This is a genomic window from Emticicia fluvialis (assembly GCF_024793945.1).
GTDB classification, from domain to species: Bacteria; Bacteroidota; Bacteroidia; order Cytophagales; family Spirosomataceae; genus Emticicia; species Emticicia fluvialis.
Genome location: NZ_JANUSD010000019.1, coordinates 1 through 57,671, shown reverse-complemented (window position 1 = coordinate 57,671; position 57,671 = coordinate 1). Strand labels below are relative to the sequence as shown.

General features: G+C 43.2%; 50 protein-coding genes (1 of these 50 running past the window's edge). 26 read left to right on the top strand and 24 right to left on the bottom strand.

The genetic code is table 11. The annotated features are described in order from the left end of the window. Nucleotides 1-130, top strand: the 3' portion of a protein-coding gene (locus NZ848_RS19180) for a GlsB/YeaQ/YmgE family stress response membrane protein (RefSeq protein WP_101728564.1). 125 nt of this gene lie to the left of the window's left edge; the window shows 130 of its 255 coding nt (coding positions 126-255); its start codon lies beyond the left edge, outside the window; its stop codon occupies nucleotides 128-130. Nucleotides 131-486: 356 nt separating this feature from the next. Here the strand turns inward: NZ848_RS19180 and NZ848_RS19175 are convergent, their stop codons facing one another. From NZ848_RS19175 to NZ848_RS19160, 4 genes are all read right to left on the bottom strand, one after another. Then, nucleotides 487-942 carry a hypothetical protein gene (locus NZ848_RS19175; protein ID WP_253532057.1) on the bottom strand — a complete coding sequence of 152 codons (456 nt, stop codon included), beginning with the start codon at nucleotides 940-942 and terminating at the stop codon, nucleotides 487-489. A gap of 58 nt (nucleotides 943-1,000) precedes the next feature. Further along, complete coding sequence (locus tag NZ848_RS19170) at nucleotides 1,001-1,657, bottom strand: porin family protein (RefSeq protein WP_259016879.1); 657 nt, start codon at nucleotides 1,655-1,657, stop codon at nucleotides 1,001-1,003. Nucleotides 1,658-1,821: 164 nt separating this feature from the next. Continuing rightward, nucleotides 1,822-3,009: an AI-2E family transporter gene (locus NZ848_RS19165; protein WP_259016878.1), complete on the bottom strand. Its 1,188-nt coding sequence runs from the start codon at nucleotides 3,007-3,009 to the stop codon at nucleotides 1,822-1,824. Nucleotides 3,010-3,132: 123 nt separating this feature from the next. Then, nucleotides 3,133-3,849: an OmpA family protein gene (locus tag NZ848_RS19160; protein ID WP_253532072.1), complete on the bottom strand. Its 717-nt coding sequence runs from the start codon at nucleotides 3,847-3,849 to the stop codon at nucleotides 3,133-3,135. A gap of 358 nt (nucleotides 3,850-4,207) precedes the next feature. Here NZ848_RS19160 and NZ848_RS19155 point away from each other — a divergent pair, with 358 nt between their 5' ends. Beyond that, entirely contained in the window at nucleotides 4,208-4,732 is a 525-nt protein-coding gene (locus NZ848_RS19155) for a GNAT family N-acetyltransferase (RefSeq protein ID WP_259016877.1), read from the top strand. Nucleotides 4,733-4,738: 6 nt separating this feature from the next. Here NZ848_RS19155 and NZ848_RS19150 read toward each other — a convergent pair whose 3' ends face one another. After that, nucleotides 4,739-5,221, bottom strand: coding sequence for a DUF456 domain-containing protein (locus tag NZ848_RS19150; RefSeq protein ID WP_259016876.1), 483 nt, complete (start codon nucleotides 5,219-5,221; stop codon nucleotides 4,739-4,741). A 95-nt stretch (nucleotides 5,222-5,316) separates the two neighbouring features. Between NZ848_RS19150 and NZ848_RS19145 the strand changes: the two genes are divergently transcribed. Continuing rightward, nucleotides 5,317-6,120 (top strand): class I SAM-dependent methyltransferase, encoded by an 804-nt coding sequence (locus tag NZ848_RS19145; protein ID WP_259016875.1) that lies wholly within the window; start codon nucleotides 5,317-5,319, stop codon nucleotides 6,118-6,120. Here NZ848_RS19145 and NZ848_RS19140 read toward each other — a convergent pair. Then, the gene (locus tag NZ848_RS19140) at nucleotides 6,110-7,237 is read right to left on the bottom strand and encodes an aspartate aminotransferase family protein (RefSeq protein ID WP_253532109.1); all 1,128 of its coding nucleotides are present in this window, start codon (nucleotides 7,235-7,237) and stop codon (nucleotides 6,110-6,112) included. The two genes, NZ848_RS19145 and NZ848_RS19140, sit on opposite strands and share 11 nt — an antisense overlap. 434 nt (nucleotides 7,238-7,671) lie before the next feature. Between NZ848_RS19140 and NZ848_RS19135 the strand changes: the two genes are divergently transcribed. From NZ848_RS19135 to NZ848_RS19115, 5 genes are all read left to right on the top strand, one after another. Continuing rightward, the gene (locus tag NZ848_RS19135; RefSeq protein ID WP_101728555.1) at nucleotides 7,672-7,995 is read left to right on the top strand and encodes a hypothetical protein; all 324 of its coding nucleotides are present in this window, start codon (nucleotides 7,672-7,674) and stop codon (nucleotides 7,993-7,995) included. Between the two features lie 120 nt (nucleotides 7,996-8,115). Continuing rightward, entirely contained in the window at nucleotides 8,116-9,612 is a 1,497-nt protein-coding gene (locus tag NZ848_RS19130; protein ID WP_259016874.1) for a phytoene desaturase family protein, read from the top strand. Between the two features lie 35 nt (nucleotides 9,613-9,647). After that, nucleotides 9,648-10,484 carry a phytoene/squalene synthase family protein gene (locus NZ848_RS19125; RefSeq protein ID WP_253532113.1) on the top strand — a complete coding sequence of 279 codons (837 nt, stop codon included), beginning with the start codon at nucleotides 9,648-9,650 and terminating at the stop codon, nucleotides 10,482-10,484. A 181-nt stretch (nucleotides 10,485-10,665) separates the two neighbouring features. Next, nucleotides 10,666-11,790: a DNA polymerase III subunit beta gene (dnaN, locus tag NZ848_RS19120; protein WP_253532115.1), complete on the top strand. Its 1,125-nt coding sequence runs from the start codon at nucleotides 10,666-10,668 to the stop codon at nucleotides 11,788-11,790. A 92-nt stretch (nucleotides 11,791-11,882) separates the two neighbouring features. Next, nucleotides 11,883-12,872, top strand: a complete 990-nt coding sequence (locus NZ848_RS19115; protein WP_259016873.1) for a bile acid:sodium symporter family protein — start codon at nucleotides 11,883-11,885, stop codon at nucleotides 12,870-12,872. Between the two features lie 73 nt (nucleotides 12,873-12,945). On the opposite strand, the gene NZ848_RS19110 is transcribed toward NZ848_RS19115, so the two are convergent. Genes NZ848_RS19110 through NZ848_RS19100 form a run of 3 tightly spaced genes read right to left on the bottom strand, consistent with a single transcriptional unit; the run spans nucleotide 12,946 to nucleotide 16,553 of the window. Further along, complete coding sequence (locus NZ848_RS19110; RefSeq protein WP_253535490.1) at nucleotides 12,946-13,698, bottom strand: succinate dehydrogenase/fumarate reductase iron-sulfur subunit; 753 nt, start codon at nucleotides 13,696-13,698, stop codon at nucleotides 12,946-12,948. Between the two features lie 55 nt (nucleotides 13,699-13,753). After that, nucleotides 13,754-15,736: a fumarate reductase/succinate dehydrogenase flavoprotein subunit gene (locus NZ848_RS19105; protein WP_259016872.1), complete on the bottom strand. Its 1,983-nt coding sequence runs from the start codon at nucleotides 15,734-15,736 to the stop codon at nucleotides 13,754-13,756. A gap of 25 nt (nucleotides 15,737-15,761) precedes the next feature. Further along, nucleotides 15,762-16,553, bottom strand: coding sequence for a succinate dehydrogenase cytochrome b subunit (locus NZ848_RS19100; protein WP_253532121.1), 792 nt, complete (start codon nucleotides 16,551-16,553; stop codon nucleotides 15,762-15,764). A 264-nt stretch (nucleotides 16,554-16,817) separates the two neighbouring features. Here NZ848_RS19100 and NZ848_RS19095 point away from each other — a divergent pair, with 264 nt between their 5' ends. The 7 genes from NZ848_RS19095 (at nucleotide 16,818) to NZ848_RS19065 (ending at nucleotide 28,300) form a co-directional block, all read left to right on the top strand. After that, entirely contained in the window at nucleotides 16,818-19,697 is a 2,880-nt protein-coding gene (locus NZ848_RS19095; protein WP_259016871.1) for a gliding motility-associated C-terminal domain-containing protein, read from the top strand. A gap of 108 nt (nucleotides 19,698-19,805) precedes the next feature. Further along, entirely contained in the window at nucleotides 19,806-20,720 is a 915-nt protein-coding gene (locus NZ848_RS19090) for a hypothetical protein (protein ID WP_259016870.1), read from the top strand. Between the two features lie 156 nt (nucleotides 20,721-20,876). After that, on the top strand, nucleotides 20,877-23,759 hold the full coding sequence (locus NZ848_RS19085; RefSeq protein ID WP_259016869.1) for a gliding motility-associated C-terminal domain-containing protein: 2,883 nt from the start codon (nucleotides 20,877-20,879) through the stop codon (nucleotides 23,757-23,759). Nucleotides 23,760-23,848: 89 nt separating this feature from the next. Then, nucleotides 23,849-24,649, top strand: coding sequence for a helix-turn-helix domain-containing protein (locus NZ848_RS19080; protein WP_259016868.1), 801 nt, complete (start codon nucleotides 23,849-23,851; stop codon nucleotides 24,647-24,649). 70 nt (nucleotides 24,650-24,719) lie between these two features. Continuing rightward, complete coding sequence (locus NZ848_RS19075; protein WP_259016867.1) at nucleotides 24,720-25,235, top strand: dihydrofolate reductase family protein; 516 nt, start codon at nucleotides 24,720-24,722, stop codon at nucleotides 25,233-25,235. A 175-nt stretch (nucleotides 25,236-25,410) separates the two neighbouring features. Next, nucleotides 25,411-26,637 carry a hypothetical protein gene (locus tag NZ848_RS19070; protein ID WP_259016866.1) on the top strand — a complete coding sequence of 409 codons (1,227 nt, stop codon included), beginning with the start codon at nucleotides 25,411-25,413 and terminating at the stop codon, nucleotides 26,635-26,637. 37 nt (nucleotides 26,638-26,674) lie between these two features. After that, nucleotides 26,675-28,300, top strand: coding sequence for a hypothetical protein (locus NZ848_RS19065; protein WP_259016865.1), 1,626 nt, complete (start codon nucleotides 26,675-26,677; stop codon nucleotides 28,298-28,300). Nucleotides 28,301-28,303: 3 nt separating this feature from the next. Here the strand turns inward: NZ848_RS19065 and NZ848_RS19060 are convergent, their stop codons facing one another. From NZ848_RS19060 to rplK, 8 genes are all read right to left on the bottom strand, one after another. Further along, entirely contained in the window at nucleotides 28,304-29,203 is a 900-nt protein-coding gene (locus NZ848_RS19060) for a helix-turn-helix domain-containing protein (protein WP_259016864.1), read from the bottom strand. A 10-nt stretch (nucleotides 29,204-29,213) separates the two neighbouring features. Continuing rightward, nucleotides 29,214-29,909: a siderophore-interacting protein gene (locus NZ848_RS19055; RefSeq protein ID WP_253532137.1), complete on the bottom strand. Its 696-nt coding sequence runs from the start codon at nucleotides 29,907-29,909 to the stop codon at nucleotides 29,214-29,216. 89 nt (nucleotides 29,910-29,998) lie between these two features. Beyond that, nucleotides 29,999-30,904 (bottom strand): alpha/beta fold hydrolase, encoded by a 906-nt coding sequence (locus NZ848_RS19050; RefSeq protein WP_259016863.1) that lies wholly within the window; start codon nucleotides 30,902-30,904, stop codon nucleotides 29,999-30,001. 71 nt (nucleotides 30,905-30,975) lie between these two features. Then, nucleotides 30,976-32,421: a Gfo/Idh/MocA family protein gene (locus NZ848_RS19045; RefSeq protein ID WP_259016862.1), complete on the bottom strand. Its 1,446-nt coding sequence runs from the start codon at nucleotides 32,419-32,421 to the stop codon at nucleotides 30,976-30,978. Between the two features lie 180 nt (nucleotides 32,422-32,601). Continuing rightward, nucleotides 32,602-32,985, bottom strand: coding sequence for a 50S ribosomal protein L7/L12 (rplL, locus tag NZ848_RS19040; protein ID WP_259016861.1), 384 nt, complete (start codon nucleotides 32,983-32,985; stop codon nucleotides 32,602-32,604). Nucleotides 32,986-33,107: 122 nt separating this feature from the next. Beyond that, nucleotides 33,108-33,641, bottom strand: a complete 534-nt coding sequence (gene rplJ, locus NZ848_RS19035; protein ID WP_259016860.1) for a 50S ribosomal protein L10 — start codon at nucleotides 33,639-33,641, stop codon at nucleotides 33,108-33,110. 2 nt (nucleotides 33,642-33,643) lie between these two features. Beyond that, entirely contained in the window at nucleotides 33,644-34,342 is a 699-nt protein-coding gene (gene rplA / locus NZ848_RS19030; protein WP_101728264.1) for a 50S ribosomal protein L1, read from the bottom strand. 79 nt (nucleotides 34,343-34,421) lie between these two features. Beyond that, nucleotides 34,422-34,859 (bottom strand): 50S ribosomal protein L11, encoded by a 438-nt coding sequence (gene rplK, locus NZ848_RS19025; RefSeq protein WP_253532145.1) that lies wholly within the window; start codon nucleotides 34,857-34,859, stop codon nucleotides 34,422-34,424. Between the two features lie 485 nt (nucleotides 34,860-35,344). On the opposite strand from rplK, the gene NZ848_RS19020 reads away from it, so the two are divergent. The 3 genes from NZ848_RS19020 to NZ848_RS19010 all read left to right on the top strand — a co-directional run bounded on the left by NZ848_RS19020 (nucleotide 35,345) and on the right by NZ848_RS19010 (nucleotide 38,040). Further along, nucleotides 35,345-36,031: a response regulator transcription factor gene (locus NZ848_RS19020; RefSeq protein WP_259016859.1), complete on the top strand. Its 687-nt coding sequence runs from the start codon at nucleotides 35,345-35,347 to the stop codon at nucleotides 36,029-36,031. Between the two features lie 89 nt (nucleotides 36,032-36,120). Continuing rightward, nucleotides 36,121-37,155, top strand: a complete 1,035-nt coding sequence (locus tag NZ848_RS19015) for a sensor histidine kinase (protein ID WP_253532147.1) — start codon at nucleotides 36,121-36,123, stop codon at nucleotides 37,153-37,155. A gap of 108 nt (nucleotides 37,156-37,263) precedes the next feature. Continuing rightward, a complete protein-coding gene (locus tag NZ848_RS19010; protein ID WP_101728260.1) occupies nucleotides 37,264-38,040 on the top strand; it encodes an RluA family pseudouridine synthase in 777 nt (258 codons plus the stop codon). A 9-nt stretch (nucleotides 38,041-38,049) separates the two neighbouring features. Here NZ848_RS19010 and NZ848_RS19005 read toward each other — a convergent pair whose 3' ends face one another. From NZ848_RS19005 to gldB, 4 genes are all read right to left on the bottom strand, one after another. Then, nucleotides 38,050-38,970 (bottom strand): EamA family transporter, encoded by a 921-nt coding sequence (locus NZ848_RS19005; RefSeq protein WP_259016858.1) that lies wholly within the window; start codon nucleotides 38,968-38,970, stop codon nucleotides 38,050-38,052. A gap of 60 nt (nucleotides 38,971-39,030) precedes the next feature. Further along, nucleotides 39,031-39,450: a Fur family transcriptional regulator gene (locus NZ848_RS19000; RefSeq protein WP_253532153.1), complete on the bottom strand. Its 420-nt coding sequence runs from the start codon at nucleotides 39,448-39,450 to the stop codon at nucleotides 39,031-39,033. A 78-nt stretch (nucleotides 39,451-39,528) separates the two neighbouring features. After that, nucleotides 39,529-41,430, bottom strand: coding sequence for an ABC transporter ATP-binding protein (locus tag NZ848_RS18995; protein WP_259016857.1), 1,902 nt, complete (start codon nucleotides 41,428-41,430; stop codon nucleotides 39,529-39,531). A gap of 61 nt (nucleotides 41,431-41,491) precedes the next feature. Next, a complete protein-coding gene (gene gldB / locus NZ848_RS18990) occupies nucleotides 41,492-42,487 on the bottom strand; it encodes a gliding motility lipoprotein GldB (RefSeq protein WP_259016856.1) in 996 nt (331 codons plus the stop codon). Between the two features lie 577 nt (nucleotides 42,488-43,064). Here gldB and NZ848_RS18985 point away from each other — a divergent pair. From NZ848_RS18985 to NZ848_RS18970, 4 genes are all read left to right on the top strand, one after another. Beyond that, a complete protein-coding gene (locus NZ848_RS18985) occupies nucleotides 43,065-45,203 on the top strand; it encodes a peptidylprolyl isomerase (RefSeq protein WP_253532159.1) in 2,139 nt (712 codons plus the stop codon). A gap of 238 nt (nucleotides 45,204-45,441) precedes the next feature. Next, nucleotides 45,442-46,035, top strand: a complete 594-nt coding sequence (locus NZ848_RS18980; protein WP_253532161.1) for a HupE/UreJ family protein — start codon at nucleotides 45,442-45,444, stop codon at nucleotides 46,033-46,035. An 87-nt stretch (nucleotides 46,036-46,122) separates the two neighbouring features. Then, nucleotides 46,123-48,498 carry a M1 family metallopeptidase gene (locus NZ848_RS18975; RefSeq protein WP_259016855.1) on the top strand — a complete coding sequence of 792 codons (2,376 nt, stop codon included), beginning with the start codon at nucleotides 46,123-46,125 and terminating at the stop codon, nucleotides 48,496-48,498. 85 nt (nucleotides 48,499-48,583) lie between these two features. Then, a complete protein-coding gene (locus NZ848_RS18970; protein WP_259016854.1) occupies nucleotides 48,584-49,390 on the top strand; it encodes a crotonase/enoyl-CoA hydratase family protein in 807 nt (268 codons plus the stop codon). A 72-nt stretch (nucleotides 49,391-49,462) separates the two neighbouring features. On the opposite strand, the gene typA is transcribed toward NZ848_RS18970, so the two are convergent. After that, nucleotides 49,463-51,283 (bottom strand): translational GTPase TypA, encoded by a 1,821-nt coding sequence (typA, locus tag NZ848_RS18965; protein ID WP_253532174.1) that lies wholly within the window; start codon nucleotides 51,281-51,283, stop codon nucleotides 49,463-49,465. Nucleotides 51,284-51,612: 329 nt separating this feature from the next. Further along, on the bottom strand, nucleotides 51,613-52,122 hold the full coding sequence (locus NZ848_RS18960; RefSeq protein WP_259016853.1) for a hypothetical protein: 510 nt from the start codon (nucleotides 52,120-52,122) through the stop codon (nucleotides 51,613-51,615). A gap of 106 nt (nucleotides 52,123-52,228) precedes the next feature. Between NZ848_RS18960 and NZ848_RS18955 the strand changes: the two genes are divergently transcribed. Then, the gene (locus tag NZ848_RS18955) at nucleotides 52,229-53,293 is read left to right on the top strand and encodes a LuxE/PaaK family acyltransferase (RefSeq protein WP_259016852.1); all 1,065 of its coding nucleotides are present in this window, start codon (nucleotides 52,229-52,231) and stop codon (nucleotides 53,291-53,293) included. On the opposite strand, the gene NZ848_RS18950 is transcribed toward NZ848_RS18955, so the two are convergent. Continuing rightward, a complete protein-coding gene (locus NZ848_RS18950) occupies nucleotides 53,290-54,174 on the bottom strand; it encodes a fructosamine kinase family protein (RefSeq protein ID WP_259016851.1) in 885 nt (294 codons plus the stop codon). The genes NZ848_RS18955 and NZ848_RS18950 overlap by 4 nt on opposite strands. Before the next feature lie 281 nt (nucleotides 54,175-54,455). Between NZ848_RS18950 and NZ848_RS18945 the strand changes: the two genes are divergently transcribed. The 3 genes from NZ848_RS18945 to NZ848_RS18935 all read left to right on the top strand — a co-directional run bounded on the left by NZ848_RS18945 (nucleotide 54,456) and on the right by NZ848_RS18935 (nucleotide 57,490). Next, entirely contained in the window at nucleotides 54,456-55,601 is a 1,146-nt protein-coding gene (locus NZ848_RS18945) for a 1-deoxy-D-xylulose-5-phosphate reductoisomerase (protein ID WP_259016850.1), read from the top strand. A 149-nt stretch (nucleotides 55,602-55,750) separates the two neighbouring features. Beyond that, entirely contained in the window at nucleotides 55,751-56,476 is a 726-nt protein-coding gene (locus tag NZ848_RS18940) for an RluA family pseudouridine synthase (RefSeq protein ID WP_253532181.1), read from the top strand. 81 nt (nucleotides 56,477-56,557) lie between these two features. Next, nucleotides 56,558-57,490, top strand: a complete 933-nt coding sequence (locus tag NZ848_RS18935; protein WP_259016849.1) for a hydroxypyruvate isomerase family protein — start codon at nucleotides 56,558-56,560, stop codon at nucleotides 57,488-57,490. The last annotated feature ends 181 nt before the right edge of the window (nucleotides 57,491-57,671 follow it).

The window sequence follows — 57,671 nt, the reverse complement described above, 5'->3', positions numbered from 1 at the left end:
ACTGGTAGGTGGCTGGTTATTTGCAGCGCTTGGTATCTCATTGGGTACGGGTGCAATAGCACATATTCTTACAGCTGTTATAGGCGCCCTGGTAGTACTTGGTATTGTGGGGCTGATACGAAGGGCCTAGCCAGCTATTTGTTTAACTCAGAACGGGAAATGCACATTCAACTGCATTTCCCGTTTTTTTTGTCCTCCCGTGGGGATCTTCATACTGGCTTTTTTCTAATTAATCCGCATTTAATTGCCATTCGGGTGGGTACCATTACCGGCAGTTTTGTTCATAGGGTAGGGGCTGTTTTAAAAGCACCCGGTTAACAACATATAGAATAGGGGTATTACGTAGCCATAATCTTTAATGTACGCTGTATAAAACTATTGCAGGGCTGCGTAAGATTTACAACGGCACAAAGCCACAAACAAAAAAAGCAGCAGATAAAATCCGCTGCTTTTCTAACCATTGCTACTAATCTAAACCACCTATTATTAGTCAATATCTTTCTGAATATCATCTATTTTCTGGTTCAGTTTTTTCTTAAACTCTTTCCAGTCTTGCTTCATATCGCTTCTGATTTCCTTAAGAGAATTATCAAGGTCGTTAAGCTCCTCTTTTAGTTTTTCTCTTCTTTCTTTCCATCTGTCTTTTTCTTTTTCTGAGGCCGATTTAACTTTTGCCTCAGCTTCATCAATCTCTTTTTTTAGTTCTAATCGCTGCTTTTCAATTTTAGCAGCCATTTCATCTTTCTCACGTTTAATGTCTTCAGAAGTCTGATTAACACCGTCTTTAATGTCATCAGCTGTTTCATCAGCTTCGGCTTCTACTTTGTCCTGGGTGTCCTGGGCGGTATCTGCTACTTCTCTTTTTTCATCTCTTGAGCAAGAGGTAAAGCCTATGGTGCCGATAGCAAAAAGGGCACAAGCCAGCATAACTTTTGTTTTCATTGTTCAGTATATAATTTAGATATGTGTTTTACTATTAGAATCTGTTATGCTGTGGAGGTTAAAAATGGAAACCCACAGTAGCCTGAAACAAATTGCCTTTGGCGGCAAATTTGCTGGCCGTGGCAGCATCTTTATATTTTACATCAATAATGTCGTTTACATTGCCTTCGTAGCGAACATCAAAGTTAATTTTTCCGATATCAAAACCTACACCTGCCTGATACCCCAATACCGCTTTCTTGAATACCTCATCGGTACTTTCTCCGCTTGCTTCTTTAATTGCTTCGCCAAGGTTGCCGTCGTTGCCGATGTTAAAAGAGGCAATAGGGCCTGCATTGATTCTTAGCACATTACCCAGTTTATAACCTACAAGTAAAGGGAAATCAAGGTTTGTCATTCTGAAATCGACAGTTGTGGTGCTGTTGTTATTGCTGTTGAACATTTCATACTTGCCGCCTTTCTGAGAAATCAGAATCTCGGGTTGTAAAAAGAACGTTTTACCAAATCTTAAAAATACACCACCAGTAAAACCGAAGGCCCTGTTTTCGTTATTTCTGAAATTAAAAACAGTATTGCCAGATGTAATCGATAAGTCGTTTCCTCTCACTTGCGATAGATTTGTACCCAGCCTTAAACCTGCCGTGAAACCCTTGGTTTGCGCAAATGCTGATGCACTTATTAGAGAAACAAATGCCAATGCAATAATTTTTTTCATACCGTGCTTAAATTTATTAATTGTTAAATGGTTATTATACCAGTCAAAATTAATATGCCAATTTTGTATGAGGCTTATTATAAGTACTTTATGAAAAACGAGTACTTGCAGCTGGGGAAAACCCTCTACAATTTGAGCAAGCCGGTAAGTGAGTTAAGGCAATTTTATTTGCTTTTTTTCTGGTTGTTACCTTTTTTCTTGAATAGCGCTTTTACACCATCTGTGGTTTCACTGATGGTCTCAACAATTTCCTTTTCAATTTTATTGGCTCTATTGCGCTTCTCTTCCATCTTGGTAGCACTGCTGGCGGGTTCACCCATTAAAAAGCCATAAGGGTGTAAATCAGGAACCGAGTCAAAAACAACTTTTATGATAGCAATAATGGGTAGGCACAGGGCCATGCCGGCAATACCCCACAGGCTGGCGCCCATCAGCAAGCCCAGAATAGCCGCCAGTGGGTTGATGCTGATTTTAGAACCTACAATATTGGGGGTAATAAAGTTGCCTTCAAGCATTTGCACGGCAAAGAAAGAGGCTGCTACACCCACTGCATACATGGGTGAGTCTTTTGTTACCAGTGCAACAACAATAGGAAGGAGCGAGCCAATGAGAATACCGATATAAGGAATAATTAGCAAGATTGCCGCCAGGAAACCAAAAAAGATGGCGCCTTCAATACCCAGCAGAAGCAAGCTGATGGTATTGAGCGTGCCAACAATAATGGTTACAATAATAACACCAGATAAATAACTATGAATGACATCATAAATTTTAACCAGAATCTCGTTTACCCTGTCTTTGTTGGTAGACTTAAACACCTTAAAGAAAAACTCTTTGAAGAAATCGCGGTAAAGCAATAGAAAAAACATATACACCGGCATGATAGACATGTTGCCGATCATGTTTGATGTAGTAGAAAGCGCGGTACCCACCACTGCACCACCCTGATTAATAATCTGGTCGGTATAATTGTTAAGTTGGTCAACCTGCGTTTCCATCGACAAAGCAAATTTTTTCGATGTCCAGCTTAGCAGATTCTTATATGCCAGTTCAACTTTTGATATCAGCTGTGGAATCATCTTTGAGAAACCGCGTACCTGTGTAGAGGCCAGATAAACGATAGTCGCTATAAGCACCACAAATAAAACCAGGGTAATTGTAATGGCAAGCACACGGTTTACTTTCCGCTTTTCGAGCCAGTCACAGACCGGGAAGAGTAGTATAGACAGAATGATGGATATAATAAATGGCACCAATACGGCTTCCAGCACACTTAACCAATACACAATGATGGTAATTGAAAGTAGTGCAAGCGGTAGTTTCAAGTTAAATGGTAAACGTTGTGGAGGCATGAAAACAAAGTTTTATAGTTTGCTAAATTAAACAAAAACTTATGCCAACTGGTTTTTAAAGCAGCAAAACAAAAAGCAGGATTCAAACTTTTATTTGAATCCTGCTTTTTAGTTAATCGCTTATTATTGTTTGGCTATGTCGCCAGTGCCATTTCTGGCATCTTTTTTAAGGCTTTCGTCAGCTACAATGGCCAGTTCTACCCTGCGGTTTTTGTCACGGCCGCTTTCTGTGGTATTATCAACCAAGGGAGTAGATTCCCCATATCCAATTACCGACATCCTGGTGCGTTTCACACCATTGTTACTTAAAAAACCGGCAACTGCATTGGCGCGTTTTTCTGATAGCTTCATGTTGTAGTCTTCAGCGCCCACGTTGTCAGTATGGCCGCCAACCAGAATATTGGTATCGCCGTACTCCTTCAGTGTTTCCGAAAGTTTTATGAGGTTATCTTTTGACACCTGTGTTAATGTGTAAGAGTCAAAGCCGAACAATATACCCGACTTCATGGTAAGTTTAATACCCTCGCCTACACGCTCAACTTCTGCCACACCTTCCAGGTCTTTTTTCATTTTAGCAGCCTGTTTGTCCATATAACGGCCAATGAATACCCCGGCGGCACCGCCAACCGCCGAACCAATAATGGCATAAACAGCCGGGTTTTTACTCTTGCTGCCAATAGCCGCACCGGCGGCAGCACCTGTACCTATGCCTATAATAGCGCCCTTTTGTTCGTTTGTTAATTTCTTGAATGAATTACATGAGATAGTAGAACTCAATAGTATGGCTCCACAGAGCGATACTGCAAGGCCTCTCTGAAAAACGGATTTAGTGTGGTTCATGACATTTAGAATTTTATGAATCTTCAATGTCTGTTAAAGAAATGTGCCAGATTTATGTGGTGGCAATACAAAGGGCTGATAGGCAGCGGGTTAAGTGTGGGTTTAGTGCGATTTAAATGTTTATGGGGCGACAATTTTCTGTATTGAACTGTGTAAAATATGCTACAACTAAGGTTTAGGTTATTTTTTAAATTTTTTTACATACCTTTAAGGCGTAATTTATTGCCTCTGAAATTTAATACTTCACTCCTCGATAGTCTGCTGCCTGATATTGCTTAATACCAATATACCGGCACAATTTAAGACAAGTTCTCACTTGTTCTAATCTTTTGTTTTATCCAAATAAAGACTATCAATCATGTTTTATATCCAATCTGAGCGTTTAAAGCTCATCCCTTTAAATTTACATCATTTAAGTATATATCAGCAATCAGGCGCACTGGCGGTAGAACTGGGCCTTGCTTCAGTAAGCATTGATATGGAGCCGTTATTCCTGAACGAGTTTGACGATGCCCTGCAAAACTTCTGGATACCCTCAGTTGAGAAAAACCCACAGCATTACCAGTGGTTTACCAACTGGCTTATGGTGCTGAAAGAAGAAAATGTGGGAATTGGAGGCATTGGTCTTACCGGATTACCTAATGAAAATCGGGAGTCTGAGGTGGGCTATGGAATAGGCCAACAATACAGAGGGAAAGGCTATGCTACCGAAGCCCTGGTGTGTATCAGCCATTGGGCTTTTATGCATCCCAAGCTGCATACAATTGTAGCACATACGCCTGTCGACTTGTTTGATTCGCAAAGAGTTTTGCAAAAAGCAGGGTTTCAATCGGTAAGGGCAGAGAATGAACTGCTAAGGTGGGAGCTGAAACGAAATACCTGAGCAGGCCTAACTAAAATAAAACCATAGGTCTTTGCCGGCATACCATATCATAACCAGGCAAAGGGCCACTTTCATAACTATCCCCACCAGGAAACCTATAAAAGACCCGATAGCAGCTTTGGTGGCTTGTTCAGAAGTTGAACCCGCAAGGAGTTCGCCAACCAATGCGCCAACAAATGCACCGATAAAGATGCCAAAGGGGCCAAAGAATAAACCAATGAGCATGCCAAGCATACTACCCCAGGACCCATACCTTGAGCCACCGAATTTTTTGGTGCCCCAAACGGGCACGTAGTAATCGAGCACTGTTACTACAAGCGTGAGCAAGCCCAGGGTCCAGAGCAGGTTTTCGCTGAATTGGGCAAATCTGGTAAAATGCAAAGCAACAATGCCTGCAAAGCTGAGCGGTGGGCCGGGCAATGGTAAAACGGCCCCCGCAAGGCCAATCAGCAGGCAGACAATGGCAATAATTAATAGTACAATGTCCATGTTTTCAGAGGCTTATGTGAACAAACAAATGTATTGCTTTTTGTGTTGGCGCCTCATTTTTTAATAAGCATTATTAACCATTTATCAAATAAGTAATGAGTCAGACGTCTCAAACAAGGGCAGAAATGCCGCAGGGAGCAAACAAGGTGCTCGACCGCCGCACAATTGAAAACAGCTATTCGTCACTGATTCCGCTGCTGCAAGAAGGGTTCTCAGTGCTTGATGTGGGCTGTGGCTCGGGCAGTATTACTGCCGGTGTAGCCAGGCAGGTAGGGCCAAACGGTAAAGTAGTTGGAATCGATTTCAGCGAACATCTCATTAATATGGCCACAAAAAACTATGCCCATCTGAACAATCTGTCGTTTGAAGTGGCAGATATAAACACGTACAAACCTGACCACAAATTTGATTTGGTAATAGCGGCCCGAACCTTGCAATGGGTGAGTAACCCGGCTGAGGTAGTTTCAAATATGGTAAATCTATTGAAGCCCGGCGGGCGAATTTCTATACTTGATTATAACCATACCCGAATTGAATGGACACCACAGCCACCGCAGTCAATGCTTGATTTTTATGAGGCATTTCTCAACTGGCGGGCAGATGCCGGTTATGACAACGCCATTGCTGATAATTTACCCGCTATTTACAAAGACCTGGGTCTGGACTCAGTCACAATCGTTGAACAACATGAAATGAGCAGGGTTGGAGAGGAGAGTTTTAAAGGTGATGCACAAATCTGGTCAGTGGTAGCAGAAACACGTGGGAATCAGGTTGTGAAGGATGGGTTTATTTCAGAAGAGGTTCGGCTGAAAGCAATCCAGGATTATAACACCTGGATTGCTGACAAAGCGCAGGCCATGAAATTGTATCTGCTGGCCATTGAGGCTGTTAAGCCTTAGCTAAAACTTTATGCAGGGCTTCTAAAAAGATGTCGGCCTCTTTGGTTGTAAGGGCAAGGCTGGGGAGCAAACGCATGGTGTGTTTCCCGGCTACGCCCGTAAATATTTTATGGTCAAAAAGCAGAGAATTCCTGATAGGGTCAACCGGTTGTTCAAACTCGATACCTATCATTAATCCTTTGCCGCGTAGTTCTTTTATTCCCTTAAACTGCTTCAGGTTTTCAAAGAAATAATCGCCCACGGCTGCGGCATTTTGCACCAGTTTTTCTTTCTTTATAACGTCAATTACTGCATTGGCAGCTGTACAGGCCAGATGATTACCTCCAAAGGTTGTACCCAGCATGCCATGCTTGGCCTCAAATCTGGGCGATATAAGAATAGCCCCGATTGGGAAACCGTTACCCATGCCTTTGGCTGTAGAAATAATGTCTGGTTTTACGCCACTATACTCAAAGCTGAAAAATTTACCCGAGCGCCCATATCCGCACTGCACGCTGTCATGTATAAAAATGGCTCCTGTTTTATCACAGGCCTTGCGTATGGCTTTTAGAAACGCATCACTGGCAACCTGTATACCCCCAACACCCTGAATACCCTCAACAATTACCGCACAGGTTTCGTTATCAATGGCTTTCTTAACCGCTTCCACATCGTTAAACGGCAATATCTGCACGTGGTCTGCAAAGTTAAGGGGTGCCTTTATTGATGGGTTGTCGGTTACGGCTACAGCGGCAGACGTACGGCCATGAAACCCTTTGGTAAAGGCAATCACTTTTTTACGACCATTATAAAAAGAAGCCAGCTTCAATGCATTCTCGTTAGCTTCAGCGCCAGAGTTTACCAGAAACAGGTAATAATCTTTCAATCCTGAAATTTTACCCAGTTTATCTGCCAGTTCTTCCTGCGACGGAATTTTGACAGAATTTGAATAAAAACCAATGTTTTTTAATTGTTGTGTAAGCCTTCGGACATAAACAGGGTGCGTGTGGCCTATTGAAATAACGGCATGGCCACCATATAAATCTAAATACTCCTGTCCGTTCTTATCCCATAGATAAGAACCCTGAGCCTTTACCGGCTCAATGTCATAAAGGGGATACACATTAAAAAGCGTCATTTGAAATTGGTTTTTTTAAGATAATGCGGCCTTTTTACAGCCTATTTTAAATGAGCTGGCAAAGTTCTCAATTTATTATGAAAAATCAGGCGAAAATCGAAAGATTATGAAAGGCAGTTACTAAAAAAATACTGTGGATAAGTGTGTTGGTATGTGGATAACTCGCGCCGGTGCGGTTGATGCCCCGGAGTTTTAAGTCAGCAGGAGAACGTAGAAATAAGCTCATCCACCAAAAGAAAAAGCCCGACAAATGATATGTTCAGGCTTTTTCTCTTATAACTAAATGAAATACAACATAATAACGTGCAAAAATTGATTTTATTGTGGTAGAGAATAATTACCATATAATTTGCCAAAAACTCTTTTTTTATGTGTAGTTTTAGTAAGTAAAGCCTTCTTTTACCGGGCAGGCACATTACTAAGTTGAATGTTCTATGAGGCAATCAGTTATTTACGAAGTTACAATTCAATACATTGGTACATTGAATGATGTCAGAAAGCGGGAACCATTTACAGTCTATTTCTCTAATCTTAAAAGGGCTATTGAATGTGTGCAGACCAATCTGGCTATAAATGGCTGGGAGCAAAAGAAGGTCAATTACACGGCCGTTTATAGAGCATTGAAATCAAAAAACAAATTTGTGTGTGACTTTGACGCTATGAAAACCAAATTCTTTCAGGTAGTTATTATTCCCAAAACACTCAACCCGAAGTTAACCACCCTGGGTATAGACGAATACCCGACACTTAAAAAATGATAATTTCTGATTGTCGGCAATGGGTATCTTACATAAGAAAATAAATTGTTTAACTTTTTGAAAACAAAATTAAACAAACTAAGTTTATACAATTAACAATGCAATAACCGGTATTTCTGAATGAAAAAAGCTGTAGTAATAGGGGCAGGATTTGCGGGGTTGTCAGCAGCAACCAAATTGGCTGACGAAGGTTACGAAGTGGTAATACTTGAAAAAAACTCAATGGCAGGCGGGCGTGCCCGTATTTTTGAAGAAAAAGGCTTTATGTTCGACATGGGCCCCAGCTGGTATTGGATGCCCGACGTATTTGAACAATATTTTGCTACCTATGGCAAAAAGGTTTCTGATTACTATAATCTGGTAAGGCTTAACCCGTCATATAAAGTGATTTTTGGACCGGAAGACGACATTGACCTACCGGCCAATCTGAACGAACTGAAAACACTTTTTGACACCATAGAACCCGGGAGCAGTAAAAAGCTGGAAGCATTTTTGGAAGAGTCGAAATACAAATATGAAGTTGGCGTAGGAGAGTTTGTCTGGAAACCCAGCTTGTCGGTTACCGAATTTTTTGATTTTCGGCTGTTAACCAAAGCCCTGAGTCTTGATTTATTTGCCTCGTTTGGCAAGCATATCCGAAAGTTTTTCAGCAGCAAAAAGCTTCTGCAGTTAATGGAGTTTCCGATTCTTTTTCTGGGAGCCACGCCTCAAAACACGCCTGCTTTGTATAGTTTAATGAACTATGCAGAAATAGCGTTGGGTACCTGGTATCCGATGGGTGGTATGCACGAAATTGTAAAAGCCATGGTGCAACTGGCAGAAGAAAAAGGTGTGGATATCCGCCTCAACGAAGAGGTAACGCAGATTGTAGTTCAGAATGGTATGGCTCAAAAGGTAATAACCAAAACCGGCCGGTATGATGCAGATGTAGTAATTGGTGGTGCCGACTACCACCATATAGAAACCAACCTGCTGGATAAACCCTACCGGAACTACAGCGATAGCTACTGGCAAAGCCGTACAATGGCGCCTTCATCGTTGCTGTTTTATCTGGGCGTAGACAGAAAGGTTGATAAGCTGATACATCATAATTTATTTTTTGATGAAGACTTTAACCAGCATGCCAAAGAAATATATACTAGTCCGCAATGGCCGTCAAAGCCGTTGTTCTATGTTTCAGCGCCCTCAAAGACTGATGCCTCAGTAGCACCGGAAGGTTCAGAGAATCTGTTCATTCTCATTCCCATCGCCCCAGACCTGGAAGACAATGAAACCGTGCGTGAGAAGTATTACGATATGGTAATGGCACGGCTTGAAAACTACGTGGGGCATAACATAAAAGAACACGTGATATATAAACGCAGCTTTGCCGTGAGCGATTTTAAAAGCGAATATCACTCGTTTCGAGGAAATGCCTATGGGCTGGCCAATACCCTGCTGCAAACGGCGTTTCTGAAACCGAGTTTAAAAAATAAAAAGGTGAGGAACCTCTACTACACGGGTCAGCTAACAGTTCCCGGGCCGGGTGTTCCTCCATCTTTAATTTCGGGTCAGGTAGTGGCCAATGAGGTATTAAAAGAGTTTGGAAAAGCTCAAAAAGAAGTTTCAATTGCCTAATATAGATTTTACCCAACCTTTTAACAGACCAAAATATGTTTAGTTTGTTTGAAAAAACCACCTTTGCCTGTAGTAAGCTCATAACTAAATACTACAGTACTTCATTTACACTGGGTATACAAACACTTAGCCGTAAATTTCATGACCCTATCTACGGAATTTACGGGTTTGTAAGATATGCTGACGAAATTGTTGATACATTCCATGATTTCGACAAAAAAACTTTGCTTGACCGATACCGCCACGAAACCTACTTAGCCATAGAAGAAGGCATCAGCCTCAACCCTGTTTTGCACTCTTTTCAAAAAGTAGTAAAGCAGTTTAAAATTGAGCAGGAGTTGATAGACGCATTTCTTGACAGCATGGAAATGGACCTTTCTAACACGGCCTACGACAATAAAAATTATAACAAATACATTTATGGTTCGGCCGAGGTGGTGGGCTTGATGTGCCTGCGGGTGTTTTGTGAAGGAGACGAGCCAATGTATGAAAAACTGAAAGACCATGCCCGCAGCCTGGGTGCTGCTTTCCAGAAAGTGAATTTTCTGAGAGATATGCAGAGCGATTTTATGGAAAGAGGGCGGGTGTATTTCCCGAATGTAGATTTCAGCGAATTTGGCGTTTCGGCCAAAACACAAATAGAGCAGGATATCCAGAAAGATTTTGATGATGCCTACATTGGTATAATGGCACTACCATCTGGCGCCAGAAAAGGCGTATATCTGGCCTATTGCTATTATCTGAAACTCTTTGGCCGTATCCGTAGTCTTTCTGCTGCCCGGATACAACAGGAACGAATTCGCGTACCCGATACCATTAAACTGGCTCTTCTTGCCAAAACCTGGGTGCAGAGCGGCTTTAATGTCATCTGAATTTAACCTCAATACTCTGCTTGCCGGTTAATAAGCCGGCAAGCTTTTTGTTGTCTTATACTTGGGTAATATGTGATTTTTTTTCTACTTTTGCTCACTTATCCTCAAACTAAGCTACTTTTTATGGTATTTTGTGTGAAGGATTGATAATGAGATACTTAATAGAAAAACGCATATACACATGAAGTTTGTTGTTTCCTCATCTGCTCTGCTCAGACACCTTTCTACCATCAATGGTGTCATTGCCAGTAACCCGATAGTTCCTATTCTTGAAAACTTTTTGTTTCAGCTTGACAAGGGCAACTTAATGGTAACGGCTTCAGATATGCAAACGGTTATGATCACCGAATTTGAGGTTGATTCTCGCGATACCGGATCTTTTGCTGTACCCGCCCGCCTTTTGCTTGATACCCTGAGAAGCCTTCCTGAGCAGCCTGTTCAGATTAATGTTGACGAAGAGACCTTCGGCACTGAACTCGTAACCGCCAATGGCCGTTATAAGCTGGCCGGTGAAAACCCGATGGATTTCCCTCGTGTGCCACAGGTCAACAGAAATTTCAGTATTGAAATGGACTCAGACGTGCTGGGTACAGCCATTGCCAATACTATCTTTGCCACCAGCACAGACGACCTCCGCCCTGCCATGACAGGCGTATTCGTTCAGGCTTCTGACAAGGCCACTACCTTTGTAGCTACCGACGGACACCGATTGATACGATACCGCCGCACAGATATTACCTCGCCTAACAGTACTTCAATGATTCTGCCGCGCAAGGCGCTTAACCTCCTGAAGTCTTCTTTGCCTGGTGAAGTATTGCCCGTAAAGGCTGAATTCAGTAATTCGAATGCATTTTTTAGTTTTGGCAATATAAAAATGATTTGCCGCCTGATAGACGAGCGTTTCCCTGATTACGAAAACGTTATCCCTCAGAACAACCCTAATAAATTAAAAATTGAGCGCACCGAATTGTTGAGCACCCTGAAACGTATTTCTATTTACTCAAATAAAACTACGCATCAGATTCGCCTTAAAATATCTCAGAACGAGCTGGTTATTTCGGCAGAAGACCTGGATTATTCAAATGAGGCAACTGAAAAGCTGGCTTGTGAATATGACGGCGACGACATTGAGATTGGGTTCAATGCCAAGTTTTTGATAGAAATGCTCAACAATCTGAGCGTTAAGAATATCTCACTTGAAATGTCGCAGCCGAATCGTGCCGGTTTGATTATACCTGTAGAAAAAGTTGATAACGAAGATACCTTGATGCTTGTAATGCCGGTGATGTTAAATACATACGCATAAGCCGCTAAATGATATGCAAAAGCCCTATAAGCCAGTAATGGTTTGTAGGGCTTTTACTTTTTTGATTCAGTATTCTAAAACCGTCAGTAATTGTGAACAAGATAAGCAATTTTTTCTCTCGTATCGGTCTCGACTGGTTTTTAGGCGCCATTATTCTAATGGTTGTCCTGGCCTATTATTTCCCTTCTTTTGGCATTATGCAAGAGCCTTTCTCCTTAGAAGAACTAGCCAATTATGGAGTGTCGGGCATTTTCTTCTTTTATGGGCTTAAGCTAAGTATAGATAAACTTAAGAAAGGCCTGGCCAACTGGAAAATGCACCTGGTAATTCAGCTTACTACTTTTGTATTGTTTCCAATCATCGCATTACTGGTAAAGCCCTTATTTAAAGGAGCAGATACAGAAAATCTCTGGCTTGGAATTTTCTACCTCGCGGCTTTGCCATCTACCGTTTCATCATCTGTTGTAATGGTTTCAATGGCCAACGGTAATGTGCCTTCTGCCATTTTTAATGCCAGTATATCAAGTCTGATAGGCTTGTTTATGACGCCGCTATGGGTAGGTATTTTTGTTGCTGCCGATACCGGCGGTTTTGACACCCAAAGCATTGTTATCAAACTTTGCCTGCAGGTATTATTGCCACTGGTAATAGGTCTGCTGCTAAATAAGCGCCTGGGCTGGCTGGCTGATAAACACAAAACCGCTCTGAAGAACTTCGACCAGTCTATCATTCTGGTCATTATTTATACCTCTTTTTGTAAGTCTTTCGCTTTGAATCTGTTCAGAGATTTATCGTTTATTGAGCTCATCCTGTTGATGGCCGGTTTGCTTGGCTTGTTCTTTTCAGTTATTATCATAACCCGCTTTATTGCTAAATTGCTGGGGTTCGATATGGCCGATACCATTACAGTTATGTTCTGTGGCTCAAAGAAATCGTTAGTACACGGCACTGTCATGTCAAAAGTGTTGTTTACCCAAAGCAGTATTATTGGTATCATCCTTTTACCGCTCATGGTTTATCATGCTTTGCAGCTGATTGCCGCCAGCATAATGGCCCAAAAGTTTGCGAAGGCACAGCAATAAAAAAAACGCCTGTCATTTTCCGGATGACAGGCGTTTGTATATTAAATCAGGCTCTAAGCTGGCTTGATGTATTTTAAGCAACTGTTGAAGCAATGCTTGCGCCCAGATATTCGCGGTTTAGACGCGCTATGTTTTCAAGCGAAATCTCTTTCGGACACTCAATGGCACAGGCACCGGTATTAGTACATGCTCCGAAACCTTCTGCATCCATTTGCGCTACCATTTTAATAGCTCTTTCTTCACGCTCAGGTTGTCCTTGAGGTAAAAGAGCCAGTTGCGATACTTTGGCAGACACAAAAAGCATGGCAGAGGCATTTTTACAAGCCGCTACGCAAGCGCCGCAACCGATACAAGCTGCAGCAGCAAATGCTTTATCTGCATCTTCTTTCGGAACCGGAATAGCGTTCCCATCCTGTGCGTTACCGGTATTAACAGAAATATATCCGCCAGATGCAACAATGCGGTCAAGCGCACCTCTGTCTACTACCAGATCTTTTATAACCGGAAAAGCCATTGCTCTCCAGGGTTCAACCACAATGGTATCGCCGTCTTTAAAGCTACGCATGTGTAACTGGCAAGTGGTAACGCCTTCAAGCGGGCCATGAGGGCGGCCATTGATATACATTGAACACATACCACAGATACCTTCGCGGCAGTCATGGTCAAAGGCAATCGGTTCTTTTCCTTCAGAAACCAGACGTTCGTTCAGTACGTCAAACATTTCAAGAAAAGACATGTCTTCTGATATACCACTCACTGGGTAGGTTTCAAGGTTACCGTTAGTTTTTGAATTTTTTTGTCTCCACACTTTCAGTGTGAGGTTCATATTACCTTCTGACATAAAGTAAATATTTTAAATTCACCCCTGCCGGGGCAAAGGGTTATTTATAACTACGTTGCGCAATTTTAATGTTTTCGTAAACCAGCGGTTCTTTGTTCAAGGTCCATTGGCTTTCTCCAGCATATTCCCATGCGGCTACATACATATAGTTTTCATCATCACGAAGCGCCTCACCTTCTTCGGTTTGGTATTCCTCGCGGAAGTGTCCACCACAAGACTCGTTTCTGTTAAGGGCATCAAGGCACATCAGTTCACCTAATTCTATAAAGTCGGCTACACGTCCGGCTTTATCCAGTTCAGGGTTAAACTCATCAGCGTCACCCATCACGCGTAAATCAGACCAGAATTCTTTTTTCAAAGCTCTTATTTCCTCAATCGCTTCTTTCAGGCCTTGCTCGTTACGTGCCATACCACATTTATCCCACATGATTTTACCCAGGCGTTTATGGAATGACTCAGGTGATTGCTTACCTTTAATATTCAAAAACTTGTTTATTCTTTCTTTTACGGCATTTTCTGCTTCCACAAAAGCAGGATGGTCTGTCGGAATAGCTTTCGTCCGTATTTCTCCAGAAAGATAGGAGCCAATCGTATACGGAATCACAAAGTAACCATCAGCCAGACCCTGCATCAGCGCAGAAGCACCCAGGCGGTTAGCACCGTGGTCTGAGAAGTTTGCTTCGCCCAGTGCATATAGTCCGGGTACGGTGGTCATCAGGTTATAATCAACCCAAAGGCCGCCCATAGTATAGTGAACAGCCGGATATATACGCATCGGAACCTCGTATGGGTCTTCACCGGTAATCTGTTTGTACATATCAAAAAGGTTACCGTATTTCTCTTTTACTACGGCTTTACCCATCAAGGTAATTTCTTCTTTTGACGCGTGATGCAACCCTTTTTTATTGGCTTCAATTTTACCGTATCGCTCAATAGCCGAGGCATAGTCAAGATAAACAGCCATTTTAGAGGTACCTACACCATAGCCGGCATCGCAACGTTCTTTAGCAGCACGAGAGGCGATGTCGCGCGGTACAAGGTTACCAAAAGCCGGATAACGGCGCTCAAGGTAATAGTCTCTTTCTTCTTCAGGTATATCGTTAGCAGCGCGTTTGTCGTCTTTTTGTTTCGGAACCCAGATACGTCCGTCATTACGCAATGACTCCGACATCAGCGTCAGTTTTGACTGGTGGTCGCCAGATACCGGAATACAAGTAGGGTGAATCTGCGTAAAGCAAGGGTTGCCGAAGTAAGCACCTTTTTTATGGGCTTTCCAGGCTGCCGTAACATTGCTACCCATTGCGTTGGTTGAGAGGTAGAAAACGTTTCCGTATCCACCTGTACATAACAATACGGCGTGTCCGAAATGGCGTTCCAACTCACCGGTAACCAGATTCCGGGCAATAATTCCACGGGCCTTACCGTCTATCATTACCACGTCAAGCATTTCATGGCGGCTATACATGGTTACTGTACCAATACCTACCTGGCGTTCTAAACCAGAATAAGCTCCCAGCAACAATTGTTGGCCTGTCTGGCCGGCAGCGTAAAATGTACGCTGTACCTGTGTACCACCAAATGAGCGGTTAGAAAGCAACCCACCGTACTCACGGGCAAACGGAACACCCTGCGCCACACATTGGTCAATGATATTACCAGACACCTCAGCCAGACGATGCACGTTGGCTTCTCTGGCGCGGTAATCACCACCTTTTATGGTATCATAAAATAAACGGTAAACCGAGTCACCGTCATTCTGATAATTCTTTGCTGCATTTATACCACCCTGAGCCGCAATAGAGTGTGCTCTGCGGGGTGAATCCTGAAAACAAAAAGCTTTTACTTTATAACCAAGCTCGGCTAGCGTTGCTGCTGCTGAAGCGCCAGCCAGACCTGTACCCACTACAATTATTTCTATACTGCGTTTATTGGCAGGATTCACCAGCGACACAGTAGAACGATATTTTGTCCATTTTTCCGCTAAAGGAGTTGCGGGAATTTTGGCATCTAATTTATTGGACATATCAGTATATCAATTAGTCTGAGAATCAATTACCCATTAAGTGTTTTACATAAAAGAAAACTGGCATTGCCGCATAACCGATAGGAATAAGGATGGCAAAAATCCAGGTACTGATAAATCTTACCAGTGGCGTGTATTTGGGGTGGTTCCAGCCCAGTGTCTGAAACGCACTCTGAAACCCATGATACAAGTGGTAAGCCAGAGCAATCATACCTACAATATAAAGTAGAACAAGCAAAGGATTCTGGAAAGCCACTGAAACTACTTTATAGAGGTCTTTCACAATTACCAGGTGCGTTCCTGTTTCCAGATCGCTTATTTCAACCTTTTTAACCTCCTGTGTATACGTAGAAGGCATTTCACTGGCTGCTACTTCACCTGTTCTAACGTCTTCAACATATTGTACATAAGGAAGCGGCTCATTGTGGTATTTATACCAGAAGTCACCCATGTGAACAACAATATAAACCAGCAGAACAGTTCCTAAAATAGCCATGTTGCGGCTAGACCACGACGAAGAATTTCTTACAACAGCGTATCTTACAGGGCGAGCCTTACGGTTTTGATACTCAAGGTACAATCCCCAGAACGCGTGAAATAAGATGAAAAAATAGTTTAAATAAGAAATAACCTTGATAGGAGGAAACGAGGTCATGAAGACAGCATAAGTATTGAAACTATAACCGCCGTCTTTTTTGAAAAGCTGTAAATTGCCCGAAAGGTGTACTACAAGAAAAGTACAAAGAAAAAGACCGGTCAACGACATCAGAACCTTTTTCCCTATAGAGCTTGATAATGTTTTTGTAAGCCAAGACATACTTTATTCCAGTTTGAAAACTAAAGGTTCAACTATTTTGCTATTAAGTAAAAATACTTAGAAAAGTACAATTACATTTGCGGGTCAAAAGTAAGCCACAAACTATTTAGAATCAATAAAAATAAAGCCCTTTTTTTAAAACAGGCATTTACTGTGGCAAGGGTTGGTTTTTATTCGGAATGATTTCATAATACTAAACCTTTCAGATACAACGAATAAGTTTTTTTTTCGTTTATATTTACGGATAATCCTAAATGCGAGCTCATGAAAGCATTGAAATTCTCTTTTTTTTCTGTTATTTTCAGTTTTTTTGCAATCTCACAGGTAAAGGCCACACACTTACGCGCGGGTGAGATAACCGCAAAAAGAATTTCATCAACTACCCTTACATACAGAATCACTTTAACTACTTATACCGACCAGATAAACGGTGTGCAAGCCAACGAGGGTGCCAACACCGTTCAATTTTCGTTTGGCAGTGGTTCGCCGCAATATGACGTCAGGCGCAGAAAGAAGTTTTTGATTAACGCAGGAACCATGTGCAACGTTTACGATACCACCTATACCTTCCCCGGTCCGGGTCGTTACACCATCTCCTGTGCCATCACCAACCGAAACGCCAATACAGTTAACCTTCAGGGCCCAACCGACCAGATTAGTTTTTTTGTAGAAACCACTATCGTGGTGAACGGGGCACTGGGTCTGAACAATACGCCGGTTCTGCTGAATATTCCGGTAGATACAGCCGGAGTAGGCAGAAGATTCATCCATAACCCGGGTGCATTTGATGCCGACGGCGACCGCCTGACTTACCGTTTAACGATGCCCAAAAGAGGAAGGACCGATGGGTCGAACGGTGGAGAATTTGCTGCGGGCTACAAAGATCCATCAACATTAGGCGACAACCGGTTGACAGAAGGAGGCGGTGGGCCCTCCTCTTTCAGTATCAACGCAGAAACAGGCGATCTGATATGGGATAGCCCCGGTCGATTAGGCGTAAATCAGTATCAGGTAAACGTGGCCTTCATAGTAGAAGAATGGCGGAAAGGGAATGACGGGAGCTACACCAAGATAGGAGAGATAACGCGTGACATGCAGATAATAGTAGTAGAGACACCGAACCGGCGGCCAATACTGACAGTACCCGGCACATTATGCGTAGAGGCGGGCCAGAAAGTAGAGTTTAACGTAACAGCAAGCGACCCGGACAACCAGAATATACGAATAACAACCACAGGCGGAGTTTATAACCAGAGTGCAGAAGGAGCAGTAAACTTCATAGCCCCCGAAGCGGCGAAATTCACACCCCTGAATGCGATACAGAAAAGTCCGGCGACAGGTACATTCAGTTGGGAGACCAACTGCCGGCACGTGCGGGAACAACCATATGACGTGCTATTCAAAGTAGAAGACTATCCGGGTAGATTTTCGATAACCATGACCGACACCAGGACAGTAAGGATACGGGTTATTCCCCCACGTCCGCAGGGTCTTAGCGCTCGCAGTGGAAGCAATGGCGTAGAGCTACGATGGAGCAAATACCCAGACTGCAACCTGCCGTCAGAAGACATCAGGATTGATATTTATCGTAAAGAAGGCTGTTCTAACTATATACCCGGCACATGCCAGTTGGGCTTACCAGAAAGCCTAGGGTTTGTAAAGATAGCCACGGTAAGCGCCAGCGACACCTTTTACCTGGACAACAAAACACAGAACGGAGTAATATACAGTTACAGCATTGTAGCGACGCTGGCCACAACTGAATTTACAGTGATGAACAGCGTACCATCCAATGAAGCGTGTATCGGTAGCGAACTACCCCAGAAAGCGCCAGTAATTACAAACGTAAGCGTAGAGAGAACCCACAGCGTAAACGGAGTGATACAGCTTAAATGGACAAGGCCTTTAAACTTTGACAGCACAGCCACCCAAGGGCCATATGCCTACAAGTTATACAGGGCAACGGGCATCAGCGGGGGTACCTTTCAGTTGATAGCCACCATACCTACGCGTGTCAACAAACAGACAGCAGACACGGTTTACACAGACAACGGGTTGAACACCGAAGGCAGCGGGTACACCTATCGTGTATCATTTTTATACGAGACGGATAAAGTATTAGCCGAGAGCCAGATAGCGAGCAGCGTACGTCTGACGGCGCGTTCAGACGCGCAGCGGATAAGGTTGAGCTGGCAGGGGAATGTACCCTGGAGCAACGACAACCGGAAGCACGTGCTATACAGAGAAGACAAATCTAACCCGGGAGTATTTCACATCATAGCCGAAGTACCTGTACAAACAGTAAACACCTACAACTACATAGACGACGGTCAGGACCGGTACGATGCAGACGGGAACCAGAGCATCCAAATGGAAGTGGGTGTCAGCTACTGCTACAAGATAAAGACAGTAGGGTCATACACACGGCTACCCCAATATGGGATACTGGAGAACTACTCACAAGAGAGCTGCGGGATAGTGATAGACGACAGCCCTCCATGCCCGCCACAGCTAACGATAGACGCATTGAACTGTCAGGAACTGGATAGAGAAGCGATATGCCGGGAGAACAGGGTACAGAACACACTAAGCTGGACGACCCCAATAAGCAGTGGGGAGAACACACCTTGCCGGACAGACATTGTCGGGTACAACCTATACTATTCGCGATATAAAGGAGAGACAGGGAAACTACTCATTAGCGTAACAGGAGGCCCACCGGCGCAGACATACACACATGAGCGGTCATTGGCAGAAGGGTTTGCGGGCTGTTACTATGTAACGGCGTTGAGTAGCCTGAACCGGGAGAGTGTAGCGAGCAACGTAGTGTGTAAAGACAACTGTCCTGCGGTAGAGCTACCGAATGTAATAACGCCAAACGGAGACGGGAAGAACGACACGTTCAGTCCGATGACCTGCGAAGCGTTTATACAAGAGATAGGGATAGAGATATATAATCGATACGGGTTGAAGGTATATGAGAGTAGCGGTACGAAGGTATTGAGTTGGGACGGAAGGAGCAGCGACGGGAAGGAATTGCCATCCGGCACGTATTATTATGTAGCGCGGGTAACGATGCAGCGGTTAGAGAAAACCGACGAGGTACCTGTGGCTATTAAAGGTTGGGTAGAGTTAATCAGATAAATTGCAATTCTTGTATATTTGCCTGCTAAGCGGTACAATAAACCAGGCACTGGTTTAGTTTTTAGCTTAAAGACCCACTGAGTGATATCCGGAGTATAGATTTTAATAATGAATATCCTAAGAGTAATATCTATTACAGGTAACCATTTACTGAATTTTATCAGAGAGCAGTTAATGGCCCTCGGCGAAGCGTTTAGACGGCCCATGGCTACTTCTATTCGTTCTATGAGGGGATTCCTCATTGCCCTCGTAGTAGGGTTATTTGTTGCCATTATTGCAGTAGGAATGCAGCCGTTTGGCCTCGACTTGTTTAATCATGAGCAAAAAACAGAATTATTACTGGGGTTTGGGCTGGTTGCCTGCATTGGTATGCTAATTGTCAAGTTTGTGCTGCCGGCTATTTTTCCTGTGTTTTATGATAAATCCAACTGGACAATTGCCCGCCAGGCACTTCACTTTCTGATTATGGTATTGCTTTTGTTGTCATTACTGGCAGCTTATAGTAATGCGTTTCATATAGTTGTTTTTAAACCGGCCGGTATCCTCAAAATCTTTGCCCTCAGTATTTTACCAGTTATTATTACCACTTTTATTCAGCAAAAGGTCTTTCAAAAAAAATTCGCCGGTTGTGCAGAAGTAATCAATAAGTCGCTGAAACAACTCAAACCTATTGATGCCAAAGGTGCACCGCCTGTTTTAAGGCTGAGCAATCATTTCAGTTTATTGCCCAATCAGTTCATTTATGCCGAAATCTCCAAAGATTCTGCCGAAGTATGCTGGCAGAATTTCCTGAGTGTAGAAAAGACTACCGTTCAGGGCAATATTGAAAAAGAACTATCGGCATTTGACCAGTTCATTTACTTAGATAAAACAATAATTGTAAATACAAGTGGAATTCAGAAGGTAGAAGGTAATGCAAGAGGCTATAGTGTCAGAATAGCCCGTACCACCAAAGAGGTAGCCGTACCCTGGAAATTCCACAAGTACCTCGAAAAATTCGCTCAGAAAAACAAGCCATTCTGACACCCTTTTTAACTTTATTGACCTGATTATAAAACTCATTCTGAGCGTTATACTCATGTGTGGATTTTTAATTTCAAAAATCTTGGCAAATATGCACAGCGCACGGGTATTCGTTCGTTCTTATGTGTAACGGACATTAAAATTGTGATGTGACCTATGCGAATATTAAGATTTACTTTATTTTTTTTTATTGCCGGTTTGTTGATAGCGCCTCAGGTACAGGCCACACACTTACGCGCAGGTGAGATAACCGCAAAAAGAATTTCATCAACTACCCTTACTTACCGGGTTACCCTAACAACATATACTGACCAGATAAACGGATATATTGCCAACGATGCCGCCAATACGTCGCAGTTTTCTTTTGGCGTAACCGGGGTGCCGCTTTTTGACGTTAAACGCAGAAAGAAGTTTTTGATTAACGCAGGAACCATGTGCAACGTTTACGATACCACCTATACCTTCCCCGGTCCGGGTCGTTACACCATCTCCTGTGCCATCACCAACCGAAACGCCAATACAGTTAACCTTCAGGGCCCAACCGACCAGATTAGTTTTTTTGTAGAAACCACTATCGTGGTGAACGGGGCACTGGGTCTGAATAATACGCCGGTTCTGCTGAATATTCCGGTAGATACAGCCGGAGTAGGCAGAAGATTCATCCATAACCCGGGTGCATTTGATGCCGACGGCGACAGCCTGGCTTACCGTTTAACGATGCCCAAAAGAGGAAGAACGGATGGGTCGAATGGTGGAGAATTTGCTGCGGGCTACAAAGATCCTTCAACATTAGGCGACAGCCGGTTGATAGAAGGGGGTGGCGGGCCATCTTTTTTCACTATCAACGCAGTAACAGGCGATCTGATATGGGATAGCCCCGGTCGATTAGGCGTAAACCAGTATCAGGTAAACGTGGCCTTCATAGTAGAAGAATGGCGGAAAGGGAATGACGGGAGCTACACCAAGATAGGAGAGATAACGCGTGACATGCAGATAATAGTAGTAGAGACACCGAACCGGCGGCCAATACTGACAGTACCCGGCACACTATGCGTAGAGGCTGGTCAGAAAGTAGAGTTTAACGTAACAGCAAGCGACCCGGACAACCAGAATATACGAATAACAACCACAGGCGGAGTTTATAACCAGAGTGCAGAAGGAGCAGTGAACTTCATAGCCCCCGAAGCGGCGAAATTCACACCCCTGAATGCGATACAGAAAAGTCCGGCGACAGGTACATTCAGTTGGGAGACCAACTGCCGGCACGTGCGGGAACAACCATATGACGTGCTATTCAAAGTAGAAGACTATCCGGGTAGATTTTCGATAACCATGACCGACACCAGGACAGTAAGGATACGGGTAATTCCCCCACGTCCGCAGGGTCTTAGCGCTCGCAGTGGAAGCAATGGCGTAGAGCTACGATGGAGCAAATACCCAGACTGCAACCTGCCGTCAGAAGACATCAGGATTGATATTTATCGTAAAGAAGGCTGTTCTAACTATATACCCGGCACATGCCAGTTGGGCTTACCAGAAAGCCTAGGGTTTGTAAAGATAGCCACGGTAAGCGCCAGCGACACCTTTTACCTGGACAACAAAACACAGAACGGAGTAATATACAGTTACAGCATTGTAGCGACGCTGGCCACAACTGAATTTACAGTGATGAACAGCGTACCATCCAATGAAGCGTGTATCGGTAGCGAACTACCCCAGAAAGCGCCAGTAATTACAAACGTAAGCGTAGAGAGAACCCACAGCGTAAACGGAGAGATACAGCTTAAATGGACAAGGCCCTTAAACTTTGACAGCACAGCCACCAAAGGGCCATATGCCTACAAGTTATACAGGGCAACGGGCATCAGCGGAGGTACCTTTCAGTTGATAGCCACCATACCTACGCGTGTCAACAAACAGACAGCAGACACGGTTTACACAGACAACGGGTTGAACACCGAAGGCAGCGGGTACACCTATCGTGTATCATTTTTATACGAGACGGATAAGCTATTAGCCGAGAGCCAGATAGCGAGCAGCGTACGTCTGACGGCGCGTTCAGACGCGCAGCGGATAAGGTTGAGCTGGCAGGCGAATGTACCCTGGAGCAACGACAACCGGAAGCACGTGCTATACAGAGAAGACAAGTCGAACCCGGGAGTATTTCACATCATAGCCGAAGTACCTGTACAAACAGTAAACACCTACAACTACATAGACGACGGTCAGGACCGGTACGATGCAGACGGGAACCAGAGCATCCAAATGGAAGTGGGTGTCAGCTACTGCTACAAGATAAAGACAGTAGGGTCATACACACGGCTACCCCAATATGGGATACTGGAGAACTACTCACAAGAGAGCTGCGGAATAGTGATAGACGACAGCCCTCCATGCCCGCCCCAGCTAACGATAGACGCATTGAACTGTCAGGAACTGGATAGAGAAGCGATATGCCGGGAGAACAGGGTACAGAACACACTAAGCTGGACGACCCCAATAAGCAGTGGGAACAACACACCTTGCCGGACAGACATTGTCGGGTACAACCTATACTATTCGCGATATAAAGGAGAGACAGGGAAACTACTCATTAGGGTAACAGGAGCCCCACCGGCGCAGACATACACACATGAGCGGTCATTGGCAGAAGGGTTTGCGGGCTGTTACTATGTAACGGCGTTGAGTAGCCTGAACCGGGAGAGTGTAGCGAGCAACGTAGTGTGTAAAGACAACTGTCCTGCGGTAGAGCTACCGAATGTAATAACGCCAAACGGAGACGGGAAGAACGACACGTTCAGTCCGATGACCTGCGAAGCGTTTATACAAGAGATAGGGATAGAGATATATAATCGTTACGGGTTAAAGATATATGAGAGTAGCGGTACGAAGGTATTGAGTTGGGACGGAAGGAGCAGTGACGGGAAGGAATTGCCATCCGGCACGTATTATTATGTAGCGCGGGTAACGATGCAACGGTTAGAGAAAACCGACGAGGTACCTGTGGCTATTAAAGGTTGGGTAGAGTTAATCAGATAATAAATACACATATACAATTATTATTAATACTAACATTTCTCAAGAGCAGAAATGTTAGTATTTTTGTTTACAGCCTGCTAAACGTAGCCATGAAAGTATGCCTTTACCCCATCTGTTCTGACCTTCAGCCTTATGTAAAAGCGATATGCTCAATAGAGAGCGATACAACCGATACAATTCTTGCACCACTCAGAATCTTACCCGATGCCTGCGTTGAGGTTTTTTTTAATTTCAGTAATAGCGCTGATACGCACGCCACTGTTACTGGCAAAAAGGAATTTCATAACAGCCGCAGTTTTGTGGTTTCGCGGGTCGGAAACTTTATGGATGTGCAAATGAAAAACAAAACCGGTTTTATTTCGGTTTGTTTTTATCCTTCTACAGCCTATTTGTTCTTTCAATTGCCAATGTCAGCCATAGCAGACAGCCTCACCGATTTACAATTTTTATGGGGGACAGTAGTACAAACAATAGAAGATGAGATAGACAACGCCACTTCTTGTGAGCAAAAAGCGGGTATAATTCAGAAGTATCTGATTCGTCAATTGAAAGCCAATAAACAAGACACAACACTTGAATATTGCCTGCAGCAGATTGCCTGTACACAAAGTAGGCTTACCGTTGCTGCATTGGCAGAAAAGGCCGGGTTAAGCCAGCGGCAACTCAGCCGCAGGTTCAATTATTGCATAGGGCTTTCTACCAAAGAGTATATCAGTATCAGTCGCTTCATTAACTCATTAGCTTATCTTAAAAAATTTCCCGAATCTAACCTGACAGACGCTGCCTACGCAAGCGGATATTACGATCAGGCACATTTTATCCATGATTATAAAACTTTTGCAGGTATTACCCCAAAGGCAGTTTTGCTAGATACCAACATTATTTGCTGATTGTCCGGGTGTCTGATTTTTACAATTTTCTGACAACAAAGCCAATTACTTTTGCAGAAAAAACAACAATATGAGAAAAGTTATTTTAGGTTTAGCTGTAAGCCTTGACAGTTTCATTGAAGGCCCCAACGGAGAATACGACTGGTGTTTTACCGACCAGGACTACGGCCTGAACGAGTTCTATCAAAAAATAGATGCTGTTTTTGTAGGCAGAAAAAGCTATGAAATGTCTTTCGGGTTAGAAAATAACGACTTCGGGTTTCCGAAAATGCAGGAATACGTCTTTTCAAATACCATGCAAGAAGCAAAGGATGGCACAACTATTATATCAGGCGACATCAGGCCTGTGGTTGAAGCCATAAAACAACAGAAAGGTAAAGACATCTGGCTCTTTGGCGGTGGTAGCCTGACAGCCTCTTTAATGAATCTGGGGCTGGTAGATGAATTGTGGTTATCGGTGCATCCCATCCTCTTAGGCAAGGGTAAACCACTGTTTCAAGGGCTTCAAGGCCGGGTATCGCTTCAATTGACAGAAACCAAAACGTATGAAACCGGTCTGGTTTCTTTAAAATATACCATAGTCTGAAATATAATATCAGGGCCAGGAGCAGTTTTGTCAGGCTTCAGAAGGTTATCATTTGCCAGCCAGCCGTATTTTGACAGTGTTGATATTTATTTTTTGGTATAGTCTGAGTTTTTTTTCTTTAACTTGGGGGAAATATCATTCTGGCTTGTCTTTAAGAAAATAACAACTTATTTAGATGGAAACAGCACTTGACCAATCGCTCGGAGGCAAACGGGCGGTATCATCTATACAACAAATTCTCTTGGGGATTCCCATTTATGTTTATATCAGCGTAGTTGCCTCAAAGCTGGTTATTTTAGGTATACTGTGGGACATCGCCTGGCACATGAGTATCGGGCGTGACGGCCTTTTCTCGGCTCCGCATGTGCTAATCTATATCGGTGCAGCTTCTGCCGGGTTATTTTCGGGCTTTAAGGTATTAAAGACGTCTTTCTGGGGTAATGACCGCGAAAAAAACAAAATGGTCAATTTCTGGGGCATTTTTTATAGTTCGCTCGGCGGTCTATTCTGTATCTGGGGTGGTCTGGCTGCCATCACCTCTGCCCCGTTCGACGATTGGTGGCATAATACCTATGGGCTTGATGTGGAGATTTTCTCTCCGCCACACACGGTGCTTCTGTTGGGCTTAATGAGTGTGCAGGTAGGGGCTATGGTGTCGGTACTGGCTTTTTTGAACAGAAAAGAGACCTTTTACTTTTTATCTGCCAGCCAAGCCGAAAGGCGGTTGAAACGGCTTCAATGGATGTTTGTATTTACTGCAGGGTTTCTGGTTACTACTATGTTTACGGCACTTTCTGAATTTCTCGACCGTTGGCAATTACATGGGGTTTCTTATTATCAGATTGCCTCTGCCGCATTTCCGGTATTATTGCTGGCAACAGCACGCGGCTCGGGCATGAAATGGGGCGCTACCTACATTGCAGCTACGTTTATGTTTTTTTTCTGGGCGGTTAATGCCACATTGCGCCTGTTACCTGCCGAACCGCTTTTAGGGCCTGTTCATAACAGAATCACAACGTATCAGACCCTGGGGTTTCCAATATTACTGATTTTCCCGGCAATAGGGCTTGATTGGCTGAGAGCCAGACTGGCAAATGTAAATGACTGGTTCTTAGCTTTGCCGCTGGCATTTATTTATCTGCTTATTCTGGTAGGTTTCAGTTATCCTTTTGGCAATTTTATTCTTGAATCCCCCATGGCACGTAGTTGGTTCTGGGGTAGTAGCTCGTGGTCTTATCAAAACAGCCCCGATTGGGAGTTTCGCTATAAATTTACCGAATGGAGCTCTACAAAAGGTTTGGGTAATTGGGCAAGCGGGCTAGGCATTGCCTTATTATTAAGCATGCTGTCTACACGCATTGGCTTAGCCTGGGGAAAATGGATGCAAAAAGTACAACGCTGATGACCAATAATTGAAAAGCATAAAAATGAAAAAGCAAATGACATTAAAAATAGTAGCCTTTATCTTGTTAAATCTGTGCTTTTTAGTGCAGGTAAATGCCCATATCGGAAGTGCAGGCATAGTGCAGGAGGGCAAAGCTGGTAAATACCAGATACAGGTATATGTAGAACCGCCGGATGTGATTCCGGGTGTTGCCAGGGTATCGGTTTCGGTAGATGGAACAGACATTGAAAGTGTAAAACTGAGTCCGATTTACTATTGGACAGGCGACGAGGGCTCGCCCAAGGAAGATGAAGCATTGCCGGTGGCAGGAGAACCCGGCAGATATGAGGGTAATATTTGGTTAATGGAAACCGGAGCAGCCAGTGTAAAAGTTAGGATATCAGGCAACAGGGGCGCCGGCGAGACGCTGATACCGATTGCTGCCCTGGCCACCGCTAAACGAGACTTGCCTGAGTCTTTAGGGTGGATTTTAGGCGGTCTGGCTTTATTGCTGGTGGGAATAATGACTACCATAGTAGGCGCAAGCAACAGTGATAGCCTTTTGAAACCCGGAGAGACAGGCGGGCAAAGTTTTAAAAGACGCAAGGTGGTGGGTTCTACCATTGGTTTAAGTTTCTGCGGGCTTTTGTTGTTTGTGGGCAATTCGTGGTGGGGCTCTATATCAAAAGAATACCAGCAAAACTATATTTACAGGCCTTACACGGCTACTACAAAAATAAAGGTAGAGAATGCCCGGAGGGTATTGAATTTTCAAATTGATTCTAACTCTGTTCAGGGGCGATGGACCAGTTTTCTGATTCCTGACCACGGCAAACTGATGCACCTGTTTCTGGTAAGGCAAGGCACGCTTGACGCCTTTGCGCATTTGCACCCAAGCCGGAAGGACACGCTTACTTTTGAAGCGCCCCTGCCGGATTTACCTGCCGGAAAATATCTGGTATACGCCGATATCCTTCGTTTTCATGGCTTACAATATACCATTGCTGATACGGTTGAGATTCCGGCTTTGAGAGTCGCTCAGGAAAGTTTTGAGAAGCAAAACAGCGATACTGACGATACCTATGTAATTAATAACCCTCTTAACAGAAAAACGCCCGGCGTGGCAGATGCCGGCATTAGTATTTGTGGCTCACCGGGGGTAAAAACCGTTTTAAAAGATGGCACAAGTATTATTTGGGAAGAGAAGCCCGGGCAGGTGCTTAGAGCTGGGCAGGTTAATAACCTTAATTTTGCTGTGATAAGTCCTGACGGTAAACCCGCCGAGTTGCAGACTTATCTGGGTATGATGGGCCATGCAGTTGTGCTGAAAGACGATGGCTCTGTTTATATTCACCTGCACCCGAACGGAACATTTTCATCAACTGCTCAGCAGGTAATGGAAAAGCGCGTTAGCGAAAATACAAATCCTGGCTATAGAGTTACCAGTGCCAGACAATTCAGAGACAGTGTTGATAACCTTTTGTTAAACTTACAGGCAATGCCCGAAACCCAGAGAGACAGACTGTTAATGGGGGGTATGACCCATAACATGAGCAGCCATCATGGGGGCAGTGTCAATTTTCCTTATGTTTTCCCCACACCGGGTAATTACCGCATCTGGTTGCAGGTAAAACGTAACGGGAAGATAATAACAGGCGCTTTTGATGCAAAAGTAATTTAAAAATCAGGTAGGAATGTCAGTGTCCGTTATAACTGAGGCTGATTGTTGACTGTTTCGGAAATTGGATGGGGACATTCCTATGGTTTTACTGAATAATCTTATAAAGTATTTAAAATCTTCATAGCCTAACTGAAAGGCAATTTCTTTGATGCTTTTGTTGGTATAAAATAATAAGCGTTGCGCCTCGCGGAAAATTTCCTGTTGTATAAAATAGGTAGAAGAAAACCCTGTAACTGCCTTGATGGTGTCGTTGAGATAACTAACCGTGATATTCATTTTTGAGGCGAAATCGGCAGGTCTTTTCAGTTCCAGATAATGGTTCTGCACTAATTGATTGAATGTTTTTACAATCTCAACACTTCTGGACGAATACTCTTGTATGCGTTTATCTTCCTGTTGCTGAAAAATGGTAACGACTTTATAGAAAAAAGAGTTGATTAGGGTTTGTATAAGTTGAGGCTGAAAAGTTTCAGATTTTTTCTCTTTTAAAGAAGAATAAAGTAACTGGAATAAATGATTGAACCATTTTTTTTCAATATCATTCAAACGGAGAAGTGCAATTCTGGTAAATGATTGCTCAATAACAGTACGGGCATTTTCATCAATCATTTTGGCATCAAAGGCAATTAACCATCCTGTCGGAACATCCCCCAAGCCGGGTTGATGAACCTGCCCCGGAGATGAAACTAAAAGAGACGGAGAGCTAATTTCTATTTCCTGAAAATCGATATTAAAACTCAATTGACCTTCTTCAAGAAAGAAGCAGGTGTAATGGTCATGGCGATGCGGAACGGCAACTTCTTCAATCAGATGTATCAACGGGTCGATTTCTGACATCGAAAAAACCTCTACCCCTATATGCCTTTCAGGCAAGTGTAATATATGGATGTTTTCTTTTGGCATACTTATCTGTTTATGACCAGAATCCGTAGGCGTATATTTTGGCTTTTATACCCGAAATAGCTTTCAGTTTTTTTCGTAGTCCGGTTACCATCGGTATATATCCTGCAATATAAATAGAAGCATAACTACTTAAGTCTTTAGACAGATACCATTTTTCAAGTACATCTGTTGCATCGCCCTGCGGATTAGCTATAAATTCAAAATCGGGATTATCGTTTACAAGTGAAGAGGGGATTTGATAATTGTTGTCTAATACTACGGCTACATCCAGCGGGTAGTATTCCCGGTTGGTTAATTGTTTCAGACTTAAACAATGCCCTAACGCGCTGCCATCTGCCAGACAAAGTATTTTGCCATTAGTGGCCGGTAGTTGTGCCGCATGGGCTACGCCCAATAAAACCTCATCTCCTGTTTTCAGGTTCTGAGCCCAGCGGCTACCTGCTCCGTTGTGGCCTGCCTCTACAAACAACGTGCATATCTTTTTATCAGTGTTCCATAAGGCAGGCGTATAATCTCTGAACTGTAAATTATCTACTTTACATTTTACCCGCTTAATCGTGTTCCATTTGTTGAAATCAGTTGTAGGGAGGTGCACATCTATTTCATAGAGTGTTGCAGGTTCCCAGACCCTGATTCCCACTACTATTGATGGACTGAACAATTGGTCCATCAGGTTTGATACCGCCTTTGCCAGAATATTTGCCATTTTGTCTCATTTATCTGGCAAATGTACGGCAGCAATAAATGGCTTTTGTCCGACAAATAGCTTTGATAGGTGGACAAATGGCAGCTGTTTCAGTTCTGTTTATTGCTGTTGCTTTTGATTTTCTCAAAGGCCTGTGCTAAAAGCTTATTAAATGCTTCTGGTTTTTCAATCATGGGGTAGTGCCCTGTTAAGCCCACATCAAACATTTGTACGTTTATGCCTCCTTTGCTGAAAGATAAGGTATCTGTTGGGTGCATAGAACTATTAATCAGATAAAGTGCCTTGTGCCATTCTTTCAGCCGGGCATCAGCCGGATACCGCATGTTCAGTTCAAGGCTGTTTACAGCAATTACAGAATCTGATTGAATAATGTCCTCTGTAACTCGTTTCCTGACGAGGCTGTCTGTAGATGGGGCAAATAACGTCTGATTAACAAAGCCAGAAACCACTTTTTTATAATTGGCTCGTGCCATGTTGAAAAACGCATCAGTTTCCTTTTTAGATGCTGGGGTTTCTACCCAACCGTAGGTATTAAAATTATCAATACCTATGATACCCAGCACTGTTTGCGGATTGGTGAGAGCGGTTTCCAGAACAATGAACCCACTCATAGAGTGGCCTATTAATATGACATGCTTCAGTTGCAAGGTTTTTATAACGGCCGAAATGTCTTTCGCATAGTTTTCTACCGTCCAGCTCTGGCGATTCTTACCTGATTCACCAAAGCCGGGCAGGTCTACTGTAACTACCCTGTAACTTTTCTTAAATGCATTTACCTGGGGGCTCCAGTAAGCCCGGTTTATCCCCCAGCCATGCACAAAAAGCAAGGTAGTATCGCCGGTCCGGGTATCGTCATAAGCTATCTTCACGCCTTCATTTTCAATAACAGGCTTAATGGTTGATTCTGAACCCTTTTGCGTTACATTACTACATGCCAGTTGAGAAACTATCAAGAGTGCAAGATGGGTATGCTGATAAATGGTTCGTAACTTCATAAAACAGAAAGGTAAGCTTTATAACAAAAAGAGGGCATGTAACCATGCCCCCCGGATGGTTTTATTATCAATTATATCCAGCCTCCTGCACGATACTCTCTTTTTACGAAAGCATTGGCCGGGTCAAAATTGGTGATTTTCATATTTTTGCCGTCCCAAAGTAGTTTTTTGCGACCAATGAACTTATTGTTCGAATCACGGAGCAGGAACGAGCGTACGGCCAGATTACCCATCAGGACAATTTCAGTAAGTGGGCCGGCCTCTGCGAAAGCAGAGCTTGTGTAAGCGCCGTAACCTTCTTTACAGGCTTTTACCCATTGTTGCTGATGCCCTTCTGTATCGCCCTCTACCAGTGCCCGTTTCGGAGCCGGTATTTTTACGTTCAGGAATTTGGCCTCAGGAAAAAACTTAGGATTATTACCAAACAACTCGGTAGCCAGTATACCTTTTGTGCCTTTAAACAGAATACCACCGTCAGCACTGGAAAATACTTTGTCGTAATCGCAACCCTCAGGCAATTCCGGGCGGATTCCGCCATCATACCACGATAGCCCAATTTCTTTATGTACTTTTCCGGTCGGATTCGGGAATTTGAGGTGAATAGCCGCCGATGGGGGGCATACATCATCATAGAAAGCCTCCTTAAAGAAATCGGCATATACTTGCCCCACCGAACATTCTACCGAGGTAGGGTAGCCCAGTTTCAAGGCACGGAAGGGGACATCAATAAAATGGCAGCCCATATCGCCAAGGGCACCGGTGCCGAAGTCCCAGTATCCACGCCACCGGAACGGCATGTAGGCTTCGTGGTAGTCGCGCATGGGTGCAGTACCCAGCCACAGGTTCCAGTCTACGTCACCTGGTACAGGTTGTTTTTCTCCTTTATCTTTTGGCGATTGTACGCCTTGCGGCCATACGGGGCGGTTTGTCCATACTTCTACTTTACTTACCTCGCCAATCATTCCGCTCTGTATAATTGCCTCGGTAATACGGGTTCCTTTACCGCTACTACCCTGATTACCCATTTGGGTAACCAATTTATATTTTTGGGCAGCTTCGGTCAGTTGGCGAGCCTCCCAGATATCGTGCGTAAGAGGTTTTTCTACATACACGTGTTTGCCCAGTTGCATGGCTGTCATGGCAATGGGGTAGTGCATGTGGTCTGGGGTGGTTACAATTACTGCATCAATGTTTTTTGCCTCTTTCTCCAGCATCTGGCGGTAATCGCGGTAATAGGGGGCTTTTGGAAATTGCGTGCGGAATTTCTTAGACATCCGGTCGTCTACATCACAAAGCGCTACAATATTATCTGAACCGTTATTAAAGGAGTACCGGATGTTCACATCGGCCTTGCCGCCACAACCTACTGCGGCTATGTTTAGTTTATCGCTGGGTGCTACAAAGCCTTTGCCCAGCACATGGCGGGGCACAATCATAAACCCGGCCGATGCCAGAGAGGCGCTCTTGATGAAGGTGCGTCTGGTAGTGTTGCCCGGATTTTTTTCAGTTTTTTTCATAGGTAAACGGGGTTTGAATGAGTTTGTTTGGTATACGCTTGTATAGAGGGGAAATCCTGCTGAAAAATACAAAATTATATTGAGACTGAACAAATGGTAGCCAAACTTTAAGTGAACAGCAAAAAACAACAAAAGCCCGGCAGTTACCTACCGGGCTTTGTGTATGACTGTGCGAGTAAATTATTTTACTTCTACTTCTGCACCAGCTTCTTCCAAAGATTTTTTCAAACCTTCAGCTTCGTCTTTAGCTACACCTTCTTTCAAAGGTTTCGGAGCAGAGTCAACTAAATCTTTAGCTTCTTTCAAGCCAAGACCTGTAAGGTCTTTAACCAATTTCACAACTGCAAGTTTGTTAGGACCAGCAGCTTTCAAGATTACGTCGAAAGATGTTTTTTCTACAGGAGCTTCAGCAGCATCGCCACCACCAGCATTACCGGCTACCATTACTGGAGCAGCAGCTGCAGGCTCAATACCATATTCATCTTTCAATATTTGTGCTAATTCGTTTACTTCTTTTACAGTCAAATTTACTAATTGTTCTGCAAATGCTTTCAAATCTGCCATTTTTGTATAGAATTTAAAAGTTAATACTTGATTTTGATAAATAATTTTAATGAATAATCAGTCTGTATGACTGATGGGTGTTTACTGTATAAAGCCGTTGAAGGCTAAGATTGGTAAACGAATCAGGCTGCTTCTTTCTCTGACAAAGTCTTGAGAATACCAGCCAATTTGTTGCCACCGCTTTGCAAGCCAGAAATAACATTCTTGGCAGGTGATTGCAACAATCCGATAACTTCGCCAACTAATTCTTGCTTTGACTTCAGGTTCAACAACGTATCTAGTTGGTCGTGACCTATAAACAAAGCTGAATCAACCGAAGCACCTTTTAATTTGATGCTGTCTTTATTAGCTTTCAGGAAATCCTTAATCAATTTTGCAGCTATTTTGCCCGACTCTTCGTGGAACATCACACCTGAAAAACCTTTAAGAACAGTTCCGTCAAACGGCGTATAATCGGTATCTAATCTTTCCAGAGCTTTGCTGATCAATGTATTTTTCACTACACGATACTCAATACCACGCTCGAAACACAAACGACGTAATTCATTGGTTTTAGCAACGTTCAATCCGCTTGCATCGGTGATATAGAAGTAAGGGGTAGCTGCAAATTTCTCTGCAAGCTCTTCAATTATTGCTCCTTTTTCTTCTTTTGTCATGATTACAATCCATTAATGGTTGTTTTGTCGATTTGAATACCAGGTCCCATTGTGCTGGCAAGTGCTACGCTTTTCACGTAGGTACCTTTAGCAGAAGACGGTTTCAATTTCAACAAAGTTTGAATCAATTCTGTAGCATTTTCTGCTAATTTCTCAGGTGAGAAAGAAACCTTACCGATGGAAGCGTGAATGATACCGGTTTTATCAACTTTGAAGTCAATTTTACCTGCTTTCACTTCTTTTACAGCTGTTGCTACGTCGAGCGTTACAGTACCAGACTTAGGGTTTGGCATTAATCCGCGAGGGCCGAGGATTTTACCTAACTTACCAAGTTTAGCCATAACAGTTGGCATCGTAATGATTACGTCGATGTCTGTCCAGCCTTGTTCGATTTTCTGAATGTATTCGTCCAACCCTACGTAGTCAGCGCCAGCAGCTTTTGCATCAGCTTCTTTGTCAGGTGTACATAATACAAGAACACGAACAGTTTTACCGGTTCCGTGTGGTAGTGCAACCACACCACGTACCATTTGGTCTGCCTTACGAGGGTCAACACCTAAACGTACGTGAACATCTACTGAAGAGTCGAATTTAGTGTATGAAATCTGCTTCAATACATCAGCTGCTTCTTTAAGAGAATAAGCCTTTGAAGCATCATACTTCGACATTGCTTCCTTTCTTTTTTTGGTCAATTTTGCCATTGCTTTTTTTGGTTATAGCGTTATGCCGTGCATAACTCCCATGAATAATAACGAGCGATCTACATCACTCATTTGTTTTTTAGAACGGTGCGTTGCCTGTGATGGTAATACCCATGTTTTGGGCTGTACCGGCAATCATCTTCATTGCTGATTCCACAGTAAAGCAATTCAGGTCTGGCATTTTGGTTTCGGCAATTGTTTTTACCTGATCCCAAGTAACCGAGCCCACTTTTTTACGGTTGGGTTGGTCTGAACCTGTCTTGATTTTGGTTGCTTCTAACAGCATGATAGCAGCGGGCGGAGTTTTGATGGCAAACTCAAACGACTTGTCGGTAAAGTATGTAATTACAACCGGCAATACCATACCCATTTTGTCTTGAGTACGGGCGTTGAATTGTTTACAAAATTCCATGATGTTCAAGCCTTTAGAACCCAACGCCGGACCAATCGGTGGTGAAGGGTTAGCCTGACCGCCTTTTACCTGAAGTTTCACATAACCTGCGATGTCTTTCGCCATTGTCTTTCAGATTTTAAGGAATTTTACAATAAGATTTGATTGAATCTTGAAGAAGGGCTCACATTCCTGCCTCATTATCAAGCATTTCCGTTGATTTGGTTCAGAAATTTCGCCTGTTATCAGGGGAAGCGACATCTGTTTAAAGAGACATCAAGATAAAGACTGATTTCCGCCGCTCCGAAAAGTATTTACACACCTTTAGAAAATCGGACTGCAAAAGTAGATGTTTTCAAATTGTTTTGCAACGAAACACCAAAGTATTTTCTAAAAATCTTACAAATAGCCCCGGCAGATACGCTTGCCTCAAGCAATTGATAATAAACTGATTATACAACGCTTGCTGAAATGGCTGCCAAAGAATTTTTAAGGTAAAAATGCTATAAAAAGGGGGTTAATAGCCCCATTAGATAATATTTAACATTGGCTTAACACACCTAACGATTTTTTAATCATAAATTTGCACCGCACTAATTTAAAACGCCTTTATGAGTTCTGCTCACCGTGTGTTAGTAGTTGATGATGAAGCTGATATTGTGGAGTTGTTAAGCTACAACCTTGAAAAAGAGGGGTACAAAGTTGCTACTGCCCCCGATGGTAAAAAAGCTATTGAAGTTGCACGCGAATTTCTTCCTGAATTAGTAATTCTCGATATCATGATGCCACATCTGGATGGCATAGAGGTAGGCCGGACCCTGAGGGGGATTCCGGAAATGAAAAATACGTATATTCTGTACCTGACGGCTCGTTCAGAAGAGTATTCTGAAATTGCAGCCTTTGAAGTAGGTGCCGACGACTACCTCAACAAGCCCATTAAGCCCCGGGCATTAATGAGCCGTATCAATGCGTTTTTCCGCAGGGAAGCTCAGAAAACCGACACCAGCGATTCGCTTGAAGTGGCAGGCCTAAGCATTAACCGCCAGAACTACACCGTTACCAAAACAGATGGTTCTACGATAGTGCTCCCTAAAAAAGAATTTGAGTTACTTTTCTTCCTGGCGCAGTATCCTAACAAAGTATTCAGCCGTGATGAAATCCTGCAGAAAATCTGGGGTGTTGATATCTTCGTTGTTGAACGTACCATTGATGTACACATACGTAAGGTTCGGGAAAAAGTTGGCGAAAACTACATCAAAACCCTTAAAGGTGTAGGGTATATGTTTACAGATGAATAATAATCTGTAATTTTAAGAGAAAATTATCTTTTAGTTTTGTGGTGTTTACATGCACTGATGATTTTCTGTATTTAATCGCGCCCTTCAGTATGTCGTTCAGCCCCCGCATCATTGCGTTTTTTCTTGCCGTAATAATTACGACAGTCTCTATTGTATTCCTCAGTTTTGTGCCTAATGTTAGCGCGGCCATGTTGTTTGTGGTGGGGGTATCTTCGTTTTTTTCGTCTTTCTTTTTTGTTTTTTATACCATTGATATCCTGATTTTCAAAGAAGTTGGGCAGATATACAAGAGTATCCAGAAGCTGAAAATCCGTGATTTTGATATCTCGCGCAAGTCACTTATTAAAAGTGTCAACCCCATCAAGATGCTCAATACCGAGATTTCTACCTATGTAAGCCGTAAACAACAGGAAATTGATGAGTTAAAAAAAATGGAGCAATACAGGCGAGAGTTTCTGGCCGATGTATCGCACGAACTGAAAACACCCATTTTTGCGGCGCAGGGCTTTATTCATACCCTGATTGACGGTGCCAAAGAAGACCCTGTCATTTTAGACCGTTTTCTGAATAAAGCAGCTAAAAGCCTGGATGGGCTTGATGCGCTCGTGAGAGACCTCGTTACCTTATCGCAGGTTGAAAAGGGTGATTTAAAAATGCACTTTGAAAAAATAGAGCTGAAGCACATAACTGAAGAAATATTTGAGCAGCTGGAGTCAAAAGCCAAAACCAGGGGTGTAACGCTGAAAATAAAACCGAAAGATTTACAGGTAGCCTGGGTAATTGCAGACAAGCAGCGGATATCTCAGGTATTGACTAACCTGGTCGACAACGCCATTAAATATGGTAAAGAAAACGGCAAAATAATTGTAGAAATAGAAGAAGAGAAAAAGTATTTCCAGGTTTCTATTGAAGATGACGGCCCCGGCATTGCTCCCGAGCATCTGTCACGCATTTTTGAACGCTTCTACCGTATAGACAAAAGCCGCTCGCGCGAAACCGGAGGCACAGGCCTTGGCTTGGCTATTGTTAAGCACATACTTAACGCCCACCATTCTAAAATAACCGTAACCAGCAAAATTGACAAAGGTACCAGATTCACTTTCAAACTGCCGGTTGTGAGTTAATTATTTAACAACCATACCGGCAGGCTAAATAGACCTGAGTGTAAATTTTAAGGCATGTTTTCATAATAATAACCTACCTTTGTATAAAATTTACTTTCTTTTAGCAGTATGGATTTCGAGTTTGAGTTTGAGGAAACCCCCAAAATAAAGACTACACCAAAAAATGTTGTTTTTGAAGATCTGATAATCTTTGAAAACAACGATTATATAGTAATTAATAAGCCGCCGTTTCTGTCTAGCCTCGACGAGCGCACCCAAGACAAACACCAGAGCATTCTGCGTCTGGCAAAGGCCTACTCAGATGATGCCCAGCTTTGCCACCGGCTCGATAAAGAGACATCAGGGGTATTGGCCATTGCTAAAAACCCTGCAGCTTACCGGAACCTGGCCATGCAGTTCGAAAACCGTGAGGTAACCAAGCGCTACCATGCAGTAGTAAATGGTGTTCATGATTTTGACAGTATATCGGTATTTTTGCCTATTGCCCAGTTGAAAGACGGCACGGCTGTAAGGATAGACCGTGAGAAAGGTAAAATAGCTGAAACTATCTTCTTTACGCTCAAGGCCTACAGGTATCATACATTGGTAGAGTGTATTCCGGTTACAGGCCGCATGCACCAGATACGTGTGCATTTGCAATGCCTGAAAGCCCCTATTGTTTGTGACCCTACTTATGGTGGAGACGACATCTTCCTTTCGCAGCTGAAAAGCAAAAAATTCAACCTTAAGAAAGGTACTGAAGAATTACCCTTGATAAAAAGGGTGGCTTTGCATGCGCATTCGCTTACTTTCCGATTACTGGATGGAGAGGTATTAAAGATAGAGGCTCCTTACCCGAAAGACTTTGATGTGCTGGTAAAACAGTTGGATAAGTTTACTGCCTGATATTCGGGTCTACTCAGCAGAAGTGTTTATGGCTACATTTTTTTTTCGCCCCATGGTCATTAAAATCACGCCTGTCAGAACAATGGCTGAGGCAACCAGTGAGCGTGGGGTGAGCACCTCTCCTTTAAAAATCCATCCCAAAAAGAAGGCCACTACCGGGTTTACGTACGCATAAGTAGCTGTAACCTGTGGCGGTGCGTTGTTAATCAGCCACAAGTATGCGCTGTAGCCTATATAAGAGCCCACTACAATGAGGTAAATTAATGCCAGCCAGGTTTCCTGTGTCATATTACGAAAGGCCTGCACATGATTCTCTTCAAATATCAGACTCATTACAAGAGAGAAGCATCCGCCGGTTATCATTTGTATGGCTGTAGACTGAACAGGTTTCGGGAGCGACATATATGGGGATTTCAAAGAACCAAAAGCCCAGGCAACTGAACCCGCAAATACCAGTAAGGCCGGGAAAACGGCCACTTCCCGATTGGCAGTATTGGCCGGATTCATCGGGTCAAGGAGGTAAGCCATCCCGGATAGGCCTATCACCAACCCAATTAAACCGATAAATGTTGGCTTGGTTTTGCTGAAAAACAGAAAGTCGAGCATTATCATCCAGGCAGGCAAGGTAGCAACCAGCAATGCAACCAGGCCTGACGGCATGAAGCGCAGCGCATACGCCACTGTACAATTGCCAATGCCACTCAGTGTTACACCCACAACAGCAGCGTTACGTATCTCTTTGAAGTCGGGTATGCCATAGCCTTTCCACAAAGTAAAGATAAACAACAGTATACCGCCGGTAAGGAATCGTAAGCAGGAAACCATCATGGGCGGAAGCACCTCAATGGCATACTTCATGCCTAAAAAAGTAGAACCCCAGACCACATAGACAAGCCCGAGAGCAATAATAAGCTTGGTTTTATAAGACATGGATTAAAGCAGTGAAAGCAGGGCAATTCTAAAAAACAGCATGCTGAAACGGGTTGGGTTTCAGGCATTGCATACAGGGCAGGTGCCTTGCATAAGCATATTAATTTCAGACAGCTTGTAGCCATCGGGTAAGCTAATCTTAGGTATATGCACACTTTCAAGGCAGGTAGTATTACCGCACGACAAACATTTAAAATGAACGTGGTCGTGGTGGTGCTCTTCATGAGAGCACTCAGTAGAACGGCAGAGTGCATACTTGGTGCCGCCTTCGTCGTCCAGTACTTTATGTATTATACCTTTTTCAACAAAGGTTTTCAGGGTTCTGTAAATAGTAACCCTGTCAAAGCGCTCTCCGAACAGGTTTTCCAGGTCTCCGTGCGAAAGCGCATGGCTGTAAGTCTGAAAAGACGCCAATATATCTTCACGACAGCCCGTATGGCGCAAGTCGTATTCTTTCAGTGTATTTTTAGAGAGACTCATAATTTATAAACGATAAATTCATGAAAGTCGTTTTGTATTGTCAATATCTGCACTTTTCGAGTACATTAATTACAAGACCTATTCTACCAGCAAATTTACGTTTTCAAACTGTAATTTAACCAGATTTGCGTAAATTCCTTCTTCTTTTAGTATCAATTCGTCGTGCGAACCCAATTCGGCAATCCTGCCGTCTTTTAAGACATAGATGGTATCTACATTTCGGATGGTTGCCAGGCGATGGGCAATAATAATGGTAGTGCGGTTTTTCATCAGTTCATCCAACGCACCCTGTACCAGTTTTTCAGATTCCGAGTCAAGTGCACTGGTGGCTTCATCCAGAATCAGAATAGACGGGTCTTTCAGAATAGCCCGCGCAATGGCCACACGCTGTCTTTGTCCGCCCGATAGTTTCACACCTCTTTCGCCCACAATTGTCTGGAATTTCTCAGGAAACGACGTGATGAAGTCGTAGGCATTGGCTTTTCTGGCGGCCTCAAATACCTCGGCTTCTGTGGCGCCCGGTTTGCCATAGGCTATATTCTCAAAAATGGTGCCTCCAAAAAGCATTACCTCCTGCGGTACGATGGCAATGTTACTTCTGAGTTCGGTTACATCTTGTGTGGCAATATCTTTACCGTCAATCAGTATCTGGCCTTTTGTAAGCGGATACATCTTCATTAAAAGCTGCACCAGTGTCGATTTACCAGCCCCGCTTTGCCCAACCAATGCAATTTTCTCTCCCGATTTCACCTCAATTGATACATCTTTCAGCACGCTTACGTCAGCCCTTGAAGGATACTCAAAACCTACCTGTTTAAATGAAACATTTCCGGCTGTTTTCTTAAATTCAACCGTACGCGAAACATCTACTTCTGATTCCTCTCCCAGAATTTCCAGTACCCTTTCAGATGCCCCAATCGTTTTCTGAATCTGAGCATACATATCACCCAAACCACCAACCGAGCCCCCGATAAAACCTGTATAGATAATAAATGTAAACAGGTCTTTAAAATCAAGCTCACCACTCAGCACCAGATTACCGCCATACCATACAACCCCTACAACGCCACCAAACAATACAAAAATAATGAACGAAATAAAACCACCCCTGAAAGTAGCTGCTTTGAGGGCATATTCAACTACTTTCTGTATAGAAGAAGTGTATCTTGCTACCTCAAGGCGTTCGTTGGTAAAGGCTTTTACTACATTGACCGACTGCAGGGTTTCTTCTACAATAATATTTGTCTTGGCCAGTTCGTCTTGTACAATTTTAGAATTTTTTCTGATAAATCGTCCGAAAATAATAGCGGCCACCACCAGAAACGGAAACGTAGACAGCATAAAAAGTGTCAGTTTGCCAGATATAAGCGTAATCAGTAACACACCGCCCACCAGCGTAAATGCCTGTCTGAACAGCTCGGCCAGTGTGGTAGAAAGCACATCCTGCAACTGCGTTACGTCAGACGTTATCCGGCTCATCAGCTCACCAACACGGCTTTTTTCAAAGAAAGTAACCGGCAGCGTGATAATTTTGGCATATAACTCTTTGCGGAGGTCTCGCATGGATTGTTCAGATACCCTCGTAAAAGTGTACACCCTCAGAAAAGAGAAACCCGCCTGCAGAATCAGTAAAACAACGAACAGAAAAGTAACCTCGTTTAAAGTAAATTCAGGTGCAGCATGAAAAACATTCTGAAGCTTGTCGCCTAAAATACTTGCATTGCCAATAGGGTTTGAATTAGGTATGGAAGCCGCTTTTTCAGGCGAAACAATGGCTCCTACCATCTGGCCCATTAAAAGCGGAATGCTCATTGACGTAAGCTGCGACAACACCAGAAAAATGAAGCCAATCGCAAATGTCCATTTATAAGGCAACGTAAATCTGAAAACCTTCAGCGCCTTTCTGAATCCTTCTTTACTTAGTTTTTTCTTGTCTTTTTCTGAAGCCTCTTCTCCAAAACTTCGGGTTCTTTTTGCCATAGTACTTTATCCTCAGATACCGCCGGGGATTTTAAATTTTAAAAGGTAATAGGCAGGCAGACTAATCTTCTGTTTGCCCTTTATATTTCGATTGCTCAAAAATCTCGCGAGCATTGGTGTTTTCCATCAGTTGTACTAACGTAACCGCCGGGTTTTCGGTTCGATACCGGCTTACTATTCGCCAACCCACCCATTGGCCAATGCGCCCGGGGCAGTCAGCCCCTATTTCGGTTACAAATGGTCTTTCAGATACATACTTGTCTTTTATTCTGTCGTTGGTTTCAAAAAGTAGTTTGTTGTCAAGAAAATACCCCCACACGTATTCCTGATTATGCCAGGTCTTTACAAGATTTGAGTCGGCATAGGCAACTACGAGCGAATCAGCAATGTTGGGTATAACCGCCCGGGTAAACTCAAAACTCTTGCCATAAAACACCATATCGGCCAGTAAAGAACGGTCGTTCAAATCAACTCTGTTGTATTTTCTCGACAGCAAAGTAATCACCGTAGGTACCAGATAAGGTTTGTCGTATCGTTTCAGCATATAGTTAGGGTGCTGCGGGCGGTATTTGGCTCCGGGGCCAATGAAAGATTCCAGCGGAATCACTATCAGACTATCGGTAACTACCAGTTCATTGTCCAGACCGGCAAACGTAGTGATAATCTTTGGCTCTTTGAAATCGGGGTAATAGTATTTTATATGCCTGAAGGCATTTTCAAATTGAAGCCTCAGGCTGTCTGAATTGCCAAATGCCTGTTGTGTCTGCTGGTACAATTCATGAATGGCAGGGTGATGAATCAGCATATCAATCCGGTCAATGAGAGCCGGGTCACTGGCCGATGTCTGATAGAAGGTTTCAACAAAGACCGGGTGTTTTTCAAGAAAACCTTTGATTTCTTCTTTGCTTTTCAGGTTCATCAATGTGTTTTCAAGGTGCTCAATTGTCACATTTACCTGTATCTGAGATACATCTGCTTCAGCAGCAGAATCGGTATTCTGGCAGGCATAAAAACAGGATGCAATCAGAAAGAAAAAACCGGGGATACGATATTTCATACGATGAATAAGTGTTTTTTCGAAAAACGTACAAAATTAGGCAATTATTTGTCTCTAATCATGTACATTCACAAATTATAGTAGTTTTTAATGTGCCTGCCAAATAGATACAAACAACCGTGGTTGCGGCAGCTTTGATAGTTTCAATAGCCCATCAGTAACTTTTTGTTTTTGCGTAGGGTTGTGGGGCAGGTTTTATTAAAACGCAACTTTTTTGTGGCAAAGGTTGTGCAGCAATGGGTAACTGGATTTGCTGCCAGTAAGCGGTTTTTAATTTTAACTGTGTTTTGGGGTACATCAAACAACTGAAAATAAATAATTTACAAAAAATAATTTGTCGGCTTTGTTGAAGAAAACGGGCAGATTGAACCCTGAAAAAGGATTTTGGCTACACCCCTGGGCAATCGGTTAAGTTACCGGATATAAAACTTCTTAAAAAACACATTTTACTAATTGTATTTCTTTGATATTATGTATGAATGTGTGTATTTTTGCGGTTCGTTTTTTTGAGTACTTTACTATTTAAACCTATATTCCTAAAAACACGGACCAAAATCTAAGTATAAAATAAAAACTAATGGCTTTAATTAACAAAATTCGGGAGCGTTCGGGAATCGCAGTTGCAGTTATTGCAGTTGCCCTTATTCTATTTATCGTTGGAGGAGACTTATTCTACGGAAGTGGCGGAAATGGAGGCTTGTTTGGTGGTAATAAAAACAAAATCGGTGAAATAGCCGGTACTACCATTGATGCCCAGGCATTTCAGGCAAAGCTGGATGCAGCACGTTCCAACTACGAACAACAGGCAGGCAGAGCTCTTCAGGAGCAGGAAGTTCAACAACTCCGCAATCAGGTATGGGAGGAGATGATTTTCGACATTGCCTATAATGAAGAATTTGAAAAATTAGGTCTGAAAGTAACACCTGAAGAGTTAAGCGAGATGATTCAGGGCACCAAAAACCTTAGCCCGCTTATCAGGCAGCAATTTACTAATCCTCAAACAGGGCAGTATGACCGCAACAGTCATATTCAGTTTATTGACGCAGCAGCTAAAAACCAATTGCCTGCGCCTCAGAAAATGGCCTGGGAGCAAATCAAAAAACAGGCAATCAAACAACGTTTGTTAGAAAAATACAATGCATTAATTAGTGCGGCCACATTTGTAACAACAGCAGAAGCCAAAAAAGAATACGAAGGCCAAGTTAGCAAGGCAGATGCCCGTTATTTGTATGTGCCATTCTTTAGCGTAAACGATACTACCATTAAAGTTACAGACAGCCAGTTGTCTGATTACCTGAGTAAACATAAAAATGAATATACAGGTTATGACAGCCGCTCTTTCAACTATGTGGTGTATCAGGTTGCTCCTACTAAAGAAGACAGCGCCGCGCTTTATGAAGACATCAAATCTTTTGCAAAAGGTTTGGCTGCAGCTAAAGACCCGCAAGATTATGCCACTATCAATTCAGAAATAAGATTGCCGTTTGAGCGTTCAGCCAGCGAACTGACCCCGGAATTGAAAGCGGCTTTGGCATCGGCTATCCCTGGTGCGGTAATCGGGCCGTTTAAAGAAGGAAGCGTATATTCTATTCATAAATATGAAGGTACTACTACCGACACCGCCTACACTGCAAGAGCAAGCCATATTCTGATTCCGGTAAACAAAACAGCGCCAGATTCTGCAAAAGCATTGGCGCGCAAACAGGCACAGTCTATTCTTGACCAGCTGAAACAAGGTGCTGATTTTGCAACGCTGGCTCGTACCAACAGCCAGGACGGTTCGGCTCAGCAAGGCGGAGACCTGGGCTTCTTTAAACAAGGTGCGATGGTAAAACCATTTGACAACGCCGTTTTTGGCTTTAGCGGAACTGGTCTGATACCTAATCTGGTTGAGACAGACTTTGGTTACCATATTATTAAAGTAACTGAGCCTAAGTCAAACTTAAAATATAAAATTGCCAGCATCAGCCGCGAATTACAGGCCAGCGAAGCAACCCGCAATGCAGCGTATCAAAGAGCTGAAACATTGCGTTCAGGTGCAGGTTCAGAAAAAGAGTTTGAAGAGGCCGTTAAGAAAGACCCTAAACTGGTTATGCTGAAAGCCGAAAGGGTTTTCCCTGAAGCAACTGCTTTCAACACAATACAGAACGCACGCGAAGTTGTTTTGTGGGCATTTAATGACGACACCAAAGTAGGCTCGGTTTCTAACCGCGTTTTTGAAATAGGCGATAATTTTATTGTGGCAGCAGTTACAGCTAAATCAGAAAAAGACAGCCCTAAGGTAGACGACTTCAGAGAAGCTTTAACAGCCAAAGTGCGTAACGAAATTAAAGGAGAACAGATTCTGAAAAAATTGAACGGGGCTTCGGGTACTTTAGAGCAAATTGCACAAAAATATGGTGCGGGTGCTATAGTTGAGGCCGCCAATGGTATCAGTTTTGCCACTGGTCTGTTAACTACTCCAGGTGTTGACCCTATCGCCATCGGTAAGATTTTCAGTCTGGCATCAGGCAAACGCTCAAAACCATTTGTTGGCGAAAACGGTGTGTTTATTGTAGAAACCACGCGTCTTGAAAACGCCCCAGCCATTGCAGACTACAGCCAGTATAAAGCACAGGTATTGCAACGTACCGGAGGCTTTGGCGCTTCTTATATGGCCAACCAGGCTATCCGCGATAACGCGAAAATCGTAGATAACAGATCGAAATTCTTCTGATACGTCAGAAACCGTTATAAATTAAAAAATAGCAGCTTGTTTACAGGCTGCTATTTTTGCTTTGTGTGCATCAGGTGTTTGTGCCAAATACAACCCAACCGGATAAAAGCCCTGCGTAAAATGTTTATGAAAGCGGGTAATTCTTAAAAATTTTAAAAATAAGCAGTGGCTTTATAATCAGGGTTTTGCAAAACTTGTATTTTTGCTATTACTAATATACTGCCTAACCACTAAACTAATGACCGAATTTTCAATTTACCTTCAGTTGGGTTATCAACATATAACCGATATCAACGGCTATGACCATATCTTATTTGTAATAGCCTTATGTGCCATTTACAGGATATCTGACTGGAGACGAATTTTAATTTTGGTAACAGCATTTACCATCGGGCATTCGGTTACACTTGCTTTAGCAGCTTTAAATGTGATTGATTATAGTACCGAACTCATTGAGTTTCTGATACCCGTAACAATTATTATTACCTGTATCAGCAATCTGTTTCATAAGAGCAGCACAAGTGTATTGGTACCAGAGCATTTTTCGCCGGTAAGGTATTTTTTAGCCCTGGGTTTTGGGCTTATTCATGGCATGGGGTTCTCTAATTACCTCCGCAGTTTATTAGGTAAAGACCAGAACATCATTCAGCAGTTGCTGGCATTTAATGTGGGGCTTGAGTTCGGGCAGATACTGATTGTATCCATTGCACTGGTATTGTCTTTTTTAATGCTCAATGTTTTCCATGTAAAAAAACATACCTGGAATCTCATACTGTCAAGTTTTGTTGCAGGGGTAGCATTTAAACTGATGACCGAGAAATGGTTTTTTTAACTGCAATCGCCCAAGGCATAAGACTAAAATAAATTGTATCAATCGCAAACATTTAAAACTAACAGAGTATTAAACCTTCATCAAAGCATGAAAAAAATCTCCATTTTTATCGCGACGGTTTTGTGCGGCATGGTTTCGGCGCAAGCGCAGCAGGCGCCTGCTACCCAATACAATGCCAATACCAAATTTGAGCAAATGGGCACTGCCCTGCCTACGCCTAATACTTTTCGTACAGCAGCCGGAGCACCTGGCAGAGACTACTGGCAGCAAAAGGCAGACTATGACATCAAAGCTGAACTAAACGACAACAACCAAAGCATAACCGGTACAGAGAAAATAACCTACACCAACAATGCGCCTGAAGAACTCCGTTACTTATGGATGCAGCTTGACCAGAACGTTTTCTCTAAAAACTCAGACGGAAACACTACCCGCCAGAGTGCCATTAACCCAACCAGTGGGTCTAGTTTTACCAGCATTGGTAATCTGAGTGGCGCAAATGATAAAGACTACGGGTATAAAATTCTGGCTGTGAAAGATGCCGCTGGAAAAGATTTGAAATATACCATTAACGGAACTATGATGCGCATAGACCTGCCAGCGCCTTTGGCTAAAGGTATGGCCTTTGTGTTTCAGGTTGACTGGAAGTTTAACATCATCGATTTGAAACTGGTAGGGGGTAGAAGCGGTTTTGAGCTATTTCCGAAAGATGGTAACGTTCTATATGAAATTGCCCAGTGGTTTCCTCGTATGGCTGTTTACGATGACGTAAACGGATGGCAGCATAAACAGTTCTTGGGGCAGGGAGAATTTACGCTTCCTTTCGGAGACTATAAAGTAGCCCTGACAGTGCCTAACGATATGGTATTGGGTGCCACCGGAGAGCTGCAAAATCCTAAAGAAGTGCTTACTCCAACTCAATTAAAACGCATGGAGCAGGCCAAAACATCAAAAACACCGGTACTGATTGTTACACAGGCAGAAGCCGAGGCTGCCGAAAAGGGCAAGCCAACCGGCAAAAAGACCTGGATTTATGCAGCCAAAAATGTACGCGATTTTGCCTTTGCTACTTCTCGTAAATTCATCTGGGATGCCATGCAGGTAGACGTTGAAGGCAAAAAGGTGTGGGCAATGTCTTTATATCCTAAAGAGGCTAACCCGCTTTGGGGGCAATACTCAACCCGTGTAGTGGCGCACACATTGGTTAACTACTCAAAACGCACGGTTGCTTATCCGTATCCGGTGGCTTATTCGGTTCATGGTTCAGTAGGGGGTATGGAGTACCCGATGATGAGCTTTAACGGCGCACGCCCTGAGGCTGACGGCACGTATTCAGAAGGAACTAAAAACTTTCTGATTCTGGTGATTATTCATGAGGTTGGTCACAACTTCTTCCCGATGATTGTGAATTCTGACGAGCGCCAGTGGTCATGGATGGATGAAGGGCTGAACTCTTTCCTGGAAGGGTTAACCTGTCTTGAGTGGGACAGAAACTTCCCGGCTACAGGTATAGAGCCACAATACATTACGGGTTATATGAAACTGGATGCCGATAAGCAGAACTCAATTATGAGTAGTTCAGATAACATTCTGCCGGGTACTTTTGGGCCTAATGCCTATTCAAAACCTGCAACAGGGCTGAACATTCTTCGGGAGACCATCATGGGGCGTGAACTCTTCGACTACGCCTTCAAAGAGTACGCACGACGTTGGGCTTTTAAACACCCTACACCTGCCGATTTCTTCCGTACAATGGAAGACGCATCAGGCGTTGACCTTGACTGGTTCTGGAAAGGCTGGTTTTATGGCGTTGAGCCGGTTGACCAGGCCATTGCTAATGTAGAATGGTATAGTATAGACTCGCAGGACCCCGCCAAAATTAAAGCAGCAGCTAAAGCAGATGCGGATGCCAAAAAAGAAACACTAAGCAATATCCGCAACAAAACAGATATTAAACAGACGGTAGTAGAGGCTGACTCAACCATGCGAGACTTCTATAACACTTATGATAGATTTGCAGTATCAGAAGCCGATAAGAAAAAGTATGAGCAGTATCTTTCTACTCTTTCAGCCGATGAACGTAAAATGGTAGATGAAGGCAAGAACTTTTACGTTTTAAGCCTGAAAAACAAAGGTGGTTTGGTAATGCCTGTAATTATCAGAATGGAGTTTGAAGATGGTACTTTTGAAGACGTAAGAATACCGGCCGAACTTTGGAGGTTAAATGATAAAGAGGTGAAAAAGACTTTGGTAACTACCAAAAAAGTAGCGAAGTTCAAGCTGGACCCTTACCATGAGATTCCGGATATTGATACGTCTGACAACACCTTCCCTAAAGAGCCAGAACAACCTACCCGTTTCCAGGCTTTCAAGCAGAGAAGTTTTAATCCTGGGCCTAATCCAATGCAGGAAGCTAAAAAGAACCAGCCTTCTGGTGTGCAAACAAGCGGAGATAAGAAATAATAATTCTTTATAAAATAATGTTAAATTTAGCCGGAGATATGACCCTCTCCGGCTTTTTTTGTTAAACTCAGCCACTTTTAAAGCTATGCAAACAATAAAACTTACGATACAGAATCATATCGCCCATGTAGTACTGAATAGGCCCGAAAAAGCCAATGCACTCAACCAGACCGCCTGGGACGAACTCAAAGATACTTTTGAAAATCTGGATGAGAACCCCGAAGTGCGAGTAATAGTGCTGGAAGGCGGCGAGAGCAAACACTTTTGCGCGGGCATAGATTTAAGCCTGCTGATGTCGGTAGCACAAACAGATATTACCTGCGAGGGACGCAGGAGAGAAAAAGTCAGAAAAGACGTTCTCAGGCTACAGGCGCCGGTTAATGCCATTGAAAACTGCTCCAAGCCTGTTTTAGCAGCAGTTCACGGCGGCTGTATTGGTGGCGGGCTGGACATTATCTGTGCCTGCGATATACGCTATTGCACCGAAGATGCATTCTTTACTATTAAGGAAATTGACATGGGTATGGTAGCCGATTTAGGTACACTTCAGCGGCTGCCAAAGCTGATAGGAGAGGGCCGGGTGCGTGAAATGGCCTATACAGGGCGGCATGTAGGCGGCAAAGAAGCTGAAAAAATAGGCATTGTAAACAGTGCCTACAATGATAAAGCTACCATGATGGAAGAGGTTTTTAAACTGGCCGCTACTATAGCTGCCAGGTCGCCCTTGTCTATCCGTGGTACCAAGCATATTCTGTTGCATACCAGAGACCACACTGTTGCCGACGGCCTGAACTACATGGCAACCTGGAACGCCGCCATGCTGCTATCAAACGATTTGCAGGAAGCCTTCATGGCTAAAAGCCAGAAGCGGGATGCCGGTTTTGAAGACTGAGTTTTTATATGACTATAAACGAAGAAACCCTACCGGCCGGCAGGGTTTCTTCGTTTATGACTTCTGAGCAAATTAAGCTATTGCAAAAGCGCCTTTGCTTTCATAACGTTTACGCTCGTTTTCGTCAAGGTATATTTTACGCATACGAATCGACTTAGGCGTAATCTCCAGATATTCATCTTTCTGGATATACTCCATGGCATCTTCCAGAGAGAAATTAATCTTCGGTGCAATACGCACGTTGTCATCAGAACCCGAAGCACGCATGTTGGTCAGCTTTTTGGCTGTTTGCAGGTTAATCACGAGGTCATTCTGACGGTTGTGTTCGCCTACTACCATACCCATATAAATTTCTTCGTTCGGGTCAATAAAGAAAACCCCTCTGTCTTGCAGTTTATCAATTGAATAAGGTGTTGCAGGGCCGTTACCCATCGATATCAACGAACCATTGATACGACCCGGAATTGCACCTTTAAACGGCTCATAGGCCTTGAAGCGGTGGTTCATAATGGCCTCACCGTAAGTAGCAGTAAGTACATTTGAACGTAAACCAATCAAACCACGAGACGGAATATTGAACTCAAGGTGTTGTAAGTCACCTTTGGGTTCCATAATTAATAATTCGCCTTTGCGTTGCGTTACCAGCTCAATTACTTTTCCGGCTGTTTCTTCCGGTACATCTACTACAAGGGTTTCAACAGGCTCAAGTCTTTCACCGTTTTCACCTTCTTTGTATAATACCTGTGGCTGGCCCACTTGTAGTTCGTAACCTTCACGACGCATGGTTTCAATCAGAACCGACAAGTGAAGGATACCGCGGCCATATACAATAAATTTATCTTCAGTATCGCCGGTTTCAACGCGAAGGGCAAGGTTTTTCTCTGTTTCTTTCATCAGACGGTCACGTAAGTGGCGCGATGTAACAAACTTACCTTCTTTACCAAAAAACGGCGAATTATTGATGGTAAACAACATGTTCATGGTTGGCTCATCAATAGCGATACGTGGCAGGGCTTCCGGATTTTCTGCATCGGCAACGGTATCACCAATTTCAAAATCTTCAATACCTGTTACAGCACAAATTTCACCCGAACTCACTTCTGCTACTTTTGCTTTACCAAGGCCCTCAAAAACGTGTAGTTCTTTAATACGCATCTTTTTGGCGCTTCCGTCTGCTTTGCAAAGCGCTACCTGCATACCTTCTTTCAGTACACCTCTGGCCACACGGCCTATGGCAATACGACCAACAAAAGATGAGTAATCAAGAGAGGTAATCTGCATCTGCGCTGTACCATCTACAACCGGTGACGCCGGAATATTGGCAACAATGGCATCAAGTAAAGGAATAATGTCAGTCGTTGGTTTTTTCCAGTCGGTACTCATCCAGCCTTGTTTAGACGACCCATACAAACACGGGAAATCAAGCTGGTCTTCGGTAGCCTCAAGGTTAAACATCAGGTCAAACACCTGTTCGTGTACCTCTTCAGGGCGACAGTTTTCTTTATCAACTTTATTTACTACCACAATTGGTTTCAAACCTAATTGCAGGGCTTTGCCTAATACAAAACGGGTTTGAGGCATCGGGCCTTCAAAAGCATCAACTAACAGAATAACACCGTCAGCCAGTTTCAAAACGCGCTCAACCTCTCCTCCGAAGTCGGCGTGGCCCGGGGTATCTATAATATTGATTTTTACATCGTTATAACGTACTGATACGTTTTTCGACACAATGGTGATTCCGCGCTCACGTTCAAGGTCATTGTTATCAAGAATCAAATCACCAAATTCCTGATTTTCTCTGAAGATTTTTGAAGCATGAATAATTTTGTCAACCAGGGTTGTTTTACCGTGGTCAACGTGGGCAATAATGGCAATGTTTCTAATATTTTGCATGAAGTCTAAAGTTATCGTAATGCGCCAATCTTTACCCCAACGCATCACGGATAAACGACTAACGAACTACACCTTTTTGAAATAAACTGCAAAATTAGAAAAATACAATGAGAAAACCTTGTTTTTGGTAGATTATCCTATCATTATTAAATTGTTAATAGGAATAGTGCAATAATATCTGGTTTTAAGGCAGGTGGTTTTTATGAAGTACTAAAACTAAACCAAAATTACGGGCTGGCTTGAAACTATTTCAGGCCTCAGGCAGTAAAAAACCGGGGCATATAAAAGTTTTTGGTAACGCTGAAAACCGGGCATTAAAAATCAAATCGTTAAAACTCTCTGAGAATAATGGGTTTCGATTCTACCGTATTTGAAACATTTCCTGCCCGGTCTTTAATCGTAATCTGATACTTAACGGTGTCTTTAGCCGGAACAGAATTATGAAAATATACAATTGAGTAGTTTAGCGTTCCTTCTATGGGGCGCTTTTTATCATCTAATTTAAGACGCGGAAAGAAGCCCGAATAAGGTACCGGTTGTGGAATCTCCTGAAATACGCCGTCCTTGCTTCTGAATATCTTTAGCAAATAATTAAAGTCCTGCTTATCTACAGCTACCTTTTTTTCTTCTTCGCTCAGGCCTAAATCTCCGTCGCCGTCTTCAAAATGTATGCTTATAATTACTGAATCTTTCTTTGAACCCGAGAAGCTGTCCAGGGTGGTTTCTTTACGTAAATCTCTAAACTCAATATATGGTATTAAATCGAACGATATGTCATTATAACAGCCAATTAGCAATGCTGTTACACTAAAAACAACCAATACTGAAACCTTTTTCATCTGTAATCTGTAATTTTAGAAGCAATTTAGTATAAAAATGAAAGTTTTAGGCTTAACCGTAACATTTTTTGTTGTTATGCCCTGAAACTACCAATAAATCTATTTCATGGGTATCCGAGACGAACTCAAATCGGCAGTTCTTCAGTTAAGTGACTATCCTCAGAATCAGCATACTTTTGATGAGCTGGCTCTTGAGATTTTCCGGTTTCAGGCTGTGGCCAATCCGGTATATAATCAATATCTGGGTTTTCTGAAAATTGACCCCAGACGAATCAATCGTTTGGAGAAAATTCCGTTTCTGCCTATTCAGTTCTTCAAGCATCATAAAATCATTTCTGGCAATGCCCCCGAACAAATAGTTTTTGAAAGCAGCGGCACAACTCAGCAGAATGTAAGCAGGCATTACGTAAGCGACCTGCCTTTTTATGAACACATCAGCCAGAAAATCTTTGAGCAGTTTTATGGGCCATTAACCGACTACCATATTCTTGCTTTGCTGCCCTCGTATCTTGAACGAAATAATTCGTCGTTGGTGTATATGGTGCAAAGTTTTATTTACCGCACATACTCGCGTGAATCAGGATTTTACCTTCATAACACCGCCGAGATGCTCGATAAGCTGCAGCAGCTTTCAGAAAACAACCAGACACACCGTAAGGTTTTGTTAATAGGTGTAACTTTTGCCCTGCTTGATTTGGTAGAAGAAGGCCACGATTTGTCTTTCATGGAAAATCTGAAAGACAGGCTCATTGTAATGGAAACCGGTGGTATGAAAGGACGAAGAAAAGAGTTATTGCGTGAGGAAGTACACGCCATTCTTACAAAAGCTTTGCCGGTTAAACAGATTCACTCTGAATACGGTATGACTGAACTGCTTTCGCAGGGATATTCTATGGGTGAAGGTGTATTTCAGCTACCGGCCTCAATGAAAGTGCTGTTGCGGGAAATCAACGACCCTTTCAAAATTATCTCGACACAGTTTCATACGGGTTTATCGAAAGAAGCAGTTGTTCGTGGAGGCATTAATGTAGTAGACCTGGCCAATGTTGATTCTTGTTGCTTCATTGAAACCCAGGATTTAGGGGCTTATCAGCCAGCAAACCAGCAGTTCAGTGTTATTGGCCGGTTCGATAACTCCGATATCAGAGGCTGCAATCTGCTTGTGGTTTAAGATAAATACCGGTTAAGTGTTCTCAGCACGGGCGGCAGATAAATTGCCCCGAAAATATTGACATGTACCATAAGGGCATACAAATTATAAATGCCGGCGCGGTCTTCAAAGCGGGGCTGTAATGGGAAACTCTCATGATAAGCCTCGTAGAAACGGTTATCGAAACCATCAAAAAGACGGGTAAAGGCCAGTTCTACTTCGCGGTTGCCATAATATACGGCAGGGTCTATCAGGCAGGGTTCACCAATGTTGTCGGTAATAACATTGCCTGCCCACAAGTCTCCATGTAATAAAGAGGGTCTTTCATCCGGAAGCAGCGAAGGAAGTAACTCGTAGAACTTCTGAAACTTGTCATATACTTCTTTATCTATCAGCTCATTATAATAAGCCAAACCAGCCTGCACATTCAGCCTTTTCTCAATAAAAAAAGGTATCCAGTTAATGTTTGGTTCATTATTTTGTTCCAACGAGCCAATGTAATTATTAAAGCCCAGCCCGAAACAATCGCTGGTGTTTCTATGCAAGGCGGCCAGTTTATGCCCAAGGGTTTCCCAATAAAACTTATTCTGTTTATTGGCCTCTATATGTTCCAGAATCAGGTAATCGTGTCCGTCTCGCCTTCCCCAGTTTATTACTTCGGGTATTCTAATCACCTTCGTTTCGCGCAGCAGGTCAAGTCCGCGTGCCTCGGCCGCAAACATCTGGTCGTAGTTAAGGGTATTATATTTAACAAAATACTTGCCTTCACTGGTAAGTATCTGGACCGTAGCATTGATGCTTCCACCCTGTAACAGACGATACTCATTCACCTGCACATCGCGCCCCAGTGTTTCAAAAAGTATTCCCTCAAAAAATTGAAATTGGTCTTCAGCCGTTTGCATGGTTTGGTTCCTCACTTAAATATTCCTAAAGCCTTCCATGTTGCAATAAATGAAAGTTTAATCCGAATGGCAAAATAAAAACTTTCTCGCTAAATTTTACGAACTTTGCCAGCCAGACTGGCTTCAGGATGTTATTTGATTTGTAATAACCTCATTTGCCCTCATATAACCCTTGTAACCGGTTTCGTTAACAGCAACAATTATAACAGCTTTGTATTAAGGATACTAATAACGCCGGTGTAATACGTTTTATTCTAAGAAAAAAGCATTCACGACACTACATGAAAAGAAGTCTCGCTATTTTGGGCTCAACAGGGTCAATTGGTACACAAGCATTGGAAGTGGTTGCCGCCAACCCCGATATTTTTGAAATAGAAGTACTCACAGCCCAGAACAATGCCGATTTGCTGATTGAGCAGGCTGCCAGGTTCAGGCCAAATGTAGTGGTAATTTCAAATGAAGCGCTATATGATCAAGTTTTTGCAGCACTTGACCCCCTTCAGATAAAAGTCTATGCCGGAGAGAAGTCGCTGGCATCGGTAGTACAGATGGAATCGGTTCAAATGGTGCTGACTGCTCTGGTTGGTTATGCAGGGCTGATACCCACCCTGGCAGCTATTAAAGCCGGTAAACATATAGCTTTGGCTAATAAGGAAACAATGGTAGTAGCTGGCGAACTGGTAACAGATTTGGCACAAAAAAATAAAGTTGATATTCTACCGGTTGACTCTGAACATTCGGCGATTTTTCAATGCCTGGTCGGAGAATTTCATAATCCTATTGAAAAAATCATTCTAACGGCTTCAGGCGGGCCGTTTCTTGGTAAAGAGCGCGAATTTCTGAAAACTGTTACCAAGCAGCAAGCCTTGAAGCACCCTAACTGGAGCATGGGCGCGAAGATTACCATTGATTCGGCATCGTTGATGAACAAGGGGCTGGAAGTGATTGAAGCCAAATGGTTGTTTGACCTGACCCCCGAGCAGATTGATGTGGTTGTGCATCCGCAAAGTATTATTCATTCTATGGTGCAGTTTGAAGACGGCAGCATTAAGGCGCAGATGGGCTTGCCAGATATGCGCGTGCCTATACAATTTGCTTTGTCTTATCCTGTCCGTTTAAAATCAGACTTCCCTAGGTTCGATTTCACAAAGTATCCCTCACTTACCTTTCAACAGCCAGACACACAGACATTCCGTAATCTGGGCTTTGCCTTTGAGGCACTCAGAAGAGGGGGCAATATGGCCTGTATTGTCAATGCCGCTAATGAAATAGCCGTAGCATCTTTCCTGAAAGATGAGATTGGTTTTCTTGAGATGTCTGACCTCATTGAGGCTTGTATGCACAAGGTTAGCTTTGTTAAAACCCCAACCCTGGAAGACTACATCCGTACTGATGAAGAAACCCGCCGCATAGCTTTAGAATATTGATTGAAATAAACAGCCCGTACCAGAAGTTTTATTAAACCGCAATAAGCCTGTGCAGTAAGGGCTTGTTGTACCCACTAAATACCCCTGCAGATACAGTTTTGTAGTTAAACTACAAAAAACTAAGTATCTTTGTAGCAAATTATAATGATATGAAACATCCATTTTATGTTCTCTATGAAGACAATCACCTTATTATTGTTAATAAGGCGCCAGGGATTTTAGTGCAGGGAGATGCCACAGGAGACAAAACATTAGCAGACTACGTAAAAGATTATATTAAGAAGAAATATAACAAACCCGGTGACGTTTTTCTGGGTACGGTTCACCGGCTTGACCGCCCCGTGAGTGGTATTGTGGTTTTTGCACGTACCTCAAAGGCACTTGAGCGCATGAATGAACTTTTTAGGCGCCGCGATGTTCAGAAAATCTATTGGGCTGTAGTAGGCAAAAGACCAGAGAAAAAAAGCGGCAAGCTGACCCACTGGCTGGTAAAAAATGAAGAGAAAAACGTTGTTACGGCTTATGATACAGAAGTGAATGGTTCGCAGAAAGCAGAATTGAACTACCGCTATCTGGGAGAAATCAATCACTTTCATTTGTTAGAGATAAACCCTATAACGGGGCGCCCGCATCAGATAAGAGTTCAGCTGGCAACTATGGGCTGCCCGATAAGAGGAGACATAAAGTATGGTTTCCCCAGAACCAACCCCGAGGGTAATATTAATTTGCATGCCCGCCGTTTATACTTTGTGCATCCGGTTAAAAAAGAACCAATTCTTTGTATTGCACCACTACCAGAGAACCCCTTCTGGGAAGAGTTTCTTGAACTGGACCCTGAAGATATCAAAACCGAGAATCTTGACTTTTTGTATTAACAAAACTCAGGATATACCCCGGATTGGTCTAAGGCATTACTTTCTTTAGCTTGCATCAATCAACCCCTTAATAGAATAAAAATGAATCGCAGAAATTTTATTTCCAAAAGCGCTATGGTTGCCGGAGCGTCTGCACTGCCATTGGGTGCTTCTTTGGCAGCTGAGGCGCCGCAAAACAACCTGGTAGCGGCCAATCAATTCAAGCTCTTATATGCACCACATTTTGGTATGTTTGAGAATCTGGCTGGAAAAGACCTGATTGACCAGCTGAAGTTTATGGCCGACAACGGCTTTATGGCGCTGGAAGACAACGGAATGCTGGGGCGCCCCGTAGATGTACAAAAGAAGATTGGGGAAACGCTTGCAAAGCTGAATATGAAAATGGGGGTATTTGTGATTGACGGCGGCGATAACTGGAAAATATCTCTTACCACCGGAAAGAAAGAGTTTCTTGAAAATTTCCTTAAAACCTGCCGTGCCTCTGTGGAGGTAGCTAAGCGTGTTAACGCCAAATGGGCCACAGTAGTACCTGGATTTTTTGAAAGAAGATTACCCCTGGGCATACAAACCGCAAACGTAATTGATGCTTTACGACGCGCATGCGACATCCTGGAGCCACATGGCTTAACTATGGTGCTTGAGCCCCTTAGTGATACGCCGGAGCTGTTTCTGCGCCATTCAGACCAGACCTACATGATTTGTAAAGCAGTTAACAGCCCGTCGTGCAAGATTCTGTTTGATATGTGGCACATGCAACGCAACGAAGGCCGCCTGACACAAAATATGGACTGGTGCTGGAGCGAAATCGGGTATTTTCAGATAGGGGATGAGCCCGGCCGTAATGAGCCAACCACAGGTGAGGTAAACTACAAGAGCCTGTTCAAACATATTTATGATAAATCAAAAGCCAATAATCAGGAGTTTATTTTGGGTATGGAACACGGAAATGCCTATAAAGGGGCAGAAGGAGAGAGGAAGTTAATAGAGGCCTACCGTTGGAGCGATAATTTTTAAAATGTTCCTTCTTTGGCGTGCCATAAAAAAGGTATCAGGCTTCAACCCGATACCTTTTTCCTGTTTTCCTCGCTGGGTCACCCAAAATTGATATGAAACAAATTAAGTAACTTTTCCTGTTCAGGTTTAGAGATATAAATTCTGCTATGAATCGTTTGCGAGAGTTGCGTTTTGAATGATA

Excerpts from the sequence above, each read along its gene's own strand:
- NZ848_RS19160 (WP_253532072.1), bottom strand. The coding sequence starts at position 3,849 with ATGAACCACACTAAATCCGTTTTTCAGAGAGGCCTTGCAGTATCGCTC.
- NZ848_RS19065 (WP_259016865.1), top strand. The coding sequence starts at position 26,675 with ATGACATTAAAAATAGTAGCCTTTATCTTGTTAAATCTGTGCTTTTTA.
- NZ848_RS18940 (WP_253532181.1), top strand. The coding sequence starts at position 55,751 with ATGAAACATCCATTTTATGTTCTCTATGAAGACAATCACCTTATTATT.
- typA (WP_253532174.1), bottom strand. The coding sequence starts at position 51,283 with ATGCAAAATATTAGAAACATTGCCATTATTGCCCACGTTGACCACGGT.
- NZ848_RS18960 (WP_259016853.1), bottom strand. The coding sequence starts at position 52,122 with ATGAAAAAGGTTTCAGTATTGGTTGTTTTTAGTGTAACAGCATTGCTA.
- NZ848_RS19000 (WP_253532153.1), bottom strand. The coding sequence starts at position 39,450 with ATGAGTCTCTCTAAAAATACACTGAAAGAATACGACTTGCGCCATACG.
- NZ848_RS19165 (WP_259016878.1), bottom strand. The coding sequence starts at position 3,009 with ATGCCTCCACAACGTTTACCATTTAACTTGAAACTACCGCTTGCACTA.
- NZ848_RS19060 (WP_259016864.1), bottom strand. The coding sequence starts at position 29,203 with ATGCCAAAAGAAAACATCCATATATTACACTTGCCTGAAAGGCATATA.
- NZ848_RS19020 (WP_259016859.1), top strand. The coding sequence starts at position 35,345 with ATGAGTTCTGCTCACCGTGTGTTAGTAGTTGATGATGAAGCTGATATT.
- NZ848_RS18950 (WP_259016851.1), bottom strand. The coding sequence starts at position 54,174 with ATGCAAACGGCTGAAGACCAATTTCAATTTTTTGAGGGAATACTTTTT.
- NZ848_RS19005 (WP_259016858.1), bottom strand. The coding sequence starts at position 38,970 with ATGTCTTATAAAACCAAGCTTATTATTGCTCTCGGGCTTGTCTATGTG.
- NZ848_RS19125 (WP_253532113.1), top strand. The coding sequence starts at position 9,648 with ATGTTTAGTTTGTTTGAAAAAACCACCTTTGCCTGTAGTAAGCTCATA.
- rplK (WP_253532145.1), bottom strand. The coding sequence starts at position 34,859 with ATGGCGAAAGACATCGCAGGTTATGTGAAACTTCAGGTAAAAGGCGGT.
- NZ848_RS19080 (WP_259016868.1), top strand. The coding sequence starts at position 23,849 with ATGAAAGTATGCCTTTACCCCATCTGTTCTGACCTTCAGCCTTATGTA.
- NZ848_RS19070 (WP_259016866.1), top strand. The coding sequence starts at position 25,411 with ATGGAAACAGCACTTGACCAATCGCTCGGAGGCAAACGGGCGGTATCA.
- NZ848_RS18995 (WP_259016857.1), bottom strand. The coding sequence starts at position 41,430 with ATGGCAAAAAGAACCCGAAGTTTTGGAGAAGAGGCTTCAGAAAAAGAC.
- NZ848_RS19095 (WP_259016871.1), top strand. The coding sequence starts at position 16,818 with ATGAAAGCATTGAAATTCTCTTTTTTTTCTGTTATTTTCAGTTTTTTT.
- NZ848_RS19010 (WP_101728260.1), top strand. The coding sequence starts at position 37,264 with ATGGATTTCGAGTTTGAGTTTGAGGAAACCCCCAAAATAAAGACTACA.
- NZ848_RS18980 (WP_253532161.1), top strand. The coding sequence starts at position 45,442 with ATGACCGAATTTTCAATTTACCTTCAGTTGGGTTATCAACATATAACC.
- NZ848_RS18935 (WP_259016849.1), top strand. The coding sequence starts at position 56,558 with ATGAATCGCAGAAATTTTATTTCCAAAAGCGCTATGGTTGCCGGAGCG.
- NZ848_RS19110 (WP_253535490.1), bottom strand. The coding sequence starts at position 13,698 with ATGAACCTCACACTGAAAGTGTGGAGACAAAAAAATTCAAAAACTAAC.
- NZ848_RS19175 (WP_253532057.1), bottom strand. The coding sequence starts at position 942 with ATGAAAACAAAAGTTATGCTGGCTTGTGCCCTTTTTGCTATCGGCACC.
- NZ848_RS18945 (WP_259016850.1), top strand. The coding sequence starts at position 54,456 with ATGAAAAGAAGTCTCGCTATTTTGGGCTCAACAGGGTCAATTGGTACA.
- rplJ (WP_259016860.1), bottom strand. The coding sequence starts at position 33,641 with ATGACAAAAGAAGAAAAAGGAGCAATAATTGAAGAGCTTGCAGAGAAA.
- NZ848_RS19155 (WP_259016877.1), top strand. The coding sequence starts at position 4,208 with ATGTTTTATATCCAATCTGAGCGTTTAAAGCTCATCCCTTTAAATTTA.
- NZ848_RS19075 (WP_259016867.1), top strand. The coding sequence starts at position 24,720 with ATGAGAAAAGTTATTTTAGGTTTAGCTGTAAGCCTTGACAGTTTCATT.
- NZ848_RS19145 (WP_259016875.1), top strand. The coding sequence starts at position 5,317 with ATGAGTCAGACGTCTCAAACAAGGGCAGAAATGCCGCAGGGAGCAAAC.
- NZ848_RS19130 (WP_259016874.1), top strand. The coding sequence starts at position 8,116 with ATGAAAAAAGCTGTAGTAATAGGGGCAGGATTTGCGGGGTTGTCAGCA.
- NZ848_RS19135 (WP_101728555.1), top strand. The coding sequence starts at position 7,672 with ATGAGGCAATCAGTTATTTACGAAGTTACAATTCAATACATTGGTACA.
- gldB (WP_259016856.1), bottom strand. The coding sequence starts at position 42,487 with ATGAAATATCGTATCCCCGGTTTTTTCTTTCTGATTGCATCCTGTTTT.
- rplL (WP_259016861.1), bottom strand. The coding sequence starts at position 32,985 with ATGGCAGATTTGAAAGCATTTGCAGAACAATTAGTAAATTTGACTGTA.
- NZ848_RS19085 (WP_259016869.1), top strand. The coding sequence starts at position 20,877 with ATGCGAATATTAAGATTTACTTTATTTTTTTTTATTGCCGGTTTGTTG.
- NZ848_RS18955 (WP_259016852.1), top strand. The coding sequence starts at position 52,229 with ATGGGTATCCGAGACGAACTCAAATCGGCAGTTCTTCAGTTAAGTGAC.
- NZ848_RS19045 (WP_259016862.1), bottom strand. The coding sequence starts at position 32,421 with ATGAAAAAAACTGAAAAAAATCCGGGCAACACTACCAGACGCACCTTC.
- rplA (WP_101728264.1), bottom strand. The coding sequence starts at position 34,342 with ATGGCAAAATTGACCAAAAAAAGAAAGGAAGCAATGTCGAAGTATGAT.
- NZ848_RS19090 (WP_259016870.1), top strand. The coding sequence starts at position 19,806 with ATGAATATCCTAAGAGTAATATCTATTACAGGTAACCATTTACTGAAT.
- NZ848_RS19140 (WP_253532109.1), bottom strand. The coding sequence starts at position 7,237 with ATGACGCTTTTTAATGTGTATCCCCTTTATGACATTGAGCCGGTAAAG.
- NZ848_RS18975 (WP_259016855.1), top strand. The coding sequence starts at position 46,123 with ATGAAAAAAATCTCCATTTTTATCGCGACGGTTTTGTGCGGCATGGTT.
- NZ848_RS19100 (WP_253532121.1), bottom strand. The coding sequence starts at position 16,553 with ATGTCTTGGCTTACAAAAACATTATCAAGCTCTATAGGGAAAAAGGTT.
- NZ848_RS18970 (WP_259016854.1), top strand. The coding sequence starts at position 48,584 with ATGCAAACAATAAAACTTACGATACAGAATCATATCGCCCATGTAGTA.
- NZ848_RS19170 (WP_259016879.1), bottom strand. The coding sequence starts at position 1,657 with ATGAAAAAAATTATTGCATTGGCATTTGTTTCTCTAATAAGTGCATCA.
- NZ848_RS18985 (WP_253532159.1), top strand. The coding sequence starts at position 43,065 with ATGGCTTTAATTAACAAAATTCGGGAGCGTTCGGGAATCGCAGTTGCA.
- NZ848_RS19050 (WP_259016863.1), bottom strand. The coding sequence starts at position 30,904 with ATGAAGTTACGAACCATTTATCAGCATACCCATCTTGCACTCTTGATA.
- NZ848_RS19105 (WP_259016872.1), bottom strand. The coding sequence starts at position 15,736 with ATGTCCAATAAATTAGATGCCAAAATTCCCGCAACTCCTTTAGCGGAA.
- NZ848_RS19055 (WP_253532137.1), bottom strand. The coding sequence starts at position 29,909 with ATGGCAAATATTCTGGCAAAGGCGGTATCAAACCTGATGGACCAATTG.
- NZ848_RS19150 (WP_259016876.1), bottom strand. The coding sequence starts at position 5,221 with ATGGACATTGTACTATTAATTATTGCCATTGTCTGCCTGCTGATTGGC.
- dnaN (WP_253532115.1), top strand. The coding sequence starts at position 10,666 with ATGAAGTTTGTTGTTTCCTCATCTGCTCTGCTCAGACACCTTTCTACC.
- NZ848_RS19015 (WP_253532147.1), top strand. The coding sequence starts at position 36,121 with ATGTCGTTCAGCCCCCGCATCATTGCGTTTTTTCTTGCCGTAATAATT.